This window comes from Bacteroides sp. 1001136B_160425_E2, from assembly GCF_015559655.1.
Classification (GTDB): domain Bacteria; phylum Bacteroidota; class Bacteroidia; order Bacteroidales; family Bacteroidaceae; genus Bacteroides; species Bacteroides luhongzhouii.
The window spans coordinates 1-57671 of record NZ_JADMQH010000009.1 but is presented as its reverse complement, the minus strand read 5'-3'; the positions used below and the strand labels follow the sequence as shown (position 1 = coordinate 57671).

General features: G+C 40.8%; 38 protein-coding genes. 13 read left to right on the top strand and 25 right to left on the bottom strand.

Features of this window, described 5'->3' with window-relative positions; all coding sequences use genetic code 11:
• Positions 1–18: 18 nt before the first annotated feature.
• The gene (locus tag I2I04_RS10615; protein ID WP_143258112.1) at positions 19–945 is read right to left on the bottom strand and encodes a diacylglycerol/lipid kinase family protein; all 927 of its coding nucleotides are present in this window, start codon (positions 943–945) and stop codon (positions 19–21) included.
• Positions 946–1002: 57 nt separating this feature from the next.
• Positions 1003–1923 carry a tRNA (adenosine(37)-N6)-dimethylallyltransferase MiaA gene (gene miaA / locus I2I04_RS10610; protein WP_143258113.1) on the bottom strand — a complete coding sequence of 307 codons (921 nt, stop codon included), beginning with the start codon at positions 1921–1923 and terminating at the stop codon, positions 1003–1005.
• A gap of 175 nt (positions 1924–2098) precedes the next feature.
• On the opposite strand from miaA, the gene I2I04_RS10605 reads away from it, so the two are divergent.
• From I2I04_RS10605 to bglX, 10 genes are all read left to right on the top strand, one after another.
• A complete protein-coding gene (locus tag I2I04_RS10605) occupies positions 2099–4921 on the top strand; it encodes a hypothetical protein (RefSeq protein WP_143258114.1) in 2823 nt (940 codons plus the stop codon).
• A 183-nt stretch (positions 4922–5104) separates the two neighbouring features.
• Positions 5105–5884 (top strand): family 16 glycosylhydrolase, encoded by a 780-nt coding sequence (locus tag I2I04_RS10600; RefSeq protein WP_195654996.1) that lies wholly within the window; start codon positions 5105–5107, stop codon positions 5882–5884.
• 23 nt (positions 5885–5907) lie between these two features.
• Entirely contained in the window at positions 5908–7941 is a 2034-nt protein-coding gene (locus I2I04_RS10595) for a glycoside hydrolase family 2 protein (protein ID WP_195654995.1), read from the top strand.
• A gap of 11 nt (positions 7942–7952) precedes the next feature.
• A complete protein-coding gene (locus I2I04_RS10590; RefSeq protein ID WP_223225821.1) occupies positions 7953–9776 on the top strand; it encodes a glycoside hydrolase family 2 protein in 1824 nt (607 codons plus the stop codon).
• A 42-nt stretch (positions 9777–9818) separates the two neighbouring features.
• The gene (locus I2I04_RS10585) at positions 9819–12959 is read left to right on the top strand and encodes a SusC/RagA family TonB-linked outer membrane protein (RefSeq protein WP_223225822.1); all 3141 of its coding nucleotides are present in this window, start codon (positions 9819–9821) and stop codon (positions 12957–12959) included.
• Between the two features lie 14 nt (positions 12960–12973).
• A complete protein-coding gene (locus tag I2I04_RS10580) occupies positions 12974–14629 on the top strand; it encodes a RagB/SusD family nutrient uptake outer membrane protein (RefSeq protein ID WP_143258117.1) in 1656 nt (551 codons plus the stop codon).
• 19 nt (positions 14630–14648) lie between these two features.
• Positions 14649–15662 carry a PKD domain-containing protein gene (locus I2I04_RS10575; protein WP_195654994.1) on the top strand — a complete coding sequence of 338 codons (1014 nt, stop codon included), beginning with the start codon at positions 14649–14651 and terminating at the stop codon, positions 15660–15662.
• A gap of 23 nt (positions 15663–15685) precedes the next feature.
• On the top strand, positions 15686–18370 hold the full coding sequence (locus I2I04_RS10570) for a hypothetical protein (RefSeq protein WP_195654993.1): 2685 nt from the start codon (positions 15686–15688) through the stop codon (positions 18368–18370).
• 8 nt (positions 18371–18378) lie between these two features.
• Complete coding sequence (locus I2I04_RS10565) at positions 18379–19320, top strand: glycosyl hydrolase (protein ID WP_229126975.1); 942 nt, start codon at positions 18379–18381, stop codon at positions 19318–19320.
• 8 nt (positions 19321–19328) lie between these two features.
• Positions 19329–21557: a beta-glucosidase BglX gene (gene bglX, locus I2I04_RS10560; protein ID WP_410489772.1), complete on the top strand. Its 2229-nt coding sequence runs from the start codon at positions 19329–19331 to the stop codon at positions 21555–21557.
• Positions 21558–22655: 1098 nt separating this feature from the next.
• Here the strand turns inward: bglX and I2I04_RS10555 are convergent.
• The 10 genes from I2I04_RS10555 to I2I04_RS10510 form a co-directional block, all read right to left on the bottom strand.
• Positions 22656–25307, bottom strand: a complete 2652-nt coding sequence (locus I2I04_RS10555; protein WP_195654991.1) for a TonB-dependent receptor plug domain-containing protein — start codon at positions 25305–25307, stop codon at positions 22656–22658.
• Between the two features lie 23 nt (positions 25308–25330).
• Entirely contained in the window at positions 25331–26536 is a 1206-nt protein-coding gene (locus I2I04_RS10550) for an ABC transporter permease (RefSeq protein ID WP_143258121.1), read from the bottom strand.
• A 105-nt stretch (positions 26537–26641) separates the two neighbouring features.
• Complete coding sequence (locus tag I2I04_RS10545; protein ID WP_074707536.1) at positions 26642–27286, bottom strand: ATP-binding cassette domain-containing protein; 645 nt, start codon at positions 27284–27286, stop codon at positions 26642–26644.
• A 20-nt stretch (positions 27287–27306) separates the two neighbouring features.
• Positions 27307–28854, bottom strand: coding sequence for a DUF4836 family protein (locus tag I2I04_RS10540; RefSeq protein WP_143258123.1), 1548 nt, complete (start codon positions 28852–28854; stop codon positions 27307–27309).
• 51 nt (positions 28855–28905) lie between these two features.
• The gene (locus I2I04_RS10535) at positions 28906–29604 is read right to left on the bottom strand and encodes a 16S rRNA (uracil(1498)-N(3))-methyltransferase (protein ID WP_143258124.1); all 699 of its coding nucleotides are present in this window, start codon (positions 29602–29604) and stop codon (positions 28906–28908) included.
• 8 nt (positions 29605–29612) lie between these two features.
• Positions 29613–30206 (bottom strand): bifunctional nuclease family protein, encoded by a 594-nt coding sequence (locus tag I2I04_RS10530; protein WP_143258125.1) that lies wholly within the window; start codon positions 30204–30206, stop codon positions 29613–29615.
• A gap of 13 nt (positions 30207–30219) precedes the next feature.
• Positions 30220–31470 (bottom strand): nucleoside permease, encoded by a 1251-nt coding sequence (locus tag I2I04_RS10525; protein WP_195654990.1) that lies wholly within the window; start codon positions 31468–31470, stop codon positions 30220–30222.
• 361 nt (positions 31471–31831) lie between these two features.
• Positions 31832–33010: a class I SAM-dependent rRNA methyltransferase gene (locus tag I2I04_RS10520; RefSeq protein WP_143258127.1), complete on the bottom strand. Its 1179-nt coding sequence runs from the start codon at positions 33008–33010 to the stop codon at positions 31832–31834.
• Between the two features lie 105 nt (positions 33011–33115).
• Entirely contained in the window at positions 33116–33784 is a 669-nt protein-coding gene (locus I2I04_RS10515; protein WP_195654989.1) for a 3'-5' exonuclease, read from the bottom strand.
• Positions 33785–33792: 8 nt separating this feature from the next.
• Positions 33793–34455 (bottom strand): DUF5063 domain-containing protein, encoded by a 663-nt coding sequence (locus I2I04_RS10510; RefSeq protein ID WP_143258129.1) that lies wholly within the window; start codon positions 34453–34455, stop codon positions 33793–33795.
• Positions 34456–34579: 124 nt separating this feature from the next.
• Between I2I04_RS10510 and I2I04_RS10505 the strand changes: the two genes are divergently transcribed.
• From I2I04_RS10505 to trxB, 3 genes are read left to right on the top strand one after another with little or no spacing between them, the layout of a single operon-like run.
• Positions 34580–37072 carry a DNA translocase FtsK gene (locus I2I04_RS10505; protein WP_143258130.1) on the top strand — a complete coding sequence of 831 codons (2493 nt, stop codon included), beginning with the start codon at positions 34580–34582 and terminating at the stop codon, positions 37070–37072.
• 19 nt (positions 37073–37091) lie between these two features.
• Positions 37092–37739, top strand: a complete 648-nt coding sequence (locus I2I04_RS10500) for a LolA-like putative outer membrane lipoprotein chaperone (RefSeq protein WP_195654988.1) — start codon at positions 37092–37094, stop codon at positions 37737–37739.
• 36 nt (positions 37740–37775) lie between these two features.
• Positions 37776–38726: a thioredoxin-disulfide reductase gene (gene trxB, locus I2I04_RS10495; RefSeq protein WP_074707523.1), complete on the top strand. Its 951-nt coding sequence runs from the start codon at positions 37776–37778 to the stop codon at positions 38724–38726.
• 149 nt (positions 38727–38875) lie between these two features.
• Here the strand turns inward: trxB and I2I04_RS10490 are convergent, their stop codons facing one another.
• The 13 genes from I2I04_RS10490 to I2I04_RS10430 form a co-directional block, all read right to left on the bottom strand.
• Entirely contained in the window at positions 38876–40165 is a 1290-nt protein-coding gene (locus I2I04_RS10490; protein WP_195654987.1) for a thioredoxin domain-containing protein, read from the bottom strand.
• Positions 40166–40185: 20 nt separating this feature from the next.
• The gene (locus I2I04_RS10485) at positions 40186–41346 is read right to left on the bottom strand and encodes an aspartyl protease family protein (protein ID WP_143258133.1); all 1161 of its coding nucleotides are present in this window, start codon (positions 41344–41346) and stop codon (positions 40186–40188) included.
• Position 41347: 1 nt separating this feature from the next.
• On the bottom strand, positions 41348–42487 hold the full coding sequence (locus I2I04_RS10480) for an aspartyl protease family protein (RefSeq protein WP_143258134.1): 1140 nt from the start codon (positions 42485–42487) through the stop codon (positions 41348–41350).
• Positions 42488–42497: 10 nt separating this feature from the next.
• Positions 42498–44204: a S8 family serine peptidase gene (locus tag I2I04_RS10475; protein WP_195471738.1), complete on the bottom strand. Its 1707-nt coding sequence runs from the start codon at positions 44202–44204 to the stop codon at positions 42498–42500.
• 27 nt (positions 44205–44231) lie between these two features.
• On the bottom strand, positions 44232–45239 hold the full coding sequence (locus I2I04_RS10470; protein WP_195654986.1) for a TlpA family protein disulfide reductase: 1008 nt from the start codon (positions 45237–45239) through the stop codon (positions 44232–44234).
• 104 nt (positions 45240–45343) lie between these two features.
• Entirely contained in the window at positions 45344–46417 is a 1074-nt protein-coding gene (locus I2I04_RS10465) for a hypothetical protein (protein ID WP_229126974.1), read from the bottom strand.
• 50 nt (positions 46418–46467) lie between these two features.
• On the bottom strand, positions 46468–48036 hold the full coding sequence (locus I2I04_RS10460; protein WP_195654984.1) for a RagB/SusD family nutrient uptake outer membrane protein: 1569 nt from the start codon (positions 48034–48036) through the stop codon (positions 46468–46470).
• Positions 48037–48055: 19 nt separating this feature from the next.
• Positions 48056–51634 carry a SusC/RagA family TonB-linked outer membrane protein gene (locus I2I04_RS10455; RefSeq protein ID WP_195654983.1) on the bottom strand — a complete coding sequence of 1193 codons (3579 nt, stop codon included), beginning with the start codon at positions 51632–51634 and terminating at the stop codon, positions 48056–48058.
• A 25-nt stretch (positions 51635–51659) separates the two neighbouring features.
• Entirely contained in the window at positions 51660–52820 is a 1161-nt protein-coding gene (locus tag I2I04_RS10450; protein ID WP_195654982.1) for a FecR family protein, read from the bottom strand.
• Positions 52821–52886: 66 nt separating this feature from the next.
• On the bottom strand, positions 52887–53441 hold the full coding sequence (locus tag I2I04_RS10445) for an RNA polymerase sigma-70 factor (RefSeq protein ID WP_143258140.1): 555 nt from the start codon (positions 53439–53441) through the stop codon (positions 52887–52889).
• A 30-nt stretch (positions 53442–53471) separates the two neighbouring features.
• On the bottom strand, positions 53472–54173 hold the full coding sequence (locus I2I04_RS10440) for a Crp/Fnr family transcriptional regulator (RefSeq protein ID WP_009039694.1): 702 nt from the start codon (positions 54171–54173) through the stop codon (positions 53472–53474).
• Positions 54174–54289: 116 nt separating this feature from the next.
• The gene (locus I2I04_RS10435; RefSeq protein WP_143258141.1) at positions 54290–56479 is read right to left on the bottom strand and encodes a glutamine synthetase III; all 2190 of its coding nucleotides are present in this window, start codon (positions 56477–56479) and stop codon (positions 54290–54292) included.
• 139 nt (positions 56480–56618) lie between these two features.
• Positions 56619–57092 (bottom strand): hypothetical protein, encoded by a 474-nt coding sequence (locus I2I04_RS10430; RefSeq protein ID WP_195471727.1) that lies wholly within the window; start codon positions 57090–57092, stop codon positions 56619–56621.
• Positions 57093–57671: the final 579 nt, after the last annotated feature.

The window sequence follows — 57671 nt, the reverse complement described above, 5'->3', positions numbered from 1 at the left end:
CATCCATGCCTGAAATTATCAATTTGGAATAATAAGCGTTGTCTTTTCCGAAAGTACCCCTACTTCCAGCGGAAAATGTCTGGGCAACAACCGCCCGTCCAAATCCACAGCTGCATTTTGTGCCCGTAGTACTTTCACTTTCTTTGTCCGGTAGCTTTTCACTACCTTATGATTCAGGATTCTTCCCTGAATCAGCATCCATAGTCCGGAAATGATTTGCAGGAATTCCGGGCGGTAGATAACGGAGACATCCAGCCATCCGTTATAGGGAACGGCACTAGGCGTCTGTCCCCATCCCCAGGCACTGCCTATGCATACCGTCATGATGCGTCCGCGGATATGTTCGTCATTAATGCGGAGGTGCATTCTGTATAGTTTCCGTTCAAATATAAGAGAAAACAGAGCGGCAACGTAGGAAAGGAATTTCACTCCCCAGAAACGTTTGGTCTGATCGGTGATTTTAACGATTCGTGCCCCCAGTCCGATATTAACAGCATTGAGGAAGTAGCGGCGTTGATGTTCTTTTCCGTCATAGAAATTGCAGTAACCTACATCTATTTTCTTCAGCCGGTGGTTGATGATACAATCGACAGCCGGTTTGTATTCCGTGCCGAGTCCCCAATATTTGGCAAAGTCGTTTCCGATTCCATTCGGAATCATGCCGAGGGCGATGTTCTCTTTATCTTCGGCATCGGATAGCATAATGCCATTGATGGCGTCATTCAATGCGCCATCACCGCCCACAATGACAATCGTGCGATAACCATTGTTGGCTAAAATCTTGGCGAGACGTTCCACCGAACCGAAACCTTCGGATTGTACATAGTCATAGTCCACGCCTTTGCTGTCCATGTATTCCTTAATTTCTTTCCAGCGCTTTTTTACCTTTCGGGTACCCGCTTTCGGGTTGTAAATCACTCCCCATTTTTTTGGTTCTACACTCATATTTGTTATCTATCCTACTGTGTATTAAAAATCGCACTATAATAATTGACAAAGATACTAATTCCCTTCCAGTTTCGCTTTTACAAAAGCTATCTTTTCTTCCATCGGCAGTTCCGCATTCATCCAATGGATGGTAAATCCTCTTCTTTCCATGCCGCGAAACCAGGTCATTTGCCGTTTGGCAAACTGATGGATCGCAATTTCCAGACCGTTGAACATCTCTTCATAGGTTAGTTTACCAATAACATATAATGTCAGGTATTTATATTCCAACCCATAATAGATTAAATCATCCGGCGCAATTCCTTGTTCGATCAATCGCCGCACTTCGTCTATCATTCCTTCGTCCAACCGTTGTTTCAATCGTCGGGTGATCTTTTCACGACGAAGTTCCCGGTCAATATCCACTCCGATGATGAGGCTGTTCAATTTCGGAAATTCCCGTTCGGGAACCGGATGGACAGCATAATATTCTTCAATCTCTATCGCACGGATAGCACGTTTTACGGTATCTACATCAGTGGAATTGTGCAATGTTTTGTACCGGCCTAATATTTCTGTCAACTCTTCGAGCGAATGATTTGCCAAACGAGCACGTAATTCAGGGTTTTCCGGTACGGGCATCAGCTTATATCCTTTTAGTACGGATTCCAGATACATACCTGTCCCTCCACATACAACGGGGAGACAGCCTTTTTGTTTGATTGCTTCGTAAGAAATCAGGAAATCGCGTTGATATTCGAATACATTATATTTATATCCGGGATCTGCAATATCGATTAAATGATAGGGGATTGTACGTCCGTTTACTGTATAATCCACCAAGTCTTTCCCTGTACCGAGATCCATTCCACGATATATCTGTCGGGAATCGGCACTGATAATTTCTGTGTTGAGTTCGTAGGCCAAGGCAGCGGCAAAGGGAGTTTTACCCGAGGCTGTAGGTCCGAGTATGGCGATTAAATCATAGTCCGGCATAGCTTCATTCTTTTATATCCGCAAAATTACGAAATAATTTTAACCTGTCGGGTATTCAGAGGCTTTTTTATCAAGATAAGAGTTCTGGAAATTTGCAGAAAAGGGTTGGAATGAGTATTTTTGTTTTTGTTAAGGCAAGTCAAGATGTGTTTAACCGGATTTTAAATCTGATTATATGATAAGATTTTATTCTCTATTCTTTTTATTTTTCTGGTGTACAAAGTTATACCCAATTTCTATAGATGAAGTAATCAGTAAACCTGTTCGCTTTTATACACCTTCTGAATATAAAAGTGATGCACAGGTGTGGGGTATCTCTAAAGGAGAAAGAGATGATGTTTATTTTGCAACTAATGAGGGAATTGTACTTTATGATGGGGTTCGATGGGAGAAATATGTGACTCCGAGTGAATGTATTATGAGAAATGTATTTTATGATGAGGAGAGTAAGATAACGTATAGTGGGGGAGTGAATGAGTTTGGATATTGGAGATACGATGAATACGGTAATCTACAGTACACACTTTTATATGAGAATTCTCCAAATTCTCCAACTCAAGAGTTTTGGAAAATAGCCAAAGTGCCTGGAAGTCATTTGGTTTATTTTGAGTCTCCTTTATCTCTTCTGGTCTACGATGCAAAAACAGGTAAGATCACTCCACTGGCAGATGATGGAATGAGGTTTCATTTTTTGTTTATTGTTGGTAATAAAGTTTATTTGCAGCAGAGTAACTATCTCTATCAATTGGATGGATATGAAAAACGAGTCGTTACAGATCAATTGGAAAATTTCTATTTGGTTTATATGGCTTTAACTAGCAGTGGAAAACTTCGCCTTTTTAGTTCAGAGAAGGGGGCATTGTTGCTGGATAGCAAAGGAAATATTGAGAAACATATCCCTTATGAGGCGGATATGAGGATCACGTCTATGAGTCGTTTGGGGAATGATTATTTGGTCGGTACTGGTAATACGGGCTTTTACAGAATAGATGAGCGGGGAAATATCCTTTCGAAAGTAGGAGAGCAGTTGGGACTGAAGAATACAGTATTAAGTGTTGGGGTAAATAATAAAGGAGATATCTGGTTAGGGTTGAACGGAGGAATAATGATGATTGAGGAAAGTGTTAAGGAAGAATCTTTATTACTTGATCCCAAAGAAAATATAGGATATGTATATTGCGCTGTGAATCAGAGGGATCAGTTGTATGTAGGAACTAACAAAGGACTTTTTCAGATAAATAAGAGAGAGGAAGAGGTTAGTTTTGTATTATTACCTCAATCCAAAGGACAAGTCTGGAATTTGTATAATATAGGAAGTGAAGTCATTGTCGCACATAATAAAGGTCTATTCAGTGTCTCCAATGGTACATTCCGTGAAATAAAACATAGTGGAGTTTATACTTTAGTTCCAGTCCCTTCTCGTCCAGGTTATTACATAAGTGGAAACTATGTAGGGCTTTCTCTTTATAAACTGAATGATGGTAAACTGACGTTTCAAAACAATATATCCGGTTATGGTGATTTGGTGCAAAATTGTGCATTTGATAAAGATGGAAACTTATGGATTGCTCACTCAAGAAAAGATTATATGCGACTTCGTTTTGATCATGCTTACACTACTATCACCGAATCTGAAATATATGCTGTACCGATGACAAAATCGAAGCGTGCGTTTTTGGTCAAAGTGGGGACCGATATTATTTTTCTAAATAATGAAGGAGGAGTATATAAATACAATGAATTGAATAATACCCTTCAACCAGATGAATATTATGCAACTTTATTGGAAACGATTAATCGAAATGCGTTAAAGGTTCAGGCGTTTGATGATCGTTTCTGGCAAATAAATGAAGAAGGCGTTTGTCTTTTGCAAAAGAATTACAATAAAGTGATGGTGAATTCAGGATTATTCGCCCGTATGAAAGATGAATTCATACCAAAGGGTTTTCGTAAAGTAATCCAGTTGGAAGATAGTATTTATGCTATTGGTTTGGAGAATGGATTGGGAATAATGAATATTACTGCATTGAACGGGCAACCTCCGATGAAGATGCCCTGTATCAGGAAAGCAGAAATCGTGGGAGAGTCTGAAAATCAGTTGTTAAGTTTGAACGAAGGGAATCTTTTTATTCCTGCTCATATCAATATGGTGCGGCTATGGTTGACTTCTCTGAATAGGGAACAGCAGTTGGAATATCGTATTGTAGAGCGTGGGGATAAGTGGGAAATCTCTTCCGGTGGTTATATTCAGTTGTCGTATCTTCATCCTGGTGATTTTACGTTAGAAGTCAGGAATAGTAATGGATATGGGATTTATTCGGATGTGAATAGTATCATGCTGCATGTTGCTTCACCATGGTACGCCACTGTTTATGCTTATTTACTTTATGGGTTGCTCGTTATAGGTATAATATTTCTTATATATAGAGCTGTATTAATCCAGACAAGAAAAAAGGAAGAAGAAATACGTTTAAATGAAGAGAGAAAACGGAAGGAGGAAATGGAACGTTATCAATTGAATTGTCTTCAGGAAGAACTAGGTAATAAGAATAGTAAGTTGATGAGTATCACTATGCTGGGGGTTCAGAATAATACATTCCTTAAAAAGATAAAGGAGGCCGTACAGGAAATTGATATAAGTCAGTCTCCTGCTACAAAACAGCAGGTGCAACGTTTGGTAAAGGAGATTGAACGGCAATTAAACGATCAGAGCGGATGGGATAATTTTGTTGAACATTTTAATAATACATGTAATGGATTCTTTGATCGACTAACAGAAAAACATCCCAAGTTAACTAATAGTGATTTGAGATTATGTGCTTATATTCGCATGAATTTGAGTACGAAAGAAATAGCTTCTTTGATGAATGTCTCTTCCTCTTCTGTAGAAATGGCTAAGTACCGTTTAAGAAAAAAACTGGAGTTAGATGAATCGGTGGCTTTACCCTATTATCTGACTGAAATTATAGCAACATTAAAATCATTTGTAGATAAATGATTTGTAGGGGGATTTTGTTATATTTATCTATTTGAAATATAGCGGTTTGTGTGTTTGTGTGTGAGGACTTGTAGGGGGGTAGGTAATTTACTTTTTTAAGGTTGTATAGTGTTTGTAGGGCTTTAAATTTTGGGTAGGAATTTAGAGCCTTCTATATTTGCATCAACCAAAAAAAGTAATAGTATGAGAAAAATTCTTTTAAATGCAATTTGCCTGTTGTTGTTTCAATTCACCTCTCTTTATGGTCAGCATCAGTTAATATGGAGTGATGAATTTAATTCGAAGCAATTAGATCAAACAAACTGGACTGTTGCTTCCGGATATGGTTCACAAAACGACGGATGGGGAAATAATGAACTTCAAAATTATACTCCGGATAATCTCTCTTTCAAGAAAGGAAAACTAGTTATTACTGCTAAGAAAGTAGGCGATAACAAAAAGAGAGGAGATTATACTTCTTCCCGTATTTCTACAAAAAACAAACATTCCTTCTTGTATGGACGTATTGAAGCCCGGATGAAACTGGCTACAGGTATGGGAATATGGCCAGCCTTTTGGATGTTAGGGGCGGAGGGCGGATGGCCGGATGGAGGAGAGATTGATATAATGGAGTATGTAGGTTATCAACCGGGAGTGGTTCATTCAGCATTACATACACGTTCCAGTCATGGTGGTACTATCAATAAAAAACATCTGGAAGTAAAAGGATTGGAGAAGGGATTTCATACTTATGGAATCAATTGGGATAAAAACAAGATAGAGTTTTATATTGATGATCCGTCAAAACCTTTCTATGTATATGCACCTGAAAAGAAAACACCTAAAAACTGGCCTTTTGACAAACCACATTATATTTTATTCAATTTGGCCGTAGGCGGAAATTGGGGAGGAAAAATGGGAATTGATAATTCCATATTTCCACAGGATTTTATCATCGATTGGGTACGTGTGTACTCAAAATAAACTAATTGAATATACTGAATACTATGAAACTAATTTATACTATTTTGATCTCATGTTGTTGGTTATTAAGTTATGCTAACTCGCAGCGATTTCCTATAAATGATAACTGGAAGTTTACTAAAGACAATATAGATATTTCTTCGACATCTCAAAAAGTAGATTGGACAGACATAACCCTCCCTCATACTTGGAACGGACAAGATGGACAGGACGGTGGAGATAATTATTACCGGGGGACGGGTTGGTATATGCACAACTTGAAGATAGATAAAAATGATCGTAATAAATGCCTTTATTTACGTTTTGGGGCAGCTAATTATGCAACAGAAGTATTTTTAAATGGAGTATCTGTTGGCACACACTTTGGCGGATACACAGCTTTTGCTTTTGATATTACTCCATTTGTCCGTTATGGTGCATCCAATCTATTATTGGTGAAAGTAAGCAATGCTGAAAATTTGGCTATACCTCCTCTTTCTGCTGATTTTACCTTTTTCGGGGGATTAATCCGTGGCTTGGAATTAATAAAGAAAGATAAGGTACATTTCACTACTGAAGATTATGGCTCGAACGGTGTATATATTCGTCAAGATGTGGTGACAGATACAGAAGCCAAACTCTCTTTTATCGCAAAAGTTCGTAATACTGATAAGAAAAAGCAAAAGGCAATAGTATCTTTCATTATAAAAGAACGGAATGGAGAGATATTGAAGGAGGGCAAGCAGGAAGTAATGATTCTTCCAGAGACTACAACATCCGTAACAAACACTTGCCAAATAGATAATCCTCATTTGTGGAATGGGAAGAAGGATCCTTATTTATATATTGTGGAAGTCAATGTGATGGTTGGAACAAGAGTAATGGATAACTATACTGTTCCTTTGGGAATACGTTATTATTCCATTGATCCGGAGAAAGGATTCATTCTAAACGGACATTCATATCCTTTGCGGGGAGTATCGCTACATGAAGAGAGAAGAGATAAAGGGAATGCGGTTAGCGATACCGAACGCAAAGAGGATATTGATAGAATTGTTGCCATGGGTAGTAACTATATTCGTTTATCTCACTATCAACATGGAGATTTCACCTATCGTTATTTGGACTCATTAGGGATTGTTTGTTGGACAGAGACTCCGGTAATAAACAAGATAAAGGATACGGAGGAGTTTGCCATAAACTGTGAAACCGGGTTGAAAAGTTTGATTCGGCAGTTGTATAATCATCCTTCAATAGTAGTATGGGGAGTTTCTAATGAAATAAATTATAGGAAAGGTCCCAATCCGGTTCCGTTGATTGAAAGACTGAATAAATTGGTACATCAGGAAGATCCGACCCGACTTAGTACATTAGCTGCTATGTTTTCAGAAAGACCAACAAATTTCATAACTGATGTTTACTCCAATAATCGTTATGATGGATGGTATTATAATACTGTGGAAGAGATAGGTACATTTGCTGATAAACTTCATCAGAAATATCCACAACGCTGTATTGGTTTTAGCGAATATGGGGCAGGAGCACATCCATATCAACATCAGGAAGGAAAAGGGAAACCTGATATTGATGGACACTGGCATCCGGAAGCTTATCAGACCTATTTTCATGAAGGGTATTTGAAAGCTATACAGCAACGTCCTTACTTATGGAGCACTTCCATATGGGCAGCCTATGATTTTGCTTCAGATAGTCGTAATGAAGGAAACCAACCTGGAATCAATGATAAAGGTTTAATTACTCATGACAGGCAAATAAAAAAAGATGCCTATTATTTTTATAAAGTCAATTGGAATCCGGAACCAATGGTGTATATCTGTGAGCGTCGGTTTACTAATCGTACTCAACCGGAAACTAGCTTGAAACTTTATTCAAATTGCGAAAGAGTGGTTTTGAAACTTAATGGGAAAGAAATTCCATTAGAGAAAGGGGAAAATCATGTATACTTATCCGGGAAAATCACTTTAAAATCCGGAGTAAATAATGTAGAAGCTTATGCTTATCAGGAAGATAAGCAGCTTGAAGATAAAGTTGTTTGGTATTATTTATCTGAAAAATAAAATAGAATGCTATGAGAGAACATTTAAAAATGACCTGGGTGGTCGCATCCTTACTGTGGGTGCTATTTCCTTTGGGGCAGACTGTGTCTGCACAAAGTAATTCGAAATTGACTCCTCTTATCCAGAATGTATATGGGAGGAAAACGATTTCATTGAATGGTACTTGGAACTATTTGTTAGACCAGTTGGAGGTGGGATATTATAATTATCGCCGTACGCCCGATCCTAACGGGTTCTTCAAAGATCCGCTAGTGGATAACATTACAGCTTACAAGGAATATGATTTTGATTCAGCACCAGTAATGGCAATTCCGGGAGACTGGAATACATGGGAAGACCGTTTCTTTTTTTATGAGGGAACGATGTGGTTTAAGCATAAATTTCTTTATAAAAAAGCGGATAATAGAGTTTTTCTTTATTTGGGAGCAGTGAATTATGAAGCAAAAGTTTATTTGAACGGTACAAAAGTCGGTGAACATATCGGTGGATACACACCCTTCAATATGGAAGTGACCGAACAAATAAAAGATGGAGAAAACTTCGTGGTAGTGAAAGTTGATAATAAACGTACTGCTGAAGGAGTGCCGACATTGAATTGTGACTGGTTTAATTTCGGTGGAATAACACGTGATGTTATGCTGGTGGAAGTTCCGCAGACATATATCAACAGTTATTATATACAGCTTAAGAAAGGCAGTAAAGACACATTGTCCGGTTATGTGAAGATAAACGGAACAGCAACTTCTGAAAAAGTACAATTGGAAATTCCTGAACTGAAAATAAAGAAGGAACTGATTACAGATGCTAACGGATACGCTTTTTTTGAAATAAAGGCAAAACCAATCTTATGGAGCACGGAAAAACCTTATTTGTATCAAGTGTCTTTGAGTACAAATACTGACAAAGTAGTAGATGAAATAGGTTTCCGTACAATTGAGACAAAAGGACGTCAGATTCTGCTCAATGGCAAACCGGTATTTCTGAAAGGAATCAGTATTCATGAGGAAGCTCCTTTCCGCTCCGGCCGTATTTGTTCGGAAGAGGAAGATCTGACACTGTTGAACTGGGCAAAAGAGCTTGGATGCAATTATGTCAGATTGGCACATTACCCTCACAATGAAAAGATGGTTCGTTTGGCCGAAAAGATGGGGTTAATGGTTTGGTCAGAGATTCCGGTTTACTGGACTATTCAATGGGAAAACGAGGATACCTATCAGAATGCCCACAACCAATTAATGGAAATGATTGAGAGGGATCAGAACCGGGCGGCGGTTATTATTTGGTCAATAGCCAATGAAACACCTCATGGAGATGCCCGTGACCGGTTCTTGTCTAATTTGGCAAAAGCAGCTCGTGAAAAGGATAACTCACGTTTATTAAGTATGGCGATGGAACGTTCGGATAAATCGGCTACGGTACTTTCCATTCAGGATAAGATGAGTGAATATGTAGATATAATTTCTTGTAACCAATATTTAGGATGGTATGATGGGTTGAATGAAAAAATTGATCGTGTACGTTGGGAGGTAGATTATGAAAAGCCTTTGATATTTAGCGAAATGGGTGGAGGTGCTGTTGCCGGTTATCACGGTGATAAAACGCAGATTTGGACCGAAGAGTATCAGGAGGAACTTTATAAAAAAACGTTGAAAATGATTGATGAACGGATGCCGCCGGTAGCAGGTATTTCTCCTTGGATATTGATGGACTTCCGTTCTCCGAGGCGATTGCTTCCACAGATTCAGGATGGATTTAATCGGAAAGGGTTGATATCTAATCGTGGGCAGAAAAAGAAGGCTTTCTATATACTTCAGGAGTGGTATAGAAATAAGTAGTAAGTATGTATTTTCTTTGATTAAATAACCAAAAGTAGTATTATGAAAAAAGTATCGTATGTATGTTCGTGCTCTTTCTCTCTGTTGCTGGCTGTGTTACCATTGCAACAGACCATGGGAGAACAGGTAAACAAGGCAGAGATGTTGGCTATACAGAATGTCCAGCAACAAGTGCGAAAAATTACCGGTCAGGTGGTGGATGACAAAACCGGTGATCCGTTAATAGGCGTGAATGTGAAAGTGAAAGGAACTACTACAGGAACAATAACAGACATAGACGGTCAGTTTACGTTGATGGTTACGGCTAAAAATCCGGTCATTATTGTTTCTTATATAGGATATTCACAGCAAGAACTGACTGCATCCGGAAGTCAATTGAATATAAAATTGAAAGAAGATGCGATGGCGTTGGATGAAGTCGTAGTAGTTGGATATGGTGTACAGAAAAAGAGTTTGGTGACAGGTGCTATTGCTTCCGTCAAGGGAAGTGAACTGGAAATGACTGGTATCATGCGTGCCGACGATGCTCTACAAGGAAAAACTCCGGGAGTGCAGATTATATCTAATAGCGGGCAGCCGGGAACTTCAACTTCCATTCGTATTCGCGGTGTCGGGACGAATGGTACGGCACAGCCTATCTATATAGTTGATGGAATGGCTGTAGGGGATATTGAATACTTGAATCCTGCGGATATTGAATCTATTGAAGTACTGAAGGATGCCGCATCATCAGCTATTTATGGAGCTCGTGGTGGTAATGGTGTAATCCTTGTAACTACAAAGAAAGGAAGTGAAGGTAAAACCTCGGTTACTGCCAATTTCTCTTATGGCATCCAAAATATAGCTAGAAAAATAGATGTTTTGAATGCGAAAGAATACTGTATTTTGCAAAATGAAGCGGCACAGAATGGCGGACAGCCATTGCCTTTTACAAATGAGCAAATAGCTAAGTATAATAAAGGTACCGATTGGCAAGAAGCCGTGCTTTATCGCAATGCTCCTACTATGCAGGCACAAGTTTCTCTTTCTGGCGGAGATAAAAACGGTTCTTTCCTGACTTCCGCTTCTTATTTCAATCAGGATGGTATTCTAGCTAAGGGAAAGTCAAATTTTAAACGTATTACTGTTAACTTGAATTCTGAACGTCGTTTCTTTGACGGGCATTTGAAAATTGGCGAGAACGTATCTATTTCTAAAGTAGATAGACAGTCTATTACCCAAAATAGCTTGACTGCCGGTCCATTAGTAAGTGCATTGAATATGGATCCATTAACTCCGGTCTATGATTCTAAAAACGACGACCCACTTTATGGTGGATTTGGTTCGTCGAAATATGTATCTCAAGAGATTGTTAACCCGGTTGCCCGAATCTATTTTTCACACGGAAACTCTAATTATTTTAAATTGATAGGGTCGGCTTTCGCTGAAATCAGCTTTCTGAAAGATTTTAAGTATCGCTTTTCTATCGGAACGGAGCGGACATGGAATGTTTCTTATGGTTATACCCCTTTATATCGGTTGAATTCCACTACTGGAAATACAGAACATAATGGAGCTAATCAAAGTATGTCAAATAACTGGTCTATGAATTATGAGAACGTGTTGAATTGGGGACATGTTTATGGATTGCATAATGTTTCGGCTTTGATCGGTACTAGTTATATAGATGAATCCGGTACGCGTGTTTCCGGTAGCCGTAATGATTTGATTATAGATGATCCGAAATATGCATGGGTGAGTATGGCAACTTCTTCATCCCAAGGAGCTTCAGGAGGTATGGATGATCCGCATCGCTTACTTTCATATTTTGGTCGTGCCAATTATTCGTATGACGATCGTTATATGATGACATTTACCATCCGTCGGGACGGATCTTCACGTTTCGGTCCCAATAACCGGTTTGGTACGTTTCCTTCGGTATCTGTCGGATGGAATTTGATGAATGAGCGTTTTATGTCGGGAGTGAAGTGGCTGGATGCCTTGAAACTGCGTGCAAGTTGGGGACGCAATGGTAATGAACGTATTGGTGATTTTCAATACATGTCCACAATATCGACTTATGGAATTGGATATATATTTGGAAGTCAGGTGGATGGACAATCTATATCTACAGGTGCAGCTCCCACTAAAGTGGAAAGCCCTGATTTGAAATGGGAAACGATTGAACAAACCAATATTGGTATAGATGCCGTCCTATTTGGCAGTTTGACTGTAAATCTGGATTATTACCGTAAAAACACAAAAGATTTGTTGTTAACTACTCCTACTCCGTTGTTTTTGGGTAACTCTTTCCCGACAACGAATGCGGGTGCGGTACGCAATGAAGGTTTTGAAGCATTTGTAAGCTATAAGAAGAAAATAGGTAAACTGAATATGACCGTAAGCGGTAATATGGCTTATAATAAAAATGAAGTAACTTATGTGGGTACGGATACAAAGGTAGTGACCGGCACATCAATGCAGGGGATGGTAGGAACGATCACTCGGATGGAAGAAGGGCATCCATTGGCTTATTTCTGGGGATATCGGACGTTAGGTATTTTCCAGAATCAAGATGAAGTAAATGCGTATGTTCATGTGAATGAGGATGGGACAAAACAATTGATTCAACCGGATGCTAAACCGGGAGATTTCCGTTTTCAGGATACTAATGGTGACGGGCAGATTACCGATGACGACCGTCAGAATTTGGGTAATCCATATCCTGATTTTACGTATGGTTTCAATCTCAACCTGGAGTATAGAGGGTTCGATTTGACAATAAACACTAGTGGAACAGTTGGCAATAAGATTTTCAGTGTACTTCGTCGAATGGATTTGCCTGCATCCAATTATCCGTCTTGGGCTTTAGGGCGTTGGCATGGTGAAGGCACATCAAATACGATTCCGAGAGTAACTACCGAAGATAATAATGGTTCTTGGACGAAACCGTCGGATTTCCATGTAAAAGACGGAGACTACTTTAGGATAAGGAACATTATGTTGGGATATACAACGAAACGATTGAAGAATTACTACATCGAAAGTCTTCGTGTCTATGCTTCAGTCAACAATCTGTTTACATTCACCAAATATGACGGATATGATCCGGAGATTGGTGGCGGAGTAATGAGCACAGGTGTAGATAGTGGAGTATATCCACATCCGAGAACGATTTCTTTTGGTATTAATGTTACATTCTGATAAAGGATACGATTATGAAGAAAAATAATATATTTAAAATATCGATATTGGCTCTGACGTTGGGAGTGACAACGGCATGTGGCGATTTACTGGATTTAGAACCTCCAATGAAGCAAGTGACGGGTAATTTCTACCGTGATCAGAAGGATGCTTTTCAGGCTTTGACTTCTGCCTATAATATATTGTCTTGGAGTGCTCCTAGTACAGCGTCCGGTAGTCCGCAGAACTGCGCTTTCGAACTGGTTAGCGAAATTTTGGGTGACGCTTGTTATGCGGGTGGAGCGAATGCAAATGATATACCAGCTACGGTACGTATTGATCGCTTTGATATTCGTGTCAGCGATCCTGCTCCCGAAGCTCTGTGGAGTAAATATTTTACAGGAATCTATCGTGCGAATCAGTTGTTGGTGAAGATTGACCAGATTAAATTTGCCGATGAAGATTTGCGTACCCGCTATAAGGCAGAAGCATTATTCTTACGTGCTAATTATTATTTTGACTTGGTTCGTTTGTATGGAAATGTGCCTTTGATTTTGACTCCGCTGACTCCTGCCGACTATGCGCAACAGCAGGTGGCTCCGGAAGTGATTTACTCACAGATTGCGGAAGATTTGGTAACAGCTATCAATGCAAAGAATTCACAGGGGGAATATAGTCTTCCGGTATCTTCTATGCAGTTGGATGCGGCGGATAAAGGACGAGTTACTAAAGCAGCCGCTCAATCGTTGTTGGCGAGGGTTTGGTTATATTATACCGGATACTACAATCAGAATCAGTTGCCGGGAGTTAGTTCACAGGAGATGATTGGTTATGTAGAAGATGTAATAGAAAACAGTGGGCATGACCTGATGGCGGGCGCTTATGACAGGGCACAAATTGATGCGGCTAAGGCATCTCCTTTGTTTGCGGTAGCTAATAAGAATAATATAGAAGGAGTTTTTGAAATACAATATACCGATTTGTCTAAATGGGGTGATTGGAAGAACCGTCAAGGCTGTTTGGGCAACCAAGCCATCATACTTTGGGGGATGCGTGATGTTGGAGGAGCATATGCTGCCGGATGGTCTTTTGCTCCGGTAAGTAAAGTTTTGTTTGATCGTTTTGATCCTGCTGATCCGAGACGTTATGCAACATTTATCAATGCAGAAACTAAAGTCGGTGATAATGACGGAGAAGGTCTAAAGTATACTAAGGGATTCCAGAATACTGGATATTTCAATCGTAAATTTACTCCCCTCACTGCGAATAATGGACGTTATGGCGGTTCAAGAGAGTTGAATTACCGCAACAATTATCCGATGATTCGTTTTGCAGATGTACTGTTGATGGGAGCAGAACTGGAGTTACTTTATGGAGATAAGGCGAAAGCACTGAGTTATTATAAGCGAGTACGTGAGAGAGCGATGGGAGTAGGAAGTGTAACTATTTCTCAAAATCAGTTAACATTAGATTTGATTGATAAAGAACGCATATATGAGTTGTCTTTGGAAGGACATCGGTATTGGGATATTCTCCGTCGTGGTCAGGATTATGCGGAAAGAACATTGACTAATGGAGAGTTGAATGAATTTAAAGTGACATACAACAAGGAAAGAGCCGGATTATTCCCAATCCCTCAATATGATATAACTCAGTCGAAAGGGTCATTAAAACAGAATCCGGGATATTAACTATTAAAGAAGAAAAACTATGATAAGAAATAAATATGTATATATTGCCTTAGCTGTCATACCATTTTTTAGCAGCTGCTCTCCGGACGACCGGATGGGCTTGGAGGAACCTATTCAGGATTTGAAGATTATTGTTATTCCGGGAGAGCGACCTAACACATATACCTTCAAGACTACTCCTGCCGATGTAATCGGATTTTGGGATTTAGGTAATGGAGCTGTTGCCAACGGAGTAAGTTCCGTGGAAGGAGAATATCCTTTCCCCGGCAATTATTCGATAACATTGAAAGCCTTTGGACAAGGAGGACAGACTAATCCGGTTTCTATTACCCTTCCTGTGATAAAGAGTAATTATGATTTATTGAGTGATCCTATTTATGAAAAGTTGACGGGCGGAATTAATAATGAAGCCGGAAAAATTTGGGTTGTTGATTCTTTGCTTCCGGGACATCTGATTAAAAATCCCCAGAAAGGTGGGAATGGTGATTGGGCAGCTCAAATAGCCGGACATCTGAATCGTGCAAACAATAAAACCGGTGGTGGTATGTATGATGATGAGATCACTTTCAAGTTGACAGATAAGGACGGGCCGGCTTTTATTTATAAGAACAATGGTTCTTGTTGTGCTGCCTCCAATCCTATTTCAGCTGGTAATTCGGATGCTGGTGCGGGGCTCTATTCTTTGTTAGTCAAAGATCCTGCTTGGAGAACCACTCGGGCGGATAAGATTTCCGCTATATATCCCGGAGGTTGTGGTGATTATCTTGTCCAATGCACTCCCCCTGAAAAAATGACATGGACAATTGTAAAAGATGGTGCCGGTAATTATTCGCTTGTATTACCTAAAACGGCAGATGGCAATGGTGGTTTTCTCTTCTATTTTACAGACTGGAGTGCTTCCTATCAGATAAAGTCGATAACGGATGATAAGATGGTTGTCTGGAAGAGTTGTCTGGATGGTGCCACTCGTCAGATTGTGATGATACGCAAGGGCTGGATTGATCCGGAAGCGGCAACAGAGCCTGCCAATTAATTAACCTATAAAAAATGATAGATATGAAAAATAAGATACTATTATATCTGCTGGGAATTATTCTGCTGGCAGGGTGTAGCAAGGATGAGGATAACCAATATATATCCTTTGCGCTGGATACCGAGCATAATAGCGTGGAAGGAAGTTTTGTGCAGGGAGCCGCATTGCTCTCCAATTGTCGGGCATCTATCTCTTATGTGAACGCCGTAGGCGGAACGGCCACTTTCAGTTCGGAAGAGGTAAATGGAATTTGTATTGAGAAGGTAACTTTACCTTTGGAAGGTAAAACGGGAACAGTGAAATTATCAATCACTGGTATTCCCGTTCAGTTGGGAATGATGTATTTACCTGTATTGGTAGAATATATGGGTAATAAATACGAGACGACGGTGTCTGTTGTAATCTTTGAAGACACAGATCCTTCCGGAAGTATCGAATTCCAAATGGAGACCGAACCGGTTGTCAATATGAAGTCGATGGTTGAGATTCCATTTACTGTGGTACCTACTATGGCTGCGGTGACAGCATCTGATATTCCGGGACTAACAGTAAAGATTACACAGGATTTGAATACCGGACAAGGTGTTCTTGTATTGACTCCTACTGCCGAATTGTTATCGGGAACATTGGAGATTACCGCTTCATTCGGAGCACGTACTCCGGTTGTGAAGGAAATCAGTGTAAATGCTTTTGCAGAAGGAGAGGGCACGGCGGAATCTCCTTATAAAATATCTGATGCCGACGGATTGAACAAATTGAAGTTCGGTTTGGATAAAGTGTTTATCCTTACGGATGATATAGAGATAGAAGCAAACTGGACACCGGTAGGAACGACCGAAGCACCGTTCGTTGGAATTTTGAATGGAGATAATCATAAGATTATTTATCATATCAATGCACCGTCAAGTGATTCACAAGCTTTCTTTGGAGTTGTAGGCACTGGTGCAGAAGTGAAGAATCTGAATTTTGGCGGAGAAGTAACAGGACGTACTATCGTTGCCGGAGTGGCTGCCAGCAGTGCTGTGCCTTTGGAGAACTGTAATGCGGACGAGGTACTTGTCAAAGGAGAAAATAATCTTGCCGTATTGGTTGCTTCCGGTGATGAGAAAGACGAGCGTATTCTGACAATTGGCAAGAAATTTCCCACGTTGATAAATATCACTATAGGGGATACGTTCGCCAGTGAATTACTTGATGCTCTTCCAATGGATATATCTGTGAATGTATTGACAAATGAGACTAATGCGGATATTTCCTACAATGCCTCAAATGGAAAAATAACTGCTGATATTAGTAAGGGTGGTTTTGAAACAGGTGATATTACTGTTGAACTGAAACTGGCTCAGACCGGAAGTGGTGCGAATGTCGTATCATTGGCGAAAACAATAACGATTGCTTCGAAGAAGATGAATGAAGGTGGAGACGGTTCTGAAACTTCACCGTATATTGTGGCGGACGGGGAACAGTTGGCAACTATGATGACAAACGCTCCTTCAAGTTATATTGCTTTGCAGAATGATATTCAGTTGGCTGATGAATGGACTGTGTTAGGAGAATTTACAGGCGATTTGGATGGCAAGGGATATACTGTAACAGGGTTGAAGATAAACGCAACAACTGCTAATTCCGGATTTGTGAAAACAAATAAGGGTATTATCCACGACCTTAAATTTGTAGATGTAAATATTACCACCACACAATCTTTCGGAACAATAGCTGGAATTAATCAAGGAACAATTCGTGATATAGAAGTATCTGGTAAAATAGCTAGTACGCATACAGGTGATCTGCTGGGTGGTATTGTTGGAGATAATATTGCGCAGGGCGTTATTGAAAACTGTTATGTAAATTTGGATATGACAGCCATTTGCGGTATGGTTGGAGGAATTGCCGGTCGTAACAAAGGTACGGGGAGTGGTGCCATAGTACGTAATTGTACATCGGAAGGAACTTTGACTGTCACCGCTTCTAAAACACGTATCGCCGGTATTGTTGGGCGTGGTGAAGGACCGGACTTGATAAAGGGATGTCTTTCTTCAATGACAATTACCGCTACTACTTCCGGTGCTAATGGTGTTGGGGGAATTTTCGGAGCCAACAATAACGATAACATGAAGATTGAAGAGTGTATGTTTACCGGAACCGTAAAGAGTGGAAATGATGTCGGAGGTATTGCCGGAGTAGGAGTTAATGTGCGAAACTGTTTGGTTGAAAATGCCTCGGTAAGCAATACGGTAATCGGCTCTAACGGAAATGCAGCAGGCGTATGTGGTACTAATAAAAAGTATGCTACTAACTGTATTGTTCGTAATGCTGAAATATCCGGAATCGTTGGAACTGGTAAGGCTATTTCCGGAATTAATGGAAACTATCAGAATAACGGAACCACCAACGGCTGTGTGGTAGAGTCTGCTACAATAAAAGGTGCTAAGGTACAGCGCATTTCTGCTATCAATCCTGCAACTGTGAGCAGCAATCCGGGTGCTCCTTTGGCTAACAACTGGGTATGTAATGTTACACTTATCGACGGAAACAATGAAGATGTCAGTTCTTCCGCAACTGATGATGAGGCAGGCTTGGACGGTGGAAAAGTGACCTCGAGTCAGATAAACCAGTCATGGTATGAATCATTAGGTTTTGATATGACTGTTTGGGAATGGAAAGATGGAAAACTGTCTCTTAAGAATGTTGGTTATAAACGTAAATGAGAAGAATTATGAAAAGGATAAATAAGATATTTACATTCATGTGCATACTGACCTTGTTCAGTGCTTGCACCAAAGACCAAATGATTACTGACCTTACGGATGAAGATGGAACTACTACTTCTTCCAACAAGGCAACCATCTATAAACGTGGCTGCGGATTTAGCCTGGGCACAAGCACCGGACAATGGTGGGCTAATATCATCAACCTGAAAGCCAACTGGTATTATACATGGGGACTGACTGGCTGTCAGGACCCATACGCCCCGCAAAATGTAGAATTTGTTCCGATGTTTTGGGGACATACCAATGTAACCCAATCCAACATTGACATGGTGAATGATTTATATCGCCAGAAAAAGATATTCTATGTGCTTGGATTTAATGAACCGGATTTATCTTCTGAAGGGAATATGACCGTAGAACAGGCATTGGAAGACTGGAAGAAACTTTCGGACGGGCTTGACCCGGGTATAAAACTGGTAAGTCCGGCTGTATCCTGGCCCGGAGCTGCATGGTTCAATGACTTTATGAAAGGTGTGCAAAGCCAGAATCTGCGAATGGATTATATTGCCCTTCATATTTATATGGGGCAATCTCCCAAAACGTATGCTGATCAGGTAAAGAAAATTTTCTCTACTTATGGCAAGAAGATTTGGATTACAGAGTTTGCGCCTAGAGATGACAGTGCGACTTCCGGAAAGCCTGAAACCAATAAAGTTTCGGAAGAGTGGATTCGTAATCATTTTATAGAGCCGGTACTGACAGATTATGAGAATATGGATGAAGTCTTTCGTTATGCCTGGTTCAGCGGAAGCCCGACAATGGCAGGTCTGTGGACTTCAATGTTAGTTGATAAAGATGGTAAACTGACTTCTTTGGGAGATTATTATGCAACGATTCATCCGAATGACGATGCTGCTCCTGCCAATGGAATGACAATGCCACAATGATGCTGTATATGAGAATAAAGATATTTGTACTTGCAATGAGTTGTTTCACCCTGACCGTTTTTGGTCAGGGTAACAATTCTGTTGAGAAGAGAATTGACGTACTGGTTTCGCAAATGACTTTGCAGGAAAAGATTGGGCAGATGAACCAATTGACAGGCATGGGACTTTCAAAAAATATGAAAGAGTCTGTCAAGACTGGTAAAGTCGGAACGATCCTGAATGAATTGAATGTAGAGGTGGTGAACGAACTTCAGCGTATTGCCGTAGAAGAGAGTCGTTTGCATATTCCTTTGATCATAGCTCGTGATGTTATTCACGGATTTAAGACTATTTTCCCTATTCCTTTGGGACAAGCTGCTTCATGGAATCCGGAGATAACGGAAGAAGGTGCACGAGTTGCCGCTTTGGAGGCAAGTGCTACGGGAATTCGGTGGACATTCGCTCCTATGATAGATATCTCACGTGATCCACGATGGGGACGTATCGCCGAGTCTTGTGGAGAAGATCCTTACTTGACTTCTATCATGGGAGTAGCCATGGTAAAAGGTTTTCAAGGGACAGATTTATCGGCTCCTACAAGCATTGCTGCTTGCGCTAAACATTTCGCTGCTTATGGAGCGTCCGAATCCGGTAAAGATTATAATACAACTTGGATTCCGGAACTTTTGCTTCGGGATGTATATTTACCACCGTTTGAAGCGGTAGCGAAAGCAGGAGCGGCAACTTTTATGTGTTCCTTCAATGATATAAATGGTATTCCTTCCTCCGGGAACGCTTATCTGAACCATCAGATATTGCGTAACGAATGGAATTACGACGGGGTTCTAGTCAGTGATTGGGGATCTATTCAGCAAATGATTCCTCATGGTTTCTGTACCGATTTAAAGGATGCGGCGATGAAAGCGGCCAATGCATCGGTGGATATTGATATGATGGGATATGCATATACTAAACATCTGGAAGAATTGGTGAGAAGTGGACAAGTGAGTGAGAAAACTGTGGATGAGGCTGTTCGTAACATTCTTCGTCTGAAGTTCAGGCTGGGATTATTTGATAATCCTTATACAAAAGTTGAGAAGAAGTTACCTTATTATACAGACGAATCGTTGGCTAAAGCAAAACAGGCTGCTGCGGAAGGCGCTGTGTTGTTGAAAAACAATGGAGTGTTACCATTGAAGAAGGAAATAAAAACGATTGCTGTGATAGGTCCGTTGGCGGATGCTCCAGCTGATCAATTGGGCACATGGTGCTTTGATGCGGAACCAGAACATGCTGTCACGCCATTGGCGGCTTTACGCAATTTATATGGCGGGCAAGTGAAAATAATAGCAGAACGAGGATTACAATATAGTCGTGATAGCAGTGAAGAGGGGATTGCAAAAGCTGTAAAAGTGGCAGAACAAGCTGATGTTGTTCTAGCTTTTATGGGTGAAGAAGCTATCTTGTCCGGTGAAGCGCGTTGCAGGGCGGATATTGATTTGCCAGGTAAGCAAACGGAGTTATTGGCTGCTTTGAAACAGACGGGAAAGCCTGTGGTTATGGTAGTAATGGCGGGGCGTCCTTTAACGATTACCCGGGAGACAGAAATGGCAGATGCCATTCTGTATGCTTTCCATGGTGGTACAATGGCGGGACCTGCTTTGGCTGATTTGATATTTGGTAAACTTATTCCTTCGGGAAAACTTCCTGTGACTATCCCGCGTATGGTAGGACAAATTCCTATTTATTATGCGCATAAAAACACAGGACGTCCGGCAAGTAATATAACCTTAATGGATGATATTGAAATCGGAGCAAAACAAACGTCCATCGGTTTCACTAGTTATCATTTGGATGCTGGGGATAAGCCATTGTTTCCTTTCGGATATGGATTGTCTTATACGACGTTCCAATATAGCGATGTAAAACTCTCTTCGGAGAAGTTGAAACAAGGTGATAAGTTAATTGTCACTTGTAATATTACGAATGTAGGAGACTATGATGCCAGTGAGGTGGTACAGCTTTATGTCTGTGATCGAGTAGCTTCTTTAATTCGTCCGGTTCGTGAATTGAAAGGATTCAAAAAGGTATTTATGAAAGCAGGAGAAACTCATACAGTCAGTTTTCAACTTTCTTCTTCTGATTTGGCGTTTTGGCATGATGCGAAAGTGAAGAAAGCAGAAGCAGGAGAGTTCCTTGTTTGGGTATCTACCGATAGTCAGACAGGGACACCTGTTCGTTTCCTTTATGAAGAGTAACTGATCACTTGAACTCAAGCTACAATGTGTTTCATTCGGTTTTTATTGTCAATCTGTCAGGATAATGATTAATCCACTGATTATCAGTGAATATATGGCTGACAATAGATGCTGATAATAGGCTGACAAATAGGAAATAAGATTTCTATTGTCAGCCTGTTTTTTGCTTTTTAATAACTGAACTGTTTGATAAATAAGTGGTTATGTGGTTTGGAGTAGTAGTGCTTTCTTATTAATATGTACTGTACCTATGTATATCTATTGATAAAGCTAGCTTGAGATATAAGTAAAGTAACACTAAGATACCGGAAGAATAATGCTAAGCTGGCAGTAAAGTAGCGTTGAGATGCCGACATTGCCTGTTCTGCACTGAAAAAGATTTTTTCATTTCTCATATTCTCATTGTTTTTGATAAATGAAAGATAATCAAATAGATATCTTATGAGAAATACTTTTTAAAACGGGATTTCTCATAAGTTTCCCCATATTTTAGCTCAAAATCTACCTTATTCTCATAGTGTTTCAGGGTATTTCTCATAGTCAAAAGCCATTCGTCCTTCCTTTTTTCTTTCGACTTACCTTATTCTTATCAGGAAATGAAGCTACTATTTAGATAAAATAGTGGCTTTTTGCTTGAAGATGCTCATTAGTTTCAATTGTCCCATATATTGTGGGAAAGTATTCCCATATATTGAAGGAAAACTTTCCCGCAAAATGAGGGAATCCTTTCCCAAGTTGTTGGGAATCTTTTCCCACAATATATGGGACTAAGACACTGTATATGGAAACAAGCAAAAGGAATACATGGTTCTATTTATTCAATGCCTGTTTCCGGCACACTACACTATGAGAAATACCCTGAAACACTATGAGAATAAGGTCTATTTTGAGCTAAAATATGGAAAACTTATGAGAAATGCCGTTTTTTAAAAGTGTTTCTCACAAGATATCTATTTGATAACCTTTCGTTTATCTAAAAACAATGAGAATATGAGAAATGAAAATGAAAAATCGCTTGCAGGGAGCACGGGATAGATTGTATTTAGTTCATTTTTTGTACCAATAATGAGTCTATTCATATCTCAAATTCAGTTTCATTTATTTTTTGTTGATCGTTTGTATCGTCCGGCATACCTTTCCGTTTTTATCCACACCTTCTATGATAATATCCTCCGGTGCAGTGCTGTCCGGAGTATAATATTCTATAGTTGCTTTTCCGTCTGCATCTAGTTGTAAGGATGGATTCCAGTAGATAGTGCTTCGTAAATCCGAGCGTTGATTATTTTTTTTCTCGGGAGTATCATAAGTCGGTTGATAGAACTCTACTGAATCGCTATATCCCAATGGAGTACATGTGATAATGCCCTGTGCCGGTCTTGCCGGAAGATCCTTGCCGTCTTTCAGTGTGATGACAATAGCACCTGCTGAACCTCGGGAACCTAATATCGCTGCGTCAGCACCGCGAAGAAGGCTCAAACTGGACATGTCGCTGGTTTGAATCATGGTCAGTATGTCGTTGTCGTCTTCATAGACAACATCATCAATGACGATGACGGGTTGTTCGGGATTGTTGCGGATATGTATTTCGTTTCCGTTTGTCACACTGACCCCTGGAAGCCTGCTGACTGCATCAAAGGCTGTTTGTGCCCCGAATCCTTCAAGCCTTTCTCCTTCGATAGTGTAGGTGTTTATTCCTCCTGTATAAATACTTTCCGAGCTGGCTTTCTTGCGATTTCCTGTAACCACCACCTCTTTCAGGTTGTATACTCTCATCCCGCCTTCCATATAATACTGGTCGCGGGTATTAAGCAAATAATCTTCCATGAAAGTGGTGGTTCCGTCATAGAAAGGAGACTTGTGTGAGGCAACCGGATATGGAGGAGTATCAATCACAATATCCACTCCGGCGAATCCTCTTTTGGTGCGTGCCTGAACCAGGAAAGTCGTACTGTCTCTGAAAGAGGTATTGGCGATAAATTCTCCCTTGTCATTTGTGGTAGTAGTGATAACGATGTTTCTTTTTGGGGCCAAAATACAAATAGGACCTTGTTTTACATTGCCTCCAAAGAATCCCTTGATACGTCCGCTGATAGTTTGTCCCTTTTCTATATAGTTGGTAAGGTTTAATGAAGGCGAAGTCAGTACATTTCGGATATGGTGTCTGCGCCATCCGTGCGTCATCATCAAGAAGTCTATCGTGCGGAGAGTACGCAGGTCTTGCTGAAGAACATAATACCCCGGATTTTCTACATATCCTTTCAAATCTGAAGTTAGTAGAAGATTGGATATGATATTATCTGCAAGCGAGTCCGATTGTATGCTTCTTCTGTCTGTAATGCTGACGGAGAAACTACCTTCTACCGGAGTTCCATTATCATCCTTTGCTGAAATTTGCAAGGAAACCTTTTCTCTTTTCCCGTATGTCGGCTTGTCCGCAAGAATTTGCCATTGATGTGGATTCCGGTCGGGTACGAAAACTAAACGTTCACTAAGTGCGTTTCCCTGTTGGTCAATTAACATAAAATGGGTGATACCTGCGTTGAATAAACTGTCATTCATTTTTCCAAAAGTTCTGTTGGCACTGACTGGTTGCAGGATTGCCAGCTTCCCACGAGTGTGTGCAATCAAGAATAACTTTTGAGGCCACTGGGTAGCTTCTGTTTTTTGGATTTCGTAGCGTATTTCCTTTTTGTAATGCGTCATGGAAAGAGTGATTCCTTTTTCTTCTGCAGTCGGAAGATCAAATCGCTTGGTAATGCCGTCACTAGATTTGGCAATCACATAATAGGAATTCCCTGCAATCGGATTCAAGGTGAAAACTCCCATACCATCATGCTCCGAGCGAAAAGCTGTTAAGGTGTCTCCTTTTGCGTCGAACAGAAAACCTTCTATGTCTGTGGAAAAACCATCCGAACCTTGAGCCTTGAAAGCAATATTCTGATGAGCAACGGTCAAGAGAGCTCCACCTTCCGGGAAGAACTTAACATCAAAGTCTTTTGTAAATGAAGGCAGATAGAAAGTTCTCTTATAAATATATTGAGGGTCGTCAAATTCTACTTCAATGTGGCGCGTGGCAATAGGCTTCAGATCCGGCAGGGAAATAGAAATCATCCCATTCTCGTCTGTCTTTCTTTTACCTTTGTCTTTAATCTTCCCATTTTCAATGTAGCGGTAGCGGATGGCGGTATTTTCGAAAGCCTCTTGGGTATTGCTGGTAAATTTTATCTTGGCTGTATAATGTGATTCGTCTTCTTGCTGATACTCAATGTTTGAAATAATCGTGTTGTCAATCGAATTACCGATTTTCAGATTACGTGAATAAAAGAATTCCGGTTCCTGATTAAGCATCCAGTTGCTATATCCCCGCAAATAATAATCACCTGCCGGGAGAGTGGGAGGGAGTGTGAAAGCATTATGAAAACCCAGTGAATCTCTACGAATCTTCTTGCGTTCTACGATAGAGTCGGAACGGTTGACAAGCTCTGTAATGATGAAGTTACTTTGCGTATTGTCTTGATGGGTAACAGAGTTTACCAGATATCCCTTAAACCATATTTTTTCTCCTGCCCCATAAAATGGCTTGTCCAGATGTAAGTACAGCTTCTCTTGTGGAACTTTTTCCAGTAGATTAAAATACGCAATAATGGTATCTTGTACGTTTTGTCCCGACAATGGGGCAAAACAGAACAGTATTCCGAAAAAGAAAGCTGTTAAGCCTCTATGGATAGAAAATGTAGTTTGGTTTTTCATACAGTATGTGTTTGATGCTACCTCTATGATTTGTGCATCCAGATCGAAAGCACTTTCCTTTTTACTGCCAGTATGTTAATCACCGATACGGCGATGAATAATAGAACGCCCATGCTGATAGCTGCCCATAATGATCCTGTTTCCAGTTGTGGAAATAACAATCGGATGCTGTCTATGTAGTAACTGCGTAGCCAGGAGACTAATCCGATGGATAATGTGAGTACGATAACATTCAGTCCTACCGTGAGCAACTGATAAGGCAATGCTACCTTGTTGGGACTGTACCCGATTAATAACAGACTCTCCAGCTTAGTCGTATTTTTCTGCAAGAGCAAGAAAATGCTCAACATCAGGATATAGAATGAAAGAATACTGATAAATAAACCTACTCCCAATACAATGCCTACGATAAGACGGAGGAAATAAGTCGTTTTTCCGGCATCCAGCTTGCCGTCTTCCGTTTCATATCCTTTCTTTTGAAAATAACTGGCGATGGCTGAATCAGCCGGATTGCTCACTTCGATAATCAACCGCGCCGGCTGCGCTTCTGCATTCGGTGCGAAATTCTCATTAGCCCATTTCATGAAAGACTGGGGAACAAGAATCGTATTCAGACGATTGGAGAAGCCGACGATGTTTCCTTTGTACTGTTCCACCCGTCCGTTTCCACGCATCATAATATCCATTTGAATCAGCCCCATTAGTCCTTCCGAGAGCTTGGGAAGACTGCGGCTCTGTGCAAAGCCGAAGTTATAAAGGTTCAGATAGTTGCGGGGAATAATAATGGGGATGGTATGCGTGCTTTCGTCGAAGTGCCATTTGTCGAGTTTGATGTCGACAAACTCATCAGGAACAGATTCAAAGAACATATCTGTGGAAAGATGAATACCGGCTTCCTGCATGCCCAACCCTGCCGATACTTTGAATTGAGAAGGAGTGAAGGCGCCTATTGTTTTGGTGAACGGTTGTTTCTTCAAATCCGCAATATCTTCGGCAGAAAACGTATTACTCTTTCCTGCAAAAGAACCGAGTGTACTGATTTTCTTTGTAGCTATGATGAAATCCTTTTTCATAAAGCTGTCTCCTTCGGTGAATACCGGAATGACATCTTTATAAAACTGCACACTAAGCAATACAATCATCATGCCGAATAGATTGGCTAAAAAGAAACCGGCTAGTTGACCGATACTGATATGTTGGCGGAGGAGTTTCCAGACAAGAGTTGGCATTTTATTTACGATTTTACAATTTACGATTTGAAATGTTGCAGTGAAAAGAAACCGATGATTTTCTCACTTATCATTTCCCGCTCATTCTTTGTTATTTATCACTTGTTACAGTTGAAGTATATGGTTATAAGGCAATTCGATATGTTTACCGATGGAGGTTGCGATTACTCCTGCCCCTTGCGCCTTTGCCTCGGCAATGATAAGTTCGCCCATGATGCGGCTGTTATCATCATCCAGGTGGCTGATCGGTTCGTCCAGAAATAAAAAATCGAACGGCTGGCAGAGTGCCCGGATAAAGGCGACACGTTGCTGCTGTCCGAAAGATAGCTTGCCGGCTTTTACATTAATTTTATCTGCGATACCCAGTTGCTCGAAGAATGATAAGATTTCTTTTTTCTTTTTGCATCCGGTAAGGTTATTCTTCAATTGCACATTTTCAAGAGCGGTCAGTTCTGTGAAGATGCGTAAATCTTGAAAAAGCATACTTAGTGAATGCTTTCTTAGGTCGACCCATTGCTTCACGGAGTATGCTTTGATATTGGTTTCATCGAAATTAATAATCCCCTGATAGTCGTTGCGATAACCGTAGATATAGCTGCACAACGAAGATTTGCCGGTGCCGGAAGCAGCTTCAATCAGATACATTTCTTCTTTCCGGAAGATAAGATCCTGGTGCCATACATCCGAAGTCACCGAATTACGGTCAGCAAACACTTGGGGAAGTGTTTGCTGCAGGTGAATACTATTCATACCGTTTGTTTACATATTAATTACATGCCGGCAAATTGCTTGGCAAAGTCTACGATTTGTTTGAGAGCGTTGACGTCTTTATCTTTCAGGCAAAGGTCGATCTCGCTGATTTCTCCTTCTGAACTCATCGACAGATAAGAAACCTTATTGGCTAACTCAATATATGTTTTAACTTCCTGTCCTCCGAAACCTGCTACCATTTTAACAACAGGCAAGTCCAGTATTGCTTCAGCGTTGATTGCTACAAAGATGGTTTTTCCCTTCATATCCGATGTGTATGGAGCGTCTTTTATCGATTTGTCGGCAGCTTTACCTACGTTCTTGTAGAGTAACTCATCGTTGGTAGCATACATTTGTTTATCCTTGATACCGAAGAATATATTCATACCTTTTGTTTTGTAGACATATTCGTCCTTGCCAAGTTGAATGATATCTTCCCCTCTTTTCATTCCCAATGATTGCTTGTTCTTATAAATTGTTTCGAGGGCATTACCGTTTTTAACGTCAGCATACATCATGAAAGTAGGAGCACTGTTCATCGTTACGTTGATTAACCCGGCAGAAATATCACCATTGAATGAGCCGAACAACTCTTTTACTTCGTCTGCTTTGGCAATAGATACTGTATTGCGGAATTCTTTATTCTCGCTCAACAAATTATAAAGCCCTTCTCCTTTCACACCTACATTGAAGAACATCAGTGTGGAAGACGGGAAGTATTTAACGAAAGTGTTGTTTGCTTTTCCAAATGACTCCATTTGTTTTTTTATAAGAGCTTTCACGGCTTCGTTTTCAGTATAGTTTTCTGTTTTGAGGGCAATCTTGCCTTTCTCAAAATTCAGTCCTCCTACAAGAGTGATGTCCTCTGCTTTCACCTCGGTTGGTAACCCCATGCTTATCTGGTTGCGGTAGGTTGCAGGAATAGCTTCCATAGAAGCAAGGAAGTTAATATCACTTTTCTGCTTTTCCATTTTTTGGAAAGCTCCGGATTTTACAATGCTGTTATCTGCCGTCTGTTTCAACAGATTAGTGATGGCTTCTTTGGCCTTGTCAGTTTGAGTCGTTCCGCTTACATTAACAACCAGTACAGTAGAATTATTGAAAGCGAGCAAACCACCGTTCATCGTTGTAAAACTGTAACCGTCAGCTTCGCCTACCGGCTGGCAGATTTGTTCTTTGGCCATGACATCGAGTGAAGCATGAAGGTCGTCCTCATTGTTCACTTTACCTACAACAGTGGGGTAAGGGAAAGAAGAGGAAGAGAATACATAGAATGGAGATGCTACATCGATTCCCGATTCACCCGGATTCTTCATGACCTTTTCCAGTTGTTGGAAGGTAGCGGCATTCATTCCGCTTTTCAGTGCTTCCAGTACTTTTTGTTTTGCAGCTTCATTCTCTTTGTCATCCAATCCCGCTTTGCTAGCAAGGGATTTGAGGTTGATAGAGGCAACTACCGAAGCGTCAGCCGGTATCACATTGGTATATTCCGATGTTTTGGAACATGCTGCCAGAAAAACAATCAGTACTGCCAGTACCGAGAGTCGTGAAATCGTTTTCTTTGCCATACTTATGTTATTTAAAAGTTGTATAATCATTGATTCAGACGTTTCTTTTCATTATTGATTTTGTAGATTCAACGTATGGCAGGCCACTAGTGCGGCTGTTTCTGTACGGAGTCGTGATTTGCCCAAACTGATCGGAATAAATCCCTGTTCGATGGCTTTTTTCACTTCTTCTTCGCTGAAATCTCCTTCAGGTCCCACTAGGACAAGAGCGTCTTCTCCGGGTTTTAGGACATTCTTCAATAAAGGTTTCTCACCTTCGTAACAGTGGGCGATAAACTTCTGTCCTTTGAACTCCTGTCTGATGAACTGATCGAATTCGATCATTTCGTTCAATTTAGGCAGTCGTGCCTTGAGAGATTGTTTGATTGCTGAAATGAGAATCTTTTCAATACGTTCGGTCTTGATGACTTTACGTTCCGAGAAACGGCAGTTGAGGAAAGTCAGTTCGTCAAATCCGATTTCGGTAGCTTTCTCTGCAAACCATTCGTTACGGTCCATATTTTTTGTCGGTGCCATGGCGATGTGCAAATGGCACGGCCATAACGGTTCCTGAAAAATAGTTTCTTTGATCGTTACGAAACAACGTTTGTTGGTCGCAACAGTAATTTCAGCTTTGTAGAAGTTACCCTTACCGTCGGTAAGAGTGATTTCATCTCCGATGCCTAATCGCAGAACACGGGTACAGTGTTGTGCTTCCTCTTCGGGAAGTTCGTTGTTTTTCTGTATATCGGGAGTATAAAATACGTGCATAATATTACTTACTGATTTTTATTTCTTGAATTGATTTGGTCACGTATCCGGGCGGCTAATTCATAATTCTCATCTTTGATAGCCTGTTCCAGTGCTTCCTCAAGTGTTCTGGAAGTAGCACCAGGCAAATCATGTTCTTCTTCAGCCTCTTTGTCGTTGTCCGTTTCTTCAGAACGGGTTCTTGCTTCCGACGATATGTGAAGACATTCTTGTTCAAGAATCGATTCATAAATAAGGATCGGGCAGTCGGCACGCACAGCCAACGCAACAGCGTCTGAAGTCCGTGCATCGATACGTATAATCTCTTCGTCTTTTTTAAGGTAAATATAGGAGTAGAAAATACCATCCTTTGCTTTGTAAATTAATACACGTATCAGACTGGTACCCAATATGGTGAGACTGGTTATAAACAGATCATGTGTCAACGGGCGGGGAGTTTTTACTCCCTTCAGGTATAAAGCGGTAGCCTGGGCTTCCGCGGGACCGATGATGATAGGCAGTTGCCGTTCACCGTCCACTTCGCCTAATAGCATAGCAAACGCGCCTACTTGCGCCTGGCTGTTCGTGATATTTATAACTTGTAATTCTACCTTTTTGTCCATCGTTCTCTTTTACTTAATTTGTTTTACTCTCCTGCTGGTGTTTATACTTGAATACCAAGGCAAACAGAATGCCGATCACCAGGGCATAAGCTGCGAATATCAGCCAGATGTTCATCCATTCGCGACTCACCAGTCTGCCGTCAGCATACACAGAGAATGCGTCAACCACCGCACCGCTGGCATATCCACCAATGATGGCTCCCAGTCCGTTGGTCATCATAAAGAATAATCCCTGTGCACTGGCACGGATAGAAGAATTGGCTTCCTGTTCAACAAACAACGAACCGGAAATGTTGAAGAAATCAAAGGCCATACCATAAACGATCATGGAAAGGATCAGCATCCATAGTCCCGATCCCGGATCTCCGAAGCCGAACAGTCCAAACCGGAACACCCAGGCAAACATACTGATCAGCATGACCTGTTTGATTCCGAAATGACGCAGGAAGAAAGGTATGGCGAGAATAAACAGTGTTTCCGACATTTGTGAGATGGACAGTAGGATTACCGAATGTTTCACTCCGAATGATTCTGCATATTCGGGGATGCTGGCAAAGCTACTAAGGAAAAGATCACCGTAAGTATTTGTAATCTGCAATGCCGCACCTAAAAGCATGGAGAAAAGGAAGAAAATAGCCATCTTCTTTTTCTTGAATAACACCAGCGCATCCAGACCGAAAGCGGAGAGCCATGATTTGTTTTCTGATTTAGCCGGTCGGCAAGCTGGGAGGGTGAAAGAATAAAGCCCGAGCAGTAACGCGGAAGTGCCGCCTACATAAAGCTGTGCACTTGAATTCTTAAATCCGGTAAGGTCGACCGCCCACATGGCACAGATAAAACCGATTGTCCCCCATACACGGATAGGAGGGAAGTCTTTAATCAGGTCACATTTATATTGTTCCAGTGCATTGTACGATACTGTGTTAGCCAGGGATAGCGTGGGCATATATACCAACAGGTTGAGTAACATTGCCCAATACATTTGGTCATATCCTGTTACGGTAGAAGCATAGAAGAGGCATCCGGCTCCTGCGATATGGCAAAGCCCGTATAAACGTTCTGCATTAAACCATTTATCGGCAATAATACCGATAATACCCGGCATTACCAAAGAGGCAATCCCCATAGTGGCGAAAATGGCTCCGATCTGTCCTCCTTCGAAATGGAGTTCTCTTCCCATATAGCCACCTAATGATATTAACCAGGACCCCCATACAAAGAATTGCAGGAAGTTCATAATAATCAAACGAACTTTTATACTCATGACTTTTTTAAATTTGTGTTTCTCTTCACGTTCATAAACCTTGCAAATATAATATTTTCGTTGAATAGGTGGACAAGTAATTTGATAAAAAGGGGATAAAAATGGCATAAATGCGAAGAAAAGAGGAGATTTAGTCGTGAAAAAACAAATCAGGGGGGTATAAAAAAAAGAAGGCTATCTATCCCAGACAGCCAATCTTTGTTAACCTTAAATCTAATACCATGAAAAACACGGTGCAAAGATATAGGGTTTATGTTATAGAACATAATGTTTTCTCGAAAATATTCTATTTGTTAACTCTAATTAACTTTGAATCTTCCATTTTTCTGTTACAGCCCTTCTGTTTTACCACAGAATTTGATTATTCTACATAGAGTACCAGTCCTTTCAGGTATTCTCCTTCGGGATGATAGATGTTTACCGGATGGTCGGCAGGCTGAGTCAGTTGGTGTAGAATGCGCACACTGCGTCCTGACATAGCTGCTGCGGTAAATACGGCAGTACGGAAATTGTCTTTGCTTACTACTTGCGAACAAGAGAAGGTAAACAGGATGCCGCCCGGTTTGATTTTCTCAAATGCTTTGGCGTTCAGTTTGCGATAACCTTGCAAAGCATTCCGCAGGGCGTCTTTGTGTTTGGCAAATGCGGGCGGGTCGAGAATGATTAAATCATACTGGTCGCCCATGCGGTCGAGATATTTGAAAGCGTCTTCGGCAAAAGCTTCGTGGCGGGAATCACCGGGGAAGTTCAGTTCTACATTTTTATTAGTCAGATCAATCGCTTTGGCAGAGCTGTCGACAGAGTGGACGAGCTTTGCGCCTCCGCGCATGGCATAGAATGAGAATCCGCCGGTATAGCAGAACATATTCAGTACCGAACGGTCTTTGGCATAACGTTCCAGTAAAGAACGATTTTCGCGCTGGTCTACGAAAAATCCGGTTTTTTGACCTTTCAGCCAGTCTACATGGAACTGTAAGCCATATTCTTGCGCGATATTATTACTGCTTCCTCCTTTCAGAAAACCGTTTTCGGGGAAAAGATCTGCTTTAAAAGGAAGAGTTGTTTCTGATTTATAATAGATATTCTCGATCTTGTCGCCCATTACTTCGGATAAAGCTTCGGCAATTGTCATGCGGTCTACGTGCATTCCTGCAGAGTGTGCCTGCATAACTGCAGTTTTGGCATAAACGTCAATAACCAGTCCGGGGAGATTGTCTCCTTCACCATGAACGAGCCGGTAAGTATTGTTGGTCGGATTGGTGGCGATGCCGATACTACGACGCATATCGTATGCAATTTCCAGTTTACGTTTCCAAAAATCGTGATCGATAGGTTCCTGATGGAAAGACAGTACGCGCACAGCAATACTTCCGATTTGGAAATGTCCTTCGGCAATAAATTCTTTTTTTGAGGTGTATACTTCTACAACTTCACCTTCATCGGGCTCTCCGTCAAAACGAGCGATAGCACCGGAAAAAATCCAGGGGTGGAATCTCTTAAGAGAATCTTCTTTACCGGGTTTGAGATATACTTTATGCATAATATAGCCTCTCCCTAACCCTCTCCCAGGGAGAGGAGGATTGAGATAGTTTTGTTATTGGTTATTAATTACTTATTTTATTATTTATCACTTATCATTTATCGTCTATGACTGCTGGTTGCTTATAGGGTCGGTAGAAACTTCTTCCCTTTCCTTGGAAGCAGGCGGGAGGGCAGCTATTTCCCAATCTCCTGTCTGTTTCAGCTCTTGCAACAGATTATAGATGTTGAGGCAAGCCCATGCATCCGTGGCGGCATATTGTTTCTGTCCGTCGCTCAATACATCAGCTTCCCAATTGGACAAACGCTGTGATTTGGATATTTTTTCTTTGAATAAGATAGCATAAATCTTTTGCAGACTTTTGTCCTGTATGCCGAATTGGCGCACGTAGTCCTGTAATTCGATACAGCTTTGTTGAGTAAAAGGTGCGCGTTTGTGCAGCATCATAAAGTCATCTTTCAGTGAAAGTCCCACTTTGATTACAGCCGGGTTTTCTAATAAATCAACCAATGGCTGGGTCAATCCCGTCATATTGAGCCGGAATAGGAAACAACATTCTTCAGAAGAAATCTGGAGGAGTGCTACTTTGTGCGATTGTCCTTTGGTAAAGGAAGGACGCGTTTCACTGTCAATGCCTATCACAGATCTGGATTGGAGGTAAGCTACTGCTTTTTCCGTTTCAGCTTCCGACTGGATAACATAAATACGTCCCGGAAAAACAGTTTTCGGGAGTTCTTTTAGTTCATCTTTGTCTATGGTTCTTCTTACAATCATTTCTATATTTATTCATCATCGTGGCAATGGCAACCGTCTTCGTGACAGTGGCAATCATCGTTGTGGCAATGACAGCCTTCTTCTTCACAACAATCGTTGTCGTCGCTTGGTTCGTAAAATCCTTCTTCATTACCATTCTCTTGCTCCTCTTCTTCCAGCTGGTTGTATTTCACGTCATGAAGGGCGCGTAGCGTGTTTACCAGTTTCTGTCCCCACAGTGTGCCGAAGTTTTCCTGGCAGATAGCCAATGAATCATTCATTGTTTCGTTCAGTCCCAGTTGGAAGACAAATATGAAATCTTTAATATCCTGATAAATGTCAGCCAGATCTTCCGATATTGATTTCTTGATAGGTTGGTCGCTATAAACCATATCTTGCACGAATACGTCCAGATAATCGTCCTTGTCACCCATCAATCCTGAAAGATTGATACGCAGAATTTCGTAAATCTCTTCCGTGACATACGTTTCGGGCGCCTCGTCCCCGATCGTCTCACATTTGGGCAGCATAGATGCTTTGAGATAGAGTAGGGGGAGTATTTTTAATGATGTATCAACGAAAGTACTACGCTTCATGCGTTCGGCACGTTCGAGAAATGCACAAAATTCGGCGGCTACTGTAACGAACTCAATTACGTTCTTATCAAATATCGTTTGGCTTTCTTTTTCCATGATCTATATTGATTTGAAACGCAAAGGTAAGAAAAAGGATTGAATGAGCGTAGTGCTCGTTATTTTTTTATTATTTTTGCAGCTTAGAATCTCATTCCAGTTTTATAAAAAGAATAAAAGACTCATGGCAAAGAAGAAATTAGATAAGGAGGCGGAAAGCACTCCCTCTTCCCCCAGTAAAATTGTGGCTGTATGTAAGAATGAAACTGTTCATTTTGTGATTGGATTGATGCTGGTCATCTTTTCCGTTTACCTGTTGTTGGCTTTTTCTTCCTTCTTCTTTACGGGGGCTGCCGATCAAAGTATTATCGATAGCGGTAGTTCGGCGGATTTGGCGGCTGTTAATAATCAGGTGAAGAATTATGCCGGTTCACGCGGAGCGCAGTTGGCAAGTTATCTGATAAACGACTGTTTCGGTGTTTCCTCTTTCTTCATACTTGTTTTTCTGGCAGTGGCGGGATTGAAGTTGATGCGTGTACGTGTGGTCCGCTTGTGGAAGTGGTTTATTGGCTGCACGCTTTTATTAATCTGGTTTTCCGTATTCTTCGGATTTGCTTTTATGGATCATTATCAGGATTCCTTCATTTATCTGGGCGGTATGCACGGATACAATGTTAGCCGTTGGTTAATCTCGCAAGTAGGAGTGCCTGGGGTATGGATGGTCCTATTGATAACTGCTGTCTGTTTCTTTATATATATAAGTGCGCGTACTGTTATTTGGTTGCGTAAACTTTTTGCGTTGAGTTTCTTGAAACGCGAAAAGAAAGAGAAGGAAGAAATCATCCCGGAAGGAGAAGGCGATCAGGAGTTCACGACTTCCCAACCGCAAGAAGTGGAGTTCAATTTGAAACGGACATATAAACAGACACCTCCTCCGGCACCTGTGATGGATATACAGGCTGAAGAACCCGTGAAGGAATTCCCAGTCAATCAACCGGAGCCGGAAGATTCTCCTTTATCTGATGAAAGTGAAGGAGTGACTATGGTGTTTGAGCCGACTGTCTCCAATCCTGTTCCCGCTGTGCAGGAAGAATCTTTGGAAGAGGCGGAACCCGGGTTTGAAGTAGAATCTGCGGCTTCTGAAGAAGAATATCAAGGGCCGGAACTCGAACCTTACAATCCCACTAAGGATTTGGAAAACTACCGTTTCCCGACTATCGACCTGATGAAGCATTTTGAAAATGATGATCCGACGATTGACATGGATGAACAGAATGCAAATAAAGATCGTATTATCAACACATTGCGCAGTTTCGGAATCGAAATCAGTACGATTAAAGCAACGGTAGGACCTACGGTAACTTTATATGAAATTACTCCGGAACAGGGAGTACGTATTTCCAAAATCCGTGGTTTGGAAGATGATATTGCATTGAGCCTTTCGGCTGATGGTATCCGCATCATTGCTCCGATACCGGGTAAGGGAACAATCGGTATTGAAGTGCCGAACAAGAATCCGAAGATCGTTTCCGGGCAAAGTGTGATCGGAAGCAAGAAATTCCAGGAATCCAAATATGATCTGCCTATTGTATTGGGTAAGACCATCACGAATGAAGTCTTTATGTTCGACCTTTGCAAGATGCCGCACGTATTGGTGGCGGGTGCAACCGGTCAGGGTAAGTCAGTAGGTTTGAATGCTATTATTACCTCCTTATTATATAAGAAGCACCCGGCAGAATTGAAGTTTGTACTGGTCGATCCGAAGAAAGTAGAATTCAGCATTTATTCGGTGATCGAAAATCATTTTCTGGCCAAACTTCCTGATGGGGGTGAGCCGATTATTACAGACGTAACGAAGGTAGTGCAAACCTTGAACTCTGTTTGTGTGGAGATGGATACCCGTTATGACTTACTGAAAATGGCACATGTGCGTAATATCAGGGAATATAATGAGAAGTTTATCAACCGTCGTCTGAATCCGGAAAAGGGGCATAAGTTTATGCCGTATATCGTAGTGGTTATTGACGAGTTCGGAGATTTGATTATGACTGCCGGTAAAGAAGTGGAACTTCCGATTGCCCGTATTGCACAGTTGGCACGTGCCGTCGGTATTCACATGATTATCGCTACACAGCGTCCGACTACTAATATTATTACAGGTACGATTAAAGCCAACTTCCCGGCGCGTATCGCTTTCCGTGTATCTGCCATGATGGACTCCCGTACTATTCTTGACCGTCCGGGTGCTAACCGCTTGATTGGTAAGGGGGATATGCTTTTCTTGCAGGGAGCTGATCCGGTACGTGTACAGTGTGCCTTTATCGATACGCCGGAAGTAGAAGAGATTACAAAATTCATTGCCCGTCAGCAAAGTTATCCTACTCCGTTCTTCTTGCCCGAATATGTGAGTGAAGATAGTAATAGTGAAGTAGGGGATATTGATATGGGACGTCTCGATCCGTTGTTTGAAGATGCAGCCCGGTTGGTTGTTATTCATCAGCAAGGCTCCACTTCATTGATTCAGCGTAAATTTGCGATTGGCTATAATCGTGCCGGCCGTATAATGGATCAATTGGAAAAGGCCGGAATTGTAGGTCCTACGCAAGGAAGCAAGGCCCGTGACGTATTGTGTATTGACGATAATGATCTTGAAATGCGATTGAACAATTTACAGTAACAGTTCGTTTATTAATCAAATGAGAAAGTACATTTTTAGTGTTTTAATAGCTTTACTGTCTTTGCCTGTGATTGCTCAACAACAGCAGTCGCAGGCTAAAGTCATTCTTGACAAAACGGCAGAGGCGTTTCGTAAAGCAGGTGGTGTGAAGGCTGATTTTACTGTAAAGGCTGTGACAAATGGCTTGGTAGAAGGGACTGAAAGTGGAATGATTCAGTTGAAAGGAGAGAAATTTGTACTGAAAACATCTGATATTATCACTTGGTTTGACGGAAAAACGCAGTGGAGTTATGTGACAAAAAATGATGAAGTGAATGTCAGTAATCCGACGCAGGAAGAGTTGCAGCAGATAAATCCGTATACATTTCTGTATATGTATCAGAAAGGATTCTCTTATAAGTTGGGGGCGACCAAAACGTTTCGTGGAAAAGCCGTTTGGGAAGTTGTTCTGACTGCCAGAGATAAGAAACGGGAGTTGGAACGTATCACTCTTTTTGTGACGAAGGACACTTATGAACCTCTATATATTTTGCTTCAGCAGCGTGGTCGGCAGACACGTAATGAGATAACCGTTACAAGTTATCAGACCGGGCAGAATTATACGGATCGTGTTTTTACTTTTGATAAAAAACAATATCCCAATGCAGAGGTGATAGATTTGAGATAACATGTTTTTATAACAAAACAATAAAGATAAATTAAAATGGCAGAAATAGAAAAAGTGAAATGCCTGATTATAGGTTCAGGACCTGCCGGATATACGGCAGCGATTTATGCAGGACGTGCTAATTTATGTCCGGTACTATATGAAGGATTGCAGCCGGGTGGCCAGTTGACTACTACCACAGATGTAGAGAACTTCCCCGGTTATCCGGAAGGTATCAGTGGTCCGCAATTGATGGAAGATTTGCGTGCACAGGCAAGCCGTTTCGGAACAGACGTTCGTTTTGGTATCGCTACGGCAGCTGATTTAAGTAAAGCTCCTTATAAAATAACAATTGACGGTGATAAAGTGATTGAAACGGAATCATTGATTATTGCTACCGGAGCTACAGCTAAATATCTGGGACTGGAGGATGAAAAGAAGTATGCCGGAATGGGTGTAAGTGCTTGCGCTACTTGCGATGGTTTTTTCTATCGTAAGAAAGTGGTTGCTGTAGTTGGTGGTGGTGATACTGCTTGTGAAGAAGCGGTTTATCTTGCCGGTCTTGCATCCAAAGTATATTTGATTGTCCGTAAACCTTTCCTGCGTGCATCGAAGATAATGCAGGAGCGTGTCATGAATCATGAGAAGATTGAAGTTCTTTTTGAACATAATGCGGTTGGTTTGTTTGGTGACAATGGAGTAGAAGGGGTAAACCTGGTGAAACGTTGGGGTGAACCGGATGAAGAACGTTATAGCTTGCCTATCGACGGTTTCTTCCTAGCCATCGGACATCAACCGAATACTGAAATATTCAAAGAGTATATTGATACAGACGAAGTCGGTTACATTATTACAGATGGTGATAGTCCTCGTACGAAAGTGCCCGGGGTCTTTGCTGCAGGAGATGTGGCTGATCCGCATTATCGTCAAGCTATTACGGCCGCGGGAAGTGGATGTAAGGCAGCTTTGGAGGCAGAACGCTATCTTTCTTCCAAAGGGCTTGTGTGATAAATATATCTTCGATATAAACGAATAAATGGCAATCACCTCATTCCGGTGTGATTGATTATCAAATAAAACGAGGGTGTCCATTACGGACACCCTCGTTTAGTTAAAATTTTAGATTAGTATAGTTATATAATTTAAGAGAGAGATTTTTATTTCAGGAGTTGTTCTTCAATGATCTGTACATACTTTTCCGGCGTGGCACCAACCTCGATAATTGGTTTGCCGCCTACTGGGATGAAGAATAGCGTAGGTAATGCTTGTACACTAAAGTGGTTGCATAAATCTTTTTCTTTATCAGCATTTACCTTATAGAATATAACTTTTCCTTTATATTTTTCAGCTAGTTTTTCCATTTCCGGAAGTAGACGCATACATGGACCGCACCATGTAGCCCAGAAATCAATGACTATCGGTTTGTCTCCATTATAAATGAAATCATTTCCTTTTCTGTAGTCGAAAATGTGTTCGAGAAAGAACTGGCGGGTAATTGGATTCAACTTACCATCTTCAACTTTGGTTTCCGTCACTTTAGCTTCCGCTTCTGGTATAGGAACCATATCGAATGGCTGGAAGTAAATTTTCTGATGAATATAGTCAATAGATATAATTCCGTAGTCCAGTATCTTTTTGCCTAATACGGAACGTTTCAAGAATGGGTTTTTCACTGCCATGGCATCTTCAATCTTTGTTTTTACAAACATCGTTTCAGGTAAGATGAGGCTTTCCTGTTCTTGATTTTCCTCTTTATATCCATTGGAAACTTTTTGGTTACTTCCTTTGGTATATTGTGTACTCCATGTATTGAAATCTGCTTCGGTAAGATTCACCAATCCTTCGCTCCACGTGTCCAGGACAAGAGAAACAGGCTTTCCTTGAATGTTTATCGGACATACTATTCCTAATCCCGTTATCAAGTTAAAATTTTCCCGATAGTTAAGTTTCATATAAGAAGGACGGTAGGGCTGTGTAATCGTAATTTTCTTCCGTTGCATGTCAATGGTTAATACAGAAGTGCGGAAAACAGCACCACTTAATACACCCATAACCCCTAGCTTGCGTAGATATGGTTCATCTTCCAATGCGAAAGCCGGAAGATCGTTGGCAAATGTATTTTTACCAATAGCTACTGTTGCCATTTCATATACCTTTCCGACAGGTACCTGTTTAAATACAAAATCTTGGTAAGAACTAAAAGTTCCTTTCTTTTCTGTATTGATGTGTAACTTCTTGAGAGCTTCAGGGAGTAGAGCGTTATGTCCTGATAAATCGAGGACAAAGTCAGCCACTTCACCATTTATGGTAGCTTCCACGATAATTTTTCCATCAATAGTTTTGAATGGAATGACCTCTGTCATACTGTTTTGTGTTTGTGCACTGATACCTCCTGTAATACAGAATGCAAGCAAACAGAGATACATTTTGGTTATTATTCGTTTCATATATTCTTTCTGTTTAAAGTTTATTTCTCTTTCCTGATTTCAATTCTTTTCTCTTGATTATCTTTTTTGATGATAATATAGCCGGTATCACCAGGTATAGCATTCATAATTTCTTCTACAGCCATTTGGCTCATTGGACAATCTTTCAGTGAAGTTCCGTTGATATTAATCACTTCGTCTCCGAAAGCAACTGTATCTTTCATGCTATTCCATATTGTGGTAATTTCGAATCTCTCGTTCCGTGGCAATATACTTACGTTCCAAAGAGCAGGAGCACCTCCCATGTCGATTTTTTCTTCTTCAAATGGGAGGAAGTAAAAACGTCTCCGCATATAATCGATAATTACTTTACCATACTTCAGTAGATCCACTCCGATGATAGTTCCATTCATGACAGTTGTTGTACTACCTACGTTCGTGAATTCTTTTCCCATGATATTGATGGAAGGTACAGATACTTTTTTAATATCCACCGGCTTGCCTAACCCTGTTATTCCGGCAGCTACGATACCATATCCATGATTGGTAAGTTGCGAAACGTCAGCCAGCCTGTTGTAATCTTCCGTAGAATAAAGTAGAAAGCCATTAGCACCTGTGTCAAACAGAACCCTTAAATCATTATTCCCTAATCGAACGTTGACGATGGAATGATGTTCTGTTTCATCCAACAAAGGAATTCCGTCTGTCACTTTTAACCTTTCGGGACGATACGGATAGTTGATAACCATTATTTTCGAACGGGAATCGAATGTTACAACCGATTGTGCGAAGGCATCTCCTCCAAGAATTCCGACAACTCCCAGTTCTGTGAAGAATGGACTTTTAGGTAGCACCATCGTTTTCAACTGTTTGATTTTATAGCTTTTTCCGATAGAAATATTCTGTACGTGGGCTTCCTGATAGTTGGAGCCTTGTGCATTCACATCAGAAATACGCATATATCCTGCGGCAGTAGCTTTCATTTCCGTTGCTGCATCATACATGGTCCCTGTTCTTCCTCCGGTATCGACGATGTATTTTACTTTTATGCCATTAACGGTGACGGGTATGATGATTTTCTCATGGATGAATTCATAAGGAATGGTATCGCAAACCTTATTCTGGATTTGCGCTACCATTTCTTGTCCACAGTTTAGAAATAATAGCAGCCATAAGCCGGTCAGTATTCCTATTCTTTTCATATCATTCTTTTTTATAGATAATATCTTTTACGCCGGAAGCTGTCTGTATTGTAAGCTTCGTCTGTTTTTTTTCTTTCAATTCCGGTATTCCGTTCAGGATACTTTCGCAGAAGTCATATTTTTTAGTAGGCTTGCCATTAATTTTAATTACTTTGTCTCCTACTTCTATCTTCCCCTTTGTACTGCTCCAGACGGTAGATACATATAAGTCTCCGTCTTTGACCGTCAAATCGAAGTTATTACATTGATTGTTGATTTCATTATCCGGTTGGAAAGCCTCAAAATAGAATCTTCCTCGCGGATAGTCGATGGTTACTTTACCGTATTCCAGCAACTTGACACCTAGTAACGTATAAGGGTGTTTGCTCGTACTGGTCGTCAAGTTACGAAATTTGGTGGCTCCTACTGACAACGTGGGGATATATACTCTATAAGAAGAAGCTTTCTCCGCTTGTCCGGCTACTCCGATGCTTCCTTCTCCATATCCTTCAGAAATGACTTCCAAAGATGCCTCCGGCTTAATTTTCTCAAAATCACTTTCAATAAGAGATAGCAGACTGGGACTACCTGTATCAAATAATACAGTAATGTTGCTGACCGGGGCTATCTGTACATTGACAATCGGCATGCCCCCTTCTTTTGTGAAATTCAGCATTTTCCGTAAAGATACCGTAGAGGGTTTTTCGGCAGATGTGACTATGATATTTTTTGTCTGCGAATCAATGCTGACAATGGTACTTGCAAATAAATCGCTGCCGATGATGCCGTCTACTCCAAAACATTCCCAACCTTTTACCTCATCGATAATCAGTGATGGGGCATGTTTAAAGTTAATAACATTATCGGGAGTCGTCAGGTTTTCTATCCGTGTAGTTTTGTAATAACTTTCCACGTTGTTCACATCTGTCACCTTCATCGAGTCTGTTGCCACTATTTGTAGTCCTTGGCAGGCTTTAGTCGTGAGAGCAGTGCGTCCTCCGGTATCAAAGATGAAAGGGCGTTCAGTGCCGTTTACTTTCATTTCGACAATCATTTTTTCGCCTACCATCCGATAGGGTATGGTTGCTTTATATTGTTGGGCGAATAAAGGGACCGCCATGCAAAAGGCGATGACGGTTCCAGTTAGACGAGTATACTTCATAGATTAATCTTTATTTGCTGACTTTTTCTGCTTCCAAGATTGCTTGATAAGCATTTACGATACCTCCGGAAATGCATAGGTCATCAAAAAGGAATAAATCCTGTGAAGGTCTATCGTCCACGCGGATTCCTTTTTCTACTTCAACACCTTTGCGTGAAGTGACGCTCTTTAATAAAATGTCACGGATTTGAGAACCGGTCAGTTTAGGGAAATAAGATTTCACAAGGGCGGCTACACCGGCTACAGTAGCTGAAGCCATTCCTTCACCAGTTCCTTTTTGGTAAGTATCGCCCATATAGGAAGAATAAATATCCGTTCCCGGAGCATAAATATCGAGAGCCGTTGCACCGTAGTTCGTGTTCAGCACCGGATTGCCTTTCTTGTCAGATGAAGCAACCACCATGAAATTGGTAAACTCACCATCTTTGCTCATTTTCCGGTTCGGGAAAAATTCGCTTTTATCCATGTCTACTGATAGATCCCAAACAGGAACAATAACTAATGCTCCTTTCTTTTCTGCCTCTTTTAGTGCATCTGTTACCCATTGTTTTTGTTCTTCCGGATATAAAGAGTTTTGTTCCGGCAGTAAGATTACATCTGCTCCATGGTTTACTGCATAGCGGATGGCCAGTGCCATATCTTTCAGGTAAGGTTCTCCTTCTCCCGGGTGAATGCGCAAGGTCATGATTTCCGCATTATCAGCTATACCGTTACTTCCAACACCGTTGTCACGTTTGGCTGCGATGACACCTGCTTTCATTACACCGGTTGCTGCATCTGATGTTAACAGTACGTTATTTCCGTAATGCGTGTCATTAATATCCATAGGATTGTCACCTACAATTTCTTTACGGTTGTCTGTGCCATATTTCTTTAAGGCATCTGCATAGGCTGCTTTAGCTGTCTCTACGCTTTTCTTTCCCATATTCTGATATACGGGTTCCCATTTGTCTGTATTATAGAGACTGAAGTAGTAGGCTGTAAACACAAAGGCAACTTCAGAAAGACTGTCTCTTTCTGCTTTGGGATCATAACAACTTTGGAAATCTTCAACGGTTAATTCTTTTCCCGGAAAACGTTTTTTCATGTCCTTGTCGAACTTTTCAACATATTCTTCTATAACATAAGAAAGTTGCAAGCCGCCATATGTACCTCCAATTCTGGATTCCGGCATAACCTTAAAACGATAGTAATTGTATTCCTCCATATTTTCCGGTGCGGGAACCTCCTGACGTTTTCCGTTAACGATTTTATAATATTTCTTTCCATCAAAGACATAATCAGCGTATTTGTCTTTGAGGCGGAAGAATTCACGTTCTCCTTCGCGTGTCAGAGCTTCCATTACCTGTCCGTCTTTGCCGCCGATGAAGTTCCATCCATTGATGTCGTCAACAAACCCGTTCTTATCATCGTCTTTCTGGTTCTGTTTTTCTTTCGGATTGATCCAGATAGCATGTTTCAGGTCCTCGTGTTCTACGTCCATTCCAGTTCCAATCAATGCAACAACCGGTCTTTTTTTAGCTTTCTTTTTGTTGGCTTTCAGGTAATCATAGGCTTTGTTTACTTCGGCTCCGTACACACTGTCCTGGTCGAAAGAGCAGTTAAACCAGTCCAGTTCGGATTGTTTCTTTTGTGTTTCTACCTTTTGTTTGACTAACTGGGCCGATGCTGCAATGCTGACAAAACAGCATACAATAGGAAATATAAGTTTCTTCATTGTTGGATGAGTTATAATTTATACAGTTTATTTTCTAATTTTTAATATGGCTTCGCGCACTTGTTCACCTCGAACATTTCGTGCTGCAAGTTTGCCTTCTTTGTCAATGACTACAAGGAAAGGGATAGAGTAGAAGCCATAAGCATTCTGGATAGCACTTGGAGTTTTACTGTTTTTAGGGAATCCTGTCTTATCCCACAGCATCACCCACGGAAGCTTTTCTTCATCCAGCATTTTTCTCCATTTTGCTTCGCTGTCATCCAGCGAGACACTGATGAATTCCAAGTCATCAGCTTTCAGTTCGTTGTATATGGTTAGCATACTACGCATTTCTTTGCGACAGGGACCACACCAGGAAGCACAGAAATCCAGTACGACAATTTTTCCACGGAAGTCTTTCAAACTTACATTTTTTCCGTTGGCATCTATGAAAGTAAAGTCGGGACATTCTGCACCGATAATTTGGTGGGATAGGACCTCTACTCTGTTTACCAACCATTTGGCAGATAAGGACTTTCTGTCTTGCTCTGGTATCATGTCCAATAGCATTTTGTTGGATTGGTAATCATTTATATCTGCCAGATAGGCTAATGCAGCTGCCATGCTGGGAGTGAGTTTTCCTTTGACAGAAGTAGAAATCGTTGCTATATCCGGATCTCTTTCTGTGGGCATATAGGTTTGCAAGGTCAGAAACGGATCGATACCGGTGAATGAAAGCGAACTTTGTTCGGGGTTCTTTTCATCAAAAAAACCATGAATGTTTACAGGGGTGTTTTCGAGGTATATGTTTTGCTCTGTATTCCCAATATATAGTGTGTATACATCAGGTAAAATGTATTTCTTTTCAGTTTCGAATACTCCATTCAGGTTAATGGAACAACTTAAAATGAGGTTTCCATTCAAATCCTTAACTTGTAAAGTGGTTGGTTTGAGTAGTCTCAACTTTCCTTTGAATAGTAACCCGTCGTCGCTCCATAGAGGAGTAGTGCTCCATAAGAATAATAATATAAATGAAAGTCTTTTTATTAATTTCATGATTTTGGGTTTATAAGATATAGTAAAATATCTTGTTATTATTTAGTCTATTCTTTAATAAGATGATTATCTTAATATAGTTAGAGAGTTTTTTATCAGTCATTTCACCAATCCCAGCCTGGCCAAGGATCATCATCGTCGTCATCTCCTTCATCTGTTTCCGGTAGTTCTGGATAAGGTTTGATATCCCAATCTTCCGGTCCTTGGGCAATAGCTTCCAAATCAATATTATATTTTTTTAGATAGTTTGTTACAAAATCAAACTTAGTACTTAAGAATGGATAAGTTGCCGAAGGCCACATCGTTTCGCGTTCTTCTTTTGTAAATCGCATGGCTATTTGCAGATAACCGATAAATGTTTCTTTGGCTGTTGGAGGATTATTTGAATTTGGTTCAGAATATTTTCCAGATAATGAATTTATATAACCTGGATATCCTCTTTTAAGATAGTAGTTAGGATCAGCTTTGCTTTCAATAGCTTCATCTTTTACAAGTGGAGTTGAATGGTCGAATCCTGCGTCAAATTCGTCTTCTGGTATGATAATATTCCCTCTTGTGATAGCTGTACGTATGACTTCATCAATAATTTTAAAACGGCGTATTGCATAGCTATCTTGATCGTTGGCAATGGGGCTTCTCCATGCTGGAATTGGGGCTTCATATGTACTGTGAGCAGCATCTCCCCAAAAGCAAGTTATCCAACAGTCGGTTTGGCTTTCATCATGTTCGGATAATGCGACGTAGTATTCCAATATTCCGGGTATTATGGATGTAAATACAGAATAATTGTATACAAAATACCAATACATAGGAAATACTCTATCAGTTACCTCCCGATTAAGATAAGGAAATACATGGCTTTTCATAAAGGTGATATAAAATGCCCCCATTTCATCATTAAGACAATTTTCGAATGTTTTTGATGAACTACCACCGAGACCGCCATTGGTCCAGTTTTTATTGAGATCTTTTTCTGTTATATTTTTATATATCAGTTTGACTCCGAAATTCTTATAGATTTCCATAGCATCATTGTCCCACGGGTTGTCTCCTTGAGGAAATTCGAACCCTCCGGCAAGTGCTAGCGGGTCTGGTGTCGGCTCGATTATATCTTCATCATAACAGGAAGAGAATGTGAGACAGAATAGTAATATCCATACATTATATATTGGCTTCATAATTCTCTGTTGTTTAATATTAGTGATCATTGTTTCTTGTGATTTATATTTTAGTCTATGACGGGAACTCCAATTCGTTGCGGTCCGAATGAGTTCTGTTCTAGTAATAAGTTCTTTTGTATAACTTCTTGAGGAATAGGTAATACATACGAAAGATCATTTTTTGTCAGTGTATACACTTTACCTTCCCATTTATGTTGTATGGGAAGCATACCGTAACGACGTAAGTCGAACCAGCGTTGGCCTTCATAACAAAGTTCTTTTCTGCGTTCTTCACGTATTTTAGTGATGAGAGCTTCTCCGCTTAATCCCGAGAAGGAGGGTGCGTTTCCTTCAACGTATCGTTTTTCCAGTAATGTGTTCATTGTAGTTATGGCATCTCCTTCAGCTTTATTCATTGCAGCAGCTTCTGCATAGTTCAGATAAGCTTCTGCTATTCGGAAAGAGAGGGCAAAATAATCACTACTTCCTGAAGTGGGCACAGAACGGAGTGTTTTGTATTTGCCATAAGGGAGATAAGTGTCATAAAAAGTACTGTTTTCCGGCACCATTTTGTTGTACTGCACTTCTCTGGTGATGTAACGATCTTTGCGTAAATCCCCCTCTTGGAAGCTTTTGAGCAACTCATCTGCAGCTTTAAACATTCTTCTGTTCTCTTCTCCGTCGGAAGTTTTGTCTTTTTTTTCGATATAACCTTCGTATTCACCTGTTAGATCTCTTGTGGTTCCATAACTCCAGATAACTTCCGGTGAATCATATGTATTGAATGTATAATAAGGTTCTTGCATACCCGCTTCCGGTGCAGGGATCGTATTCAGGTCACGTAATGAGAAATTCCAGTCTTTGATAACTTTCTCCGCATACGTTTTCGCTTCTGCCCAATTTTCCATATATAGTGCTACACGTGACTTTAATAATTGTACCATAGGTAGGCTGACGAGGTAGTTCGGCTCATATTGCTGTATGGTAGAGAGAGTTAGAAATAAGCGTTCTGCTTCGTTGATGTCGGCAACAATCTGCAGGTACACTTCTTCTACCGTGTTCCGTTTCATCAATATATTGCCTTCATCCCTCATTTTACTATCCAGTTTTAGAGGAACTCCCAGCGATTCTTTGTTATAATTATAAGGAAGTCCATACTGATTGACCAGCATGTAATAATAGAAAGCCCTTAAAGCGTAGGCTTGTGCTTTAATATAATTTTTTTCGGATTCTGTACCAGACACTTCGTCAATATAGTCAAGTGCGGCATTAGCTCCTAAAATATATTCATAGAGGTTTTCCCATGTATTGACCGTTTGGTATCCTAACTTCTCCCGTATTTCGAACATATTGGGTTGCCAACTATACAGAATTTCAAAAACTTCCATCTTTGCCTGGTCATTTTCAGTGAATCCGTAGCCTTCCACCTGATTCTGCTCGATATCGTCTGCGAGTATTTCCAGATAGTTGAGAAATCTAGTGTCCTGCTGTCGGGGATAAGCTTCTCCAATAAGCATCTCTTGTAATGCGTTAGCGTCTTTGGGGATGTATTGACTCTGTGACTTGGGCTCTAAAAAATCTCCACAAGCGGTGAGGCTGGTAAGTGTAATTGTAAAAATTAAATATTTAAGTTTCATATCTCTCTTTGTTTATTGTTTAAAATCCGATATTAAGTCCCAATGAGAAAGAGCGTGGCATGATGCTGTTCTCTAATTCCGGGTCGAAGCCGTTAAAGCGTTTGCTGGCTATTACAAATATGTTGTCCATATTGAAATTGACAGACAGATTTTTGGCATGTATCTTGTCGCACCATTCTTTTTTCATTTGCCAGGATAGTCCGATGTTGCGGCAACGCAGGAATGAAGCATTAACTACCATAGCATCTGATTTTTCCCACATTGGAATGGCTGATTCTCCGTTATCTGTGTTAGGCAAAGTCCAGGCTATTCCTAACGGCCATGTCGGTAGTCCGGGGATATTTGTGTGGGCTTCATCCCCTGGCTTTTGCCAACGATTCAGTAAATCCCGGTTTATATTCTTAGTCGGATCGGGCATCATATTATGATCTCCTCGGAAATCATTGTAAGGTGACGGCAAACGTTTATGGCTACCTAATAAAAGGGAGAAGCTAGTGTTCAATGACAAAGACTTGTAGCGGAAACTTAAACCGAGACCTCCGGTGAAGAACGGCTCTTTTTCTCCGGAATATACAAGGTAAGTGGTCGGATCGATGTCTTTACTTTTTTCTTCTTCTGGAACTTCAACGTAGTTGAATGTCGGTTTACCATTACTTCCGTCAAGACCTGCAAAGGAGTATGACCAGAATGCACTTAACGGATACCCCTCTTTTAAGATTTGGGTGCCGTTTCCATTCAGGTACATTGTTGTGTTTCTGTCAATCTTGGTTTCTCCACCTTTATTCCAGTTTTTAGAGGCATTCAGGTTAACATTCAAGGCGAAATCACGTTTCTGAATAGGTGTGAATGATAATGTATATTCAATACCTCTATTGTAAATAATTCCACCGTTACGTTTCATCTGGTTAATTCCGTATTCGAATGGCAAATCAACACCGATTACTGCATTGGAACGTCGGGTGTAATATTCTAGGTTCATGTAAAACATGCGGAATAGTTCCAAATCCACACCAAAGTTCCAGTTCCTGGTACGTTCCCATGAGAGGTATGGGTTGGGGATCTGGCTGATAGTAGAGTAGTAGCGGTTGTATCCGGGTTGTACTCCCTGTTGATTTAAGATTAGTTCGGGACTTTCGCGTGTCAAAGCATTCCCTTGAATACCGAATGTTCCTCTGAAATTAAGTGTAGTGATCCATGACAGATACTTTTGGAAGAAAGCTTCTTCTGATGCCCTCCAGGAGAAACCGAATGAATAAGTCGGGTCGATACGGTGATTAATATCCTGTCCGAAAACATTGGAAGCATCATTTCGCACATTGGCATTCACTACATAGCGGTTTTTGAATGAATATGCGAAAGTGGCAAAAAACGAAAGGAAGTTGTTGGTGTTGTTTGTTCTTTGCCAACCTCTGTTATAAATTTCTTTTAATATTCCCCAGCCTGTAGGACTTCCTTCTGGTGATACTACTTCGCTTGGTATGGTCGGTGCTACGATACGTTCACCTCTGTCCGGGACATATCCCCAGACGGTATTGGCGGTCCCTTTGGCTGTAGAGGAACGGAGCTCCATACCTAATAATGCATTTAATCGGTTGTCAGCGTTGAATGCCTTGCTGAATTGTAATTTGTTCTGAATATTGTAAGAGTACTGATTATTATCATTCGTATACAATTTACCTCCGAATGGAAGTTGTGCGGCCTTAAATTCAGGGCTGGTGGGAGTTACGGAATTAAAATCGTATCCACGATACTCGTTGGCTATGTAGTATGTACGTTCGGTAGCCCAGCTCTCATTGGTGCTATTGTTGTTTGAATAACCTCCGGTAAATTGGTAGGTTAACCAGTCGAGGATATGCCAGTTGACATCTAAAGAGGCGGACATGAAGTTTGAACGCGCTTTCGAGCCACTGTTATCTCGTTCATTGATAAAATTATATGAAAGAGTTTCTTTATTACCTGTTTTATAGTGGTATCCGTTCTCTTGCATATAGTAAGCGTCCGGATCAATGGCACGGTTCGTGCTAGTGGCATAACTCATAGGATTGACATTATCGAAGAAACCGTTGGTGGTAGAAACACTACCATTTAATGTCAGGCTGATAGTCAGTTTTTCTACTGGACGTAACATGAGGGCGATACGTCCGGTCATACGTTCGTTATCATTCCCTATTTCTTGACCTTCGCTGTTGTTATACCCCATAGATGCCGAATAGCTGAACTTATTTGTTCCACCAGAAACGCTAATATTGTGAGTATGGCTGAACGAGCGGCGTGTCAGACGTTTGAACCAGTCTGTATTGCGGGTCTCCATGGCGTTATAAAGTGCTCGGTATTCGATATCTGAAATATCGTGTTCCTGTAACATACGTAACAGACCTTCATAAGTGTTAGGGTCTTTGTAAGGCATTGTTATGTAAGAGATTCCGGCGTCGAATGCCTCTTGTGAAAAACGGATACGTTCTTGAGAGTTCATAAAATTGAACATTCCATAATTGGGACGTTGTCCGATGTTGAAATTGGTAGAGTAGTTCACTGTCAGTCTGTCAGTGGTATTTTTCTTAGTTGTGATTTCGATTACCCCGTTAGATGCTTTCGAACCATAGATAGCCGTGGCGGAAGCATCTTTCAAGATTGTGATGTTTTCGATGTCGGCAGGATTTAGCCATGAAATTTGATTACCGATGATATCCTTTAAGCTTTTGGTCATCAGTTCACCGTTATCTAGTGTTACTTGGAAATCTTCCTGGATAATACCGTCTACTACCCACAATGGATCACGGTTTCCTTGCAGCGTACTGGTTCCTCGAATCTGAATTTTAGGAGCAGTACCTACACGGCTGCTTGAGTTAGTGACCACCATACCTGCTACACGTCCTTGCAACATTTGGTCAATAGTAGTATAAGAGGGCATTATAATATCTTTCGCTTTGATCGTAGTAATAGAACCTACAAGATCACGGCGTTGAATGTTCTGATAACCGGTTACTACAACTTCATCAATTTCTGTACTGGAACCATTCAGGGTGACATTGATTGTTTTCTTGCCTGTATACTTTATCGTTTTCTTTTCCATTCCGATAAAAGAAAAAGTGAGGATCAACCCCTCCTGTGCCGGAATATTGAAAGTGTAATGTCCATCCATGCCGGCGATGGCTCCATGTTTGGATCCCCGGATCGTAACAGTGGCACCGGGTAATGCCTCACCACTGGTGTCGCGAATCCAACCGCTGATGGTCACTTTTGGGTTTTGCCTTTTCTTTATTACGATTGCACTACCCGAAATTTCGTAAGTTAAATTAGTACCTTCCAGACATTCGTCCAGAATTTCAATAATAGTTTTATCTTTAGCCTTAACGGTGATATCAGTTACATTAGCAATATCTTCCGTGGCATACATAAAGATAAATTTTGTACGATTCTGCAGATACCAAAGTGCTGATTCCAAGGTTTCTCCTTTTAAGTCGATAGAAATTCTTTGATTGTCTTGCGCTTGAATCATGAGTGAAGAAAGGGAGAATATCCATAAAAGACAGAATTTCACAACATTTCTGCTTACATAAGATACCACCCATGGCAGGGATTGCGTTCGTTTTTTCATAATGCGTTAGTTATATTATGTATTATTACTGTTTGTAGGAAATATGCAAGATGCCTTCTCGTTGCTTGATATTTACCAGGTTTAATTCTGTTATCATGTCGATAATCGGGTTCATGTTTTCATAGCGATTAAGGGATGCCCCGATTCGTACTTGTTTGGCAGTTTCGTCCTCGAAAGTGTATTTGAACCCATACCATTTGGCAAGATATGACATCACATTCTCAAGAGGCACATTTAAAAAGATGAATGATCCGGATTCCCAAGATGTATACAGCTCTGTGTTTACGTTAGTGACGGTATTTGCATGAGTCTTTTTATTATAAGTATAGTGGTGGTTGGGAACTAATTGGTATGTTTCATTTCCGCTGTTGATTTTTACGGTTCCACTGATTAACGTAGTACTTTCCACTTCTTCATCCGCATAAGCCCTTACGTTGAAAGAAGTTCCTGTCACCCGAATAGAGGTATGCGGTGTCTGTACGATAAACGGATGTGCTTTATCCGGAGCAACATCAAAATAGGCTTCACCTTCAACCTGTACGATACGTTCCTTATCGTTGAAACAAATAGGGTAAGTCAGTTTTGATTCTGCATTCAGATGTACTTTTGTGCCATCTGAAAGGACAATGTGACATTCCATGCCATGCAGTGTACGGAGTGTGTTCTTGATTTCTTTCACTTTGGGCTTGTTGGCAGGAGTTTGATAATTGATCCCTTTAGAATCAATGATGAACATTTCAGCTGCACCTTCCGGGAGGACATTATCGAAAAGATTGAAGGTGTTGCCGTTACTTAAAGTAAGTTCTCCGCCATGGGTTCCTGGAGCGATTTCGCCGATGGGCTCTCTGGTTACCCAATTATATATAAGGTAGGAAGCCGGTATTATCAGAAGCAAAATGAGAGCTGCATATTTCAGGCTCTTTCTCCATGAAAGGAAACCGGATGCTTTTTCTCCTCCCAATAGCGGGTAGATTTTGTCCCATGCTTTTTGTGAAGAGAAACTTTTGATTAACTGAGTGTTTTTTTCATACGTTTCCTCATTCAATATTCGTTTGGCTAGCTTTTGATGCTCCGGATTTTCATTAATCCATTCACGGTAGGCTTTTTCTTCCTCCGGGATAGACGAATGTGTGAATAGAGAAGCAAGGAATTTTGCAATTCTAAAGTTTTCTTTGAATGAATTCATCGTTTTTAGGATTTGTTTGTATATAAAACAATCCAATCGAAAAAACGGGGTAATCAAAAAGTTACTTTATTTGCATAAAAAGAGTAATAAGGCGTAATTTATACCTTTAAGACTTTCGCGGAGTTTGCGATAGGCGATTTTTTTTAACGTATGGACAGTACCCTCTGATATTTGCAATTTGTCAGCAATCTCATGGTTTTTTAACCCTTTCATAGAGTATAATATAATATTTCGCATTTGGGTAGGCAATTCTTCTACCGCTTTGCGAACTATGCGGAATGTTTCCTGTTCGATAATAGCGGCTTCAAAACCACTGTCAAACTCTTCTTGTCTGGGGAAAACTGGAATGTCTAATTGTTCATGTTTGAGATGATTCAGACATTTGTTTCGAGTGACGGTATAAAGGAAACTTTTTACTTTCAGAATGTTATCGAAATCTTCTTTCCGCTCCCAATAAGCTAGCAACGCATCTTGTGCGATGTCTTTGCACACTTCTTTGTCATCAATATAGTGGGAGGAGAAAACACAAAGAATAGGATAGTAGTCATCAAATAGCTTTTTGAAAGCTAGTTTGTTACCACGTTTTATGTCTGCAATTATATTTTCTATATGTATGTTCACTATTTAGAGTGGAGGATTGGTACAAGGAGCTTATCCAATCTTACTTATTTTTTTCAGCTTTTCTTCTTCGATGATTTTGATCTTTCTTCCATCGATCGTAATCAGCCGTTCCGTAGCGAATTGCGACAGTGTGCGGATAGCATTCGAAGTAGTCATATTAGAGAGATTAGCTAAATCTTCGCGTGAAAGATAAATGCTCAAAGTAGATCCATCTTCTTCCAGCCCGTAACTTTCTTTCAGAAAGATGAGAGATTCGGCCAAGCGTCCGCGGATATGCTTTTGTGTCAGATTAACGGTACGTTCGTCAGAAATGCCGAGGTCAATAGACAACTGGCGGATAAAGAACATGGCCAGGTCGTTATTTTGGGCAACTAAGGTCAGGATAGCATTCATGGGAATCAGACAAACAACGGAAGGCTCGAAAGCTGCTGCAGCAGTTACAAAATCTTGTTTGGCAAAATAAGCACGATAAGCAAAGTATTCGCGTGGTTTAATCATGCGAATAATCTGACTTCTACCTCCCACGCCATCTTTGAAGATTTTTACTTTCCCACTGATAAGGCACATCAGATGAGAAGGTGTTTCTCCTTCGCAGTAGATGGTTTCATTCTTTTTGTAGGTTTGTATTGTATAATTGTTCATCAGAAACTCCTTTTGCTCATTATTTAAAGGAGCTAACATATCGGATAACGGTTCCGAAATATCGATGTCTGACATATTCATTTTTACCATGAGTGCTACAAAACTGTGTTATACAGCACAAAAGTAAAAAGAAAAAATGAGAAAATGAACGAATCTATAAAAAGATTGCACAAAAGTGGGAGCTTTCGTGCAATCTTACAGGCATTTTATTTGGTAAATAACAGTTCCCTATATTTGGGTAACGGCCATATCTCATCGTCCACTTCCATCTCCAAATGGTCGATGTGATCGCGGATTTGGTCAAGGTATGGACGTACTTTTTCTTCGTATGCAAACGCTTTTTCCTTGTAGTTTTCCAGATGGTTGGCAACTTTCCGTGCTTCGGTCATTTCACGAACCAGTACTTTAATGGAAGTTACCCGGTGTGAAATTTCACGGATCAGTTCTTTGCGGTCGGCACTCAATACTTCGTATTCTTCAGCCGGGAATATTTCTTTCAGTCCGCGAAGATTTTCGAGCAACCGGTTTTGGTAAGCAACAGCAGTAGGTACGATGTGGTTGATGGCAAGATCACCTAGTACGCGGCCTTCGATTTGCACCTTCATGGTGTATTTTTCCAGTTCTACTTCCAAGCGGCTGTTCAATTCGGTTTCGTTGAAAATACGTTCGCCGATCAGCACTGATTTGGATTGATTGTCAACATAGTGCATCAGGGCTTCCGGTACGTGGCAGATGTTAGTCAGTCCGCGGCGTGCGGCTTCCTGTTTCCATTCTTCGGAATAACCGTCACCCTCAAAGCGGATTGGTTCGGAAGCGATAATAGTTTCTTTCAGTAGACGGAAAATAGCTTCGTCTTTGCCTACGCCTTCTTCCATTAATTTTTCTACTGATGCGCGGAATTCATTCAACTGATTTGCCATAGCAGCGTTAATGGCGATCATTGCAGCGGCGCAGTTAGAAGAAGAACCTGCGGCACGGAATTCGAAACGATTTCCGGTGAATGCGAAAGGAGAGGTGCGGTTACGGTCGGTGGTATCCAGCAGGATTTCGGGAATACGTCCGATGCCTAGTTTTAATGTCGTTTTTTCTTCCGGTGTCATCTTTTCGTTTCCTACTTGGCGGACAATTTCGTCGAGAGTGGCCGAAAGTTGTGACCCCAGGAAACAGGAAAGGATAGCGGGAGGAGCTTCGTTGGCTCCCAGACGATGGCTGTTGCTGGCACTCATAATGGAAGCACGCAACAGATTTTGGTTTTTATAGACCATCATCAATACATTTACCAGAAAAGTGAGGAACAGCATGTTGCCTTTCGGATTCTTTCCGGGAGCAAACAGGTTAATCCCCGTATCTGTACAAAGTGACCAGTTGTTATGCTTGCCTGAACCGTTTACTCCGTTGTATGGTTTCTCATGCAGGAGTACATTGAAATGATGTTTCCTTGCGATACGTTTCATCAAATCCATGACAAGCTGGTTGTGGTCGTTGGCAAGGTTACAGTTTTCGAAGATAGGGGCCAACTCAAATTGGTTGGGAGCTACTTCGTTATGGCGGGTTTTGGCAGGAATACCCAGTTTGTGACACTCGATTTCGAGTTCTTTCATAAATGCGGTGACACGTGGAGGAATGGAGCCGAAATAGTGGTCTTCCAACTGTTGGTCTTTGGCAGAAGAGTGTCCCATCAGTGTCCGTCCTGTCAGGCAGAGGTCGGGACGTGCATTATATAAAGAAGAGTCGACAAGGAAATATTCTTGTTCCCACCCCAGATTTGTGTATACACGTGTGATGTTTTTGTCGAATAGCTGACAAACTTCCGTAGCTGCTTTATCTACGGCGGCAAGTGCTTTCAATAATGGAGTTTTGTAGTCCAGTGCTTCACCCGTATAAGAAATGAAGATAGTGGGGATACAAAGAGTGGTATCTACCACGAATGCCGGGGAAGAAACATCCCAGGCAGTATAGCCTCGCGCTTCGAAAGTGTTGCGGATACCACCGTTAGGGAAAGAAGAAGCATCCGGCTCTTGTTGGATCAGCAGTTTTCCGGAAAAGCGTTCGATAACTCCGCCGTCTTCACCGAATTCGATAAAGCCGTCGTGTTTCTCGGCTGTTCCGTCTGTTAGAGGCTGGAACCAGTGGGTGTAGTGAGTGACGTTGAGTGACTTAGCCCAACTCTTCATGCCGTTGGCGATCAGGTCTGCCATTTCCCGGCTGATGGGCGTACCTTTTTCGATAGCATCGGTTACGGCCTTGTAGGCTTCTTTGGGAAGATATTCTTGCATCTTCTTGCGGTCGAACACATGGCTACCATAATAATCTGAGAGTTTGTTGGAAGGAGTGATTACTTCCAGAGGTTTCCGGTTGGAAAGCTCTTGTAAGGCGAAAAAACGCATTTTTGACATAAATGGTCTACTTTTTATCGGTTGATGGCGCAAAATTATATGTTTTTTCTGAAACTACCCCTATTTTAAAGGGGGTATTTTTATAAAAACATGTGTTTTTCTAAAGATACCCCCTCTGTTGATTCTCCAACTTTTGTTCTTATTGCTTCTGTTGGTCCATTTCTTTAGCCATCTGTTTAACCAAACTTTCCACTTGGATATAATGATTGTGATAGTTCCTGAATAACTGTTTGAACACTGGACTGTTCATAGCCATTTGGGTGAGAAATTGTAGGTGTTTACCCGTAGAGGTGTTCATTTGCATACGTTTTTCTTTGCTCAAGTTATCTTGTAGGGAGTAAACACCGCATGAAATTTGGATTTCTGCGATGCCTTCATCCCAAGGATGGGTGTTGAGGTGAGTCAATGCTGCCAAGATTTTTTTCAGGTCTTTCAGCAGAATGTTTAATAGTTCGAATTCGGTACGGTTTACGGAGCAGGAATCCGGATGCAGGAGGAAAGCAAATTTAAGGTAGAAATCCTTTAATTCTTCTTTAGGAATAACAAATGAATCTTTGGAAGCCTTTATCATGCCTCCCACCGCTGGTTGAACGGTAACTTGTTTTGTTTCCATAATATAATTATGAATAAGGTGGTAGACGAAGATTTTCTATGAAATAAGAGCGGTTCCGCCTTTCCCGTTACTCTTCACCAACCAGGCAGTGGGTGCATTAACACTCCACACGGGGGTACGAAACCGCCATATGAAGTATCAGGACAGGCATAAAAATGCCTGCCACGAAAACTAGGCAGGTTTCCTGCCTGGTTGATATGAAGAGTATCACAAAGATACTACAATTTTTTTCTTTGTCAAGAATAAAAGGAGAAATAAAAAGGTAAGAGTAAGTATTTCTCTTTTTTGTTTGGTATATGCTAATACTTTATATAACTGATATTGGAATTTTCTCTTTTTTATGCAGTTTTTAATTAAATGAGAATTTAATACAGACAGAAGAACATAAGAACAAAAAATAAAATAGCAGTTCAATAAGTAACAGAAATAAGCTTCAAAGCGCAGCATTTATGTTATTTTGTTCTTATGTCTAAAAATAAATGATCATTTAGTTCATTTCCGTACCGTTTTGAATAAATATTAGATGCATCGGAATTTTATTTACTCTAGTAACAAAGAAAAAACGCTTAGTAATAGAGT

Bases quoted from the DNA above. Each gene is read 5' to 3' on its own strand.
- I2I04_RS10460 (WP_195654984.1), bottom strand. From the start codon at position 48,036: ATGAAACTTAAATATTTAATTTTTACAATTACACTTACCAGCCTCACC.
- I2I04_RS10595 (WP_195654995.1), top strand. From the start codon at position 5,908: ATGAAACTAATTTATACTATTTTGATCTCATGTTGTTGGTTATTAAGT.
- I2I04_RS10600 (WP_195654996.1), top strand. From the start codon at position 5,105: ATGAGAAAAATTCTTTTAAATGCAATTTGCCTGTTGTTGTTTCAATTC.
- I2I04_RS10585 (WP_223225822.1), top strand. From the start codon at position 9,819: ATGAAAAAAGTATCGTATGTATGTTCGTGCTCTTTCTCTCTGTTGCTG.
- I2I04_RS10450 (WP_195654982.1), bottom strand. From the start codon at position 52,820: ATGAATTCATTCAAAGAAAACTTTAGAATTGCAAAATTCCTTGCTTCT.
- trxB (WP_074707523.1), top strand. From the start codon at position 37,776: ATGGCAGAAATAGAAAAAGTGAAATGCCTGATTATAGGTTCAGGACCT.
- I2I04_RS10455 (WP_195654983.1), bottom strand. From the start codon at position 51,634: ATGAAAAAACGAACGCAATCCCTGCCATGGGTGGTATCTTATGTAAGC.
- I2I04_RS10530 (WP_143258125.1), bottom strand. From the start codon at position 30,206: ATGGACAAAAAGGTAGAATTACAAGTTATAAATATCACGAACAGCCAG.
- I2I04_RS10435 (WP_143258141.1), bottom strand. From the start codon at position 56,479: ATGTCAAAAATGCGTTTTTTCGCCTTACAAGAGCTTTCCAACCGGAAA.
- I2I04_RS10570 (WP_195654993.1), top strand. From the start codon at position 15,686: ATGAAAAATAAGATACTATTATATCTGCTGGGAATTATTCTGCTGGCA.
- I2I04_RS10490 (WP_195654987.1), bottom strand. From the start codon at position 40,165: ATGAAACGAATAATAACCAAAATGTATCTCTGTTTGCTTGCATTCTGT.
- I2I04_RS10515 (WP_195654989.1), bottom strand. From the start codon at position 33,784: ATGATTGTAAGAAGAACCATAGACAAAGATGAACTAAAAGAACTCCCG.
- I2I04_RS10510 (WP_143258129.1), bottom strand. From the start codon at position 34,455: ATGGAAAAAGAAAGCCAAACGATATTTGATAAGAACGTAATTGAGTTC.
- I2I04_RS10590 (WP_223225821.1), top strand. From the start codon at position 7,953: ATGAGAGAACATTTAAAAATGACCTGGGTGGTCGCATCCTTACTGTGG.
- I2I04_RS10575 (WP_195654994.1), top strand. From the start codon at position 14,649: ATGATAAGAAATAAATATGTATATATTGCCTTAGCTGTCATACCATTT.
- I2I04_RS10565 (WP_229126975.1), top strand. From the start codon at position 18,379: ATGAAAAGGATAAATAAGATATTTACATTCATGTGCATACTGACCTTG.
- I2I04_RS10430 (WP_195471727.1), bottom strand. From the start codon at position 57,092: ATGGAAACAAAACAAGTTACCGTTCAACCAGCGGTGGGAGGCATGATA.
- I2I04_RS10440 (WP_009039694.1), bottom strand. From the start codon at position 54,173: ATGGTAAAAATGAATATGTCAGACATCGATATTTCGGAACCGTTATCC.
- I2I04_RS10470 (WP_195654986.1), bottom strand. From the start codon at position 45,239: ATGAAATTAATAAAAAGACTTTCATTTATATTATTATTCTTATGGAGC.
- I2I04_RS10465 (WP_229126974.1), bottom strand. From the start codon at position 46,417: ATGAAGCCAATATATAATGTATGGATATTACTATTCTGTCTCACATTC.
- I2I04_RS10540 (WP_143258123.1), bottom strand. From the start codon at position 28,854: ATGGCAAAGAAAACGATTTCACGACTCTCGGTACTGGCAGTACTGATT.
- I2I04_RS10500 (WP_195654988.1), top strand. From the start codon at position 37,092: ATGAGAAAGTACATTTTTAGTGTTTTAATAGCTTTACTGTCTTTGCCT.
- I2I04_RS10505 (WP_143258130.1), top strand. From the start codon at position 34,580: ATGGCAAAGAAGAAATTAGATAAGGAGGCGGAAAGCACTCCCTCTTCC.
- I2I04_RS10550 (WP_143258121.1), bottom strand. From the start codon at position 26,536: ATGCCAACTCTTGTCTGGAAACTCCTCCGCCAACATATCAGTATCGGT.
- bglX (WP_410489772.1), top strand. From the start codon at position 19,329: ATGAGAATAAAGATATTTGTACTTGCAATGAGTTGTTTCACCCTGACC.
- I2I04_RS10480 (WP_143258134.1), bottom strand. From the start codon at position 42,487: ATGAAGTATACTCGTCTAACTGGAACCGTCATCGCCTTTTGCATGGCG.
- I2I04_RS10545 (WP_074707536.1), bottom strand. From the start codon at position 27,286: ATGAATAGTATTCACCTGCAGCAAACACTTCCCCAAGTGTTTGCTGAC.
- I2I04_RS10555 (WP_195654991.1), bottom strand. From the start codon at position 25,307: ATGAAAAACCAAACTACATTTTCTATCCATAGAGGCTTAACAGCTTTC.
- I2I04_RS10535 (WP_143258124.1), bottom strand. From the start codon at position 29,604: ATGCACGTATTTTATACTCCCGATATACAGAAAAACAACGAACTTCCC.
- miaA (WP_143258113.1), bottom strand. From the start codon at position 1,923: ATGCCGGACTATGATTTAATCGCCATACTCGGACCTACAGCCTCGGGT.
- I2I04_RS10580 (WP_143258117.1), top strand. From the start codon at position 12,974: ATGAAGAAAAATAATATATTTAAAATATCGATATTGGCTCTGACGTTG.
- I2I04_RS10605 (WP_143258114.1), top strand. From the start codon at position 2,099: ATGATAAGATTTTATTCTCTATTCTTTTTATTTTTCTGGTGTACAAAG.
- I2I04_RS10520 (WP_143258127.1), bottom strand. From the start codon at position 33,010: ATGCATAAAGTATATCTCAAACCCGGTAAAGAAGATTCTCTTAAGAGA.
- I2I04_RS10475 (WP_195471738.1), bottom strand. From the start codon at position 44,204: ATGAAGAAACTTATATTTCCTATTGTATGCTGTTTTGTCAGCATTGCA.
- I2I04_RS10485 (WP_143258133.1), bottom strand. From the start codon at position 41,346: ATGAAAAGAATAGGAATACTGACCGGCTTATGGCTGCTATTATTTCTA.
- I2I04_RS10615 (WP_143258112.1), bottom strand. From the start codon at position 945: ATGAGTGTAGAACCAAAAAAATGGGGAGTGATTTACAACCCGAAAGCG.
- I2I04_RS10525 (WP_195654990.1), bottom strand. From the start codon at position 31,470: ATGAGTATAAAAGTTCGTTTGATTATTATGAACTTCCTGCAATTCTTT.